46 protein-coding genes (1 of these 46 running past the window's edge) are annotated in these 57,671 nt (G+C 66.4%); 16 read left to right on the top strand and 30 right to left on the bottom strand.

Going from position 1 to position 57,671, the window contains the following annotated elements; translation table 11 throughout:
• Nucleotides 1-94, bottom strand: the 5' end (the start) of a protein-coding gene (locus tag ASD22_RS14275; RefSeq protein WP_056085002.1) for an efflux RND transporter periplasmic adaptor subunit. Its footprint begins 1,142 nt before the window's first position; 94 of the gene's 1,236 nt are visible here — the first part of the coding sequence; it begins with the start codon at nt 92-94; its stop codon lies beyond the left edge, outside the window.
• A 153-nt stretch (nt 95-247) separates the two neighbouring features.
• Here ASD22_RS14275 and ASD22_RS14270 point away from each other — a divergent pair, with 153 nt between their 5' ends.
• The 3 genes from ASD22_RS14270 to ASD22_RS14260 all read left to right on the top strand — a co-directional run bounded on the left by ASD22_RS14270 (nt 248) and on the right by ASD22_RS14260 (nt 3,051).
• Complete coding sequence (locus tag ASD22_RS14270) at nt 248-934, top strand: fumarylacetoacetate hydrolase family protein (RefSeq protein ID WP_056084999.1); 687 nt, start codon at nt 248-250, stop codon at nt 932-934.
• Between the two features lie 98 nt (nt 935-1,032).
• A complete protein-coding gene (gene mscL, locus ASD22_RS14265) occupies nt 1,033-1,443 on the top strand; it encodes a large-conductance mechanosensitive channel protein MscL (RefSeq protein WP_056084996.1) in 411 nt (136 codons plus the stop codon).
• Nucleotides 1,444-1,617: 174 nt separating this feature from the next.
• The gene (locus tag ASD22_RS14260; protein WP_056084993.1) at nt 1,618-3,051 is read left to right on the top strand and encodes a M20/M25/M40 family metallo-hydrolase; all 1,434 of its coding nucleotides are present in this window, start codon (nt 1,618-1,620) and stop codon (nt 3,049-3,051) included.
• Nucleotides 3,052-3,231: 180 nt separating this feature from the next.
• Here ASD22_RS14260 and ASD22_RS16810 read toward each other — a convergent pair whose 3' ends face one another.
• The 4 genes from ASD22_RS16810 to ASD22_RS14240 all read right to left on the bottom strand — a co-directional run bounded on the left by ASD22_RS16810 (nt 3,232) and on the right by ASD22_RS14240 (nt 9,035).
• Nucleotides 3,232-4,014 (bottom strand): hypothetical protein, encoded by a 783-nt coding sequence (locus ASD22_RS16810; protein WP_156459031.1) that lies wholly within the window; start codon nt 4,012-4,014, stop codon nt 3,232-3,234.
• Nucleotides 4,015-4,108: 94 nt separating this feature from the next.
• On the bottom strand, nt 4,109-7,201 hold the full coding sequence (locus ASD22_RS14250) for an efflux RND transporter permease subunit (RefSeq protein ID WP_056084988.1): 3,093 nt from the start codon (nt 7,199-7,201) through the stop codon (nt 4,109-4,111).
• A 51-nt stretch (nt 7,202-7,252) separates the two neighbouring features.
• Nucleotides 7,253-8,368: an efflux RND transporter periplasmic adaptor subunit gene (locus tag ASD22_RS14245; RefSeq protein ID WP_056085188.1), complete on the bottom strand. Its 1,116-nt coding sequence runs from the start codon at nt 8,366-8,368 to the stop codon at nt 7,253-7,255.
• Nucleotides 8,369-8,576: 208 nt separating this feature from the next.
• Nucleotides 8,577-9,035 (bottom strand): MarR family transcriptional regulator, encoded by a 459-nt coding sequence (locus ASD22_RS14240; RefSeq protein ID WP_056085186.1) that lies wholly within the window; start codon nt 9,033-9,035, stop codon nt 8,577-8,579.
• A gap of 106 nt (nt 9,036-9,141) precedes the next feature.
• Between ASD22_RS14240 and ASD22_RS14235 the strand changes: the two genes are divergently transcribed.
• Nucleotides 9,142-9,663 (top strand): O-acetyl-ADP-ribose deacetylase, encoded by a 522-nt coding sequence (locus tag ASD22_RS14235; RefSeq protein ID WP_056084985.1) that lies wholly within the window; start codon nt 9,142-9,144, stop codon nt 9,661-9,663.
• Here the strand turns inward: ASD22_RS14235 and ASD22_RS14230 are convergent.
• The 11 genes from ASD22_RS14230 to ASD22_RS14180 form a co-directional block, all read right to left on the bottom strand.
• A complete protein-coding gene (locus ASD22_RS14230) occupies nt 9,650-11,341 on the bottom strand; it encodes a BatD family protein (RefSeq protein ID WP_056084984.1) in 1,692 nt (563 codons plus the stop codon). The two genes, ASD22_RS14235 and ASD22_RS14230, sit on opposite strands and share 14 nt — an antisense overlap.
• Nucleotides 11,338-13,308 carry a tetratricopeptide repeat protein gene (locus ASD22_RS14225; RefSeq protein WP_056084980.1) on the bottom strand — a complete coding sequence of 657 codons (1,971 nt, stop codon included), beginning with the start codon at nt 13,306-13,308 and terminating at the stop codon, nt 11,338-11,340. The genes ASD22_RS14230 and ASD22_RS14225 overlap by 4 nt, the downstream gene beginning before the upstream one ends.
• Nucleotides 13,305-14,291, bottom strand: coding sequence for a VWA domain-containing protein (locus tag ASD22_RS14220; RefSeq protein ID WP_056084976.1), 987 nt, complete (start codon nt 14,289-14,291; stop codon nt 13,305-13,307). Before ASD22_RS14220 ends, ASD22_RS14225 begins: the two co-directional genes overlap by 4 nt.
• Nucleotides 14,284-14,838, bottom strand: coding sequence for a DUF4381 domain-containing protein (locus ASD22_RS14215; RefSeq protein ID WP_056084974.1), 555 nt, complete (start codon nt 14,836-14,838; stop codon nt 14,284-14,286). The genes ASD22_RS14220 and ASD22_RS14215 overlap by 8 nt, the downstream gene beginning before the upstream one ends.
• Nucleotides 14,835-15,776, bottom strand: coding sequence for a DUF58 domain-containing protein (locus ASD22_RS14210; RefSeq protein ID WP_056084972.1), 942 nt, complete (start codon nt 15,774-15,776; stop codon nt 14,835-14,837). Before ASD22_RS14210 ends, ASD22_RS14215 begins: the two co-directional genes overlap by 4 nt.
• Nucleotides 15,773-16,768, bottom strand: coding sequence for a MoxR family ATPase (locus ASD22_RS14205; protein ID WP_056085185.1), 996 nt, complete (start codon nt 16,766-16,768; stop codon nt 15,773-15,775). Before ASD22_RS14205 ends, ASD22_RS14210 begins: the two co-directional genes overlap by 4 nt.
• Before the next feature lie 268 nt (nt 16,769-17,036).
• Nucleotides 17,037-19,277, bottom strand: a complete 2,241-nt coding sequence (pilQ, locus tag ASD22_RS14200) for a type IV pilus secretin PilQ (protein WP_056084969.1) — start codon at nt 19,275-19,277, stop codon at nt 17,037-17,039.
• Between the two features lie 56 nt (nt 19,278-19,333).
• Complete coding sequence (locus ASD22_RS14195; RefSeq protein WP_007081151.1) at nt 19,334-19,882, bottom strand: pilus assembly protein PilP; 549 nt, start codon at nt 19,880-19,882, stop codon at nt 19,334-19,336.
• Nucleotides 19,879-20,541, bottom strand: coding sequence for a type 4a pilus biogenesis protein PilO (gene pilO, locus ASD22_RS14190; protein ID WP_056084967.1), 663 nt, complete (start codon nt 20,539-20,541; stop codon nt 19,879-19,881). Before pilO ends, ASD22_RS14195 begins: the two co-directional genes overlap by 4 nt.
• Nucleotides 20,541-21,179 (bottom strand): PilN domain-containing protein, encoded by a 639-nt coding sequence (locus ASD22_RS14185; RefSeq protein WP_056084964.1) that lies wholly within the window; start codon nt 21,177-21,179, stop codon nt 20,541-20,543. The genes pilO and ASD22_RS14185 overlap by 1 nt, the downstream gene beginning before the upstream one ends.
• On the bottom strand, nt 21,179-22,243 hold the full coding sequence (locus ASD22_RS14180) for a pilus assembly protein PilM (protein ID WP_056084959.1): 1,065 nt from the start codon (nt 22,241-22,243) through the stop codon (nt 21,179-21,181). The genes ASD22_RS14185 and ASD22_RS14180 overlap by 1 nt, the downstream gene beginning before the upstream one ends.
• A gap of 279 nt (nt 22,244-22,522) precedes the next feature.
• Here ASD22_RS14180 and ASD22_RS14175 point away from each other — a divergent pair, with 279 nt between their 5' ends.
• Both ASD22_RS14175 and ASD22_RS14170 read left to right on the top strand, forming a co-directional pair.
• Nucleotides 22,523-25,051: a penicillin-binding protein 1A gene (locus tag ASD22_RS14175; RefSeq protein WP_056084956.1), complete on the top strand. Its 2,529-nt coding sequence runs from the start codon at nt 22,523-22,525 to the stop codon at nt 25,049-25,051.
• Between the two features lie 284 nt (nt 25,052-25,335).
• Nucleotides 25,336-25,929, top strand: a complete 594-nt coding sequence (locus tag ASD22_RS14170) for a hypothetical protein (RefSeq protein ID WP_235577657.1) — start codon at nt 25,336-25,338, stop codon at nt 25,927-25,929.
• A 75-nt stretch (nt 25,930-26,004) separates the two neighbouring features.
• On the opposite strand, the gene ASD22_RS14165 is transcribed toward ASD22_RS14170, so the two are convergent.
• The 7 genes from ASD22_RS14165 to rpoZ all read right to left on the bottom strand — a co-directional run bounded on the left by ASD22_RS14165 (nt 26,005) and on the right by rpoZ (nt 34,514).
• Nucleotides 26,005-27,300 carry a citrate synthase gene (locus ASD22_RS14165; RefSeq protein ID WP_056085183.1) on the bottom strand — a complete coding sequence of 432 codons (1,296 nt, stop codon included), beginning with the start codon at nt 27,298-27,300 and terminating at the stop codon, nt 26,005-26,007.
• 261 nt (nt 27,301-27,561) lie between these two features.
• Entirely contained in the window at nt 27,562-27,816 is a 255-nt protein-coding gene (locus ASD22_RS14160) for a type B 50S ribosomal protein L31 (RefSeq protein ID WP_007081159.1), read from the bottom strand.
• Between the two features lie 88 nt (nt 27,817-27,904).
• Nucleotides 27,905-28,843: a nucleoside hydrolase gene (locus tag ASD22_RS14155; protein WP_056084950.1), complete on the bottom strand. Its 939-nt coding sequence runs from the start codon at nt 28,841-28,843 to the stop codon at nt 27,905-27,907.
• A gap of 286 nt (nt 28,844-29,129) precedes the next feature.
• Nucleotides 29,130-31,268, bottom strand: coding sequence for an ATP-dependent DNA helicase RecG (gene recG / locus ASD22_RS14150; RefSeq protein WP_056084948.1), 2,139 nt, complete (start codon nt 31,266-31,268; stop codon nt 29,130-29,132).
• 80 nt (nt 31,269-31,348) lie between these two features.
• Nucleotides 31,349-31,732, bottom strand: a complete 384-nt coding sequence (locus ASD22_RS14145; RefSeq protein WP_056084945.1) for a RidA family protein — start codon at nt 31,730-31,732, stop codon at nt 31,349-31,351.
• A 187-nt stretch (nt 31,733-31,919) separates the two neighbouring features.
• Entirely contained in the window at nt 31,920-34,088 is a 2,169-nt protein-coding gene (locus tag ASD22_RS14140; RefSeq protein WP_056084943.1) for a bifunctional (p)ppGpp synthetase/guanosine-3',5'-bis(diphosphate) 3'-pyrophosphohydrolase, read from the bottom strand.
• 135 nt (nt 34,089-34,223) lie between these two features.
• Nucleotides 34,224-34,514, bottom strand: coding sequence for a DNA-directed RNA polymerase subunit omega (gene rpoZ, locus ASD22_RS14135; protein WP_007081172.1), 291 nt, complete (start codon nt 34,512-34,514; stop codon nt 34,224-34,226).
• 205 nt (nt 34,515-34,719) lie between these two features.
• Here rpoZ and ASD22_RS14130 point away from each other — a divergent pair, with 205 nt between their 5' ends.
• The gene (locus ASD22_RS14130) at nt 34,720-35,547 is read left to right on the top strand and encodes a VacJ family lipoprotein (RefSeq protein WP_056084940.1); all 828 of its coding nucleotides are present in this window, start codon (nt 34,720-34,722) and stop codon (nt 35,545-35,547) included.
• 70 nt (nt 35,548-35,617) lie between these two features.
• On the opposite strand, the gene ASD22_RS14125 is transcribed toward ASD22_RS14130, so the two are convergent.
• From ASD22_RS14125 to ASD22_RS14095, 7 genes are all read right to left on the bottom strand, one after another.
• Nucleotides 35,618-35,917, bottom strand: a complete 300-nt coding sequence (locus tag ASD22_RS14125) for an STAS domain-containing protein (RefSeq protein WP_056084938.1) — start codon at nt 35,915-35,917, stop codon at nt 35,618-35,620.
• On the bottom strand, nt 35,914-36,585 hold the full coding sequence (locus ASD22_RS14120) for an ABC transporter substrate-binding protein (protein WP_056084935.1): 672 nt from the start codon (nt 36,583-36,585) through the stop codon (nt 35,914-35,916). The genes ASD22_RS14125 and ASD22_RS14120 overlap by 4 nt, the downstream gene beginning before the upstream one ends.
• Nucleotides 36,586-36,634: 49 nt before the next feature.
• Entirely contained in the window at nt 36,635-37,477 is an 843-nt protein-coding gene (mlaD, locus tag ASD22_RS14115) for an outer membrane lipid asymmetry maintenance protein MlaD (protein ID WP_056084932.1), read from the bottom strand.
• A 34-nt stretch (nt 37,478-37,511) separates the two neighbouring features.
• The gene (mlaE, locus tag ASD22_RS14110; protein ID WP_056084929.1) at nt 37,512-38,288 is read right to left on the bottom strand and encodes a lipid asymmetry maintenance ABC transporter permease subunit MlaE; all 777 of its coding nucleotides are present in this window, start codon (nt 38,286-38,288) and stop codon (nt 37,512-37,514) included.
• The gene (locus tag ASD22_RS14105; RefSeq protein WP_056084926.1) at nt 38,285-39,121 is read right to left on the bottom strand and encodes an ABC transporter ATP-binding protein; all 837 of its coding nucleotides are present in this window, start codon (nt 39,119-39,121) and stop codon (nt 38,285-38,287) included. Before ASD22_RS14105 ends, mlaE begins: the two co-directional genes overlap by 4 nt.
• 98 nt (nt 39,122-39,219) lie before the next feature.
• On the bottom strand, nt 39,220-39,843 hold the full coding sequence (gene gmk, locus ASD22_RS14100) for a guanylate kinase (RefSeq protein ID WP_056084924.1): 624 nt from the start codon (nt 39,841-39,843) through the stop codon (nt 39,220-39,222).
• A gap of 116 nt (nt 39,844-39,959) precedes the next feature.
• Complete coding sequence (locus ASD22_RS14095; RefSeq protein WP_056084920.1) at nt 39,960-40,823, bottom strand: YicC/YloC family endoribonuclease; 864 nt, start codon at nt 40,821-40,823, stop codon at nt 39,960-39,962.
• Nucleotides 40,824-40,913: 90 nt separating this feature from the next.
• Between ASD22_RS14095 and rph the strand changes: the two genes are divergently transcribed.
• The 9 genes from rph to ASD22_RS16805 all read left to right on the top strand — a co-directional run bounded on the left by rph (nt 40,914) and on the right by ASD22_RS16805 (nt 57,631).
• Complete coding sequence (gene rph, locus ASD22_RS14090) at nt 40,914-41,648, top strand: ribonuclease PH (protein WP_056084917.1); 735 nt, start codon at nt 40,914-40,916, stop codon at nt 41,646-41,648.
• Nucleotides 41,649-41,776: 128 nt separating this feature from the next.
• Nucleotides 41,777-42,373: an RdgB/HAM1 family non-canonical purine NTP pyrophosphatase gene (gene rdgB, locus ASD22_RS14085; protein ID WP_056084913.1), complete on the top strand. Its 597-nt coding sequence runs from the start codon at nt 41,777-41,779 to the stop codon at nt 42,371-42,373.
• The gene (gene hemW / locus ASD22_RS14080) at nt 42,370-43,536 is read left to right on the top strand and encodes a radical SAM family heme chaperone HemW (RefSeq protein WP_056084910.1); all 1,167 of its coding nucleotides are present in this window, start codon (nt 42,370-42,372) and stop codon (nt 43,534-43,536) included. The genes rdgB and hemW overlap by 4 nt, the downstream gene beginning before the upstream one ends.
• A gap of 77 nt (nt 43,537-43,613) precedes the next feature.
• Entirely contained in the window at nt 43,614-45,770 is a 2,157-nt protein-coding gene (locus ASD22_RS14075; RefSeq protein ID WP_056084908.1) for a DUF1631 family protein, read from the top strand.
• Nucleotides 45,771-45,913: 143 nt separating this feature from the next.
• On the top strand, nt 45,914-48,106 hold the full coding sequence (locus ASD22_RS14070; RefSeq protein ID WP_235577650.1) for a DUF1631 family protein: 2,193 nt from the start codon (nt 45,914-45,916) through the stop codon (nt 48,104-48,106).
• On the top strand, nt 48,103-48,459 hold the full coding sequence (locus tag ASD22_RS14065) for a PilZ domain-containing protein (RefSeq protein WP_056084904.1): 357 nt from the start codon (nt 48,103-48,105) through the stop codon (nt 48,457-48,459). The genes ASD22_RS14070 and ASD22_RS14065 overlap by 4 nt, the downstream gene beginning before the upstream one ends.
• Nucleotides 48,460-48,591: 132 nt before the next feature.
• Nucleotides 48,592-49,905: a Xaa-Pro dipeptidase gene (gene pepQ, locus ASD22_RS14060; RefSeq protein ID WP_056084902.1), complete on the top strand. Its 1,314-nt coding sequence runs from the start codon at nt 48,592-48,594 to the stop codon at nt 49,903-49,905.
• Nucleotides 49,906-50,405: 500 nt separating this feature from the next.
• Entirely contained in the window at nt 50,406-51,215 is an 810-nt protein-coding gene (locus ASD22_RS14055) for a sulfotransferase (RefSeq protein WP_056084901.1), read from the top strand.
• 83 nt (nt 51,216-51,298) lie between these two features.
• Complete coding sequence (locus tag ASD22_RS16805; protein ID WP_056084899.1) at nt 51,299-57,631, top strand: autotransporter-associated beta strand repeat-containing protein; 6,333 nt, start codon at nt 51,299-51,301, stop codon at nt 57,629-57,631.
• The last annotated feature ends 40 nt before the right edge of the window (nt 57,632-57,671 follow it).

Below are 57,671 nucleotides of genomic sequence, written 5' to 3'. Positions count from 1 at the left end.
CGGCGATCCACGGCCAGCGGCCGGGGCCGCTGTCGTGCGCCTCGCGCTGGTTGCGATCGATGCGCAGTTCCTTCAACAGCTCGGCGTTGTCCACCCTTACTCCCCGACCGGTTTGCCCGGTGTGCGATGCATGCAAGATTGATCGATCGACCGCGGCGTGGTCAGGGTGCGGCATCAGCCATCGTCGATGACAGCTGTCACCCGGTTCCGAACGTCGCATTGCACTTCGGTTTGCTACGCTTGGCGGATGACCTACATCATCGATCCACCCGCCATTCCCAGCCTGCCCGTCATCGGCAGCGACCAGCGTTTTGCCGTACGCCGCGTATTCTGCATCGGCCGCAATTATGCCGATCATGCTGCCGAAATGGGCAGTACGGTGGATCTGGAACAGCCGATGTTTTTCTGCAAGCCGGCCGACGCCGTGGTCAGTGATGGCGCCGACGTGCCGTATCCGTCGGCCACGGCATCATTGCACCACGAAGTCGAGATGGTGGTGGCACTGGTTGCCGGCGGTACCGACATCGCCGTCGAGAACGCCTCCACGCTGATCTTCGGCTATGGCGTCGGGCTGGACCTGACCCGCCGCGACCTGCAGGCGCAGGCCAAGAAAAAGGGCCACCCGTGGGACGTGGCCAAGGGGTTCGACCATTCCGCACCCGTGTCCGCCTTGCGACTGGCCGCGGAAGCCACGCCGGTCGCTGGTACCGTGCTGCGGCTGGAGATCAACGGCGAGCAGCGCCAGCAGACCACGCTGGAGCACATGCTGCATGGCATACCGCAGATCATCGCCGCGCTGTCCCGGCTGTTCGAGCTGAAGGCCGGCGACCTGATCTTCACCGGCACGCCGGCCGGCGTGGCCGCGTTGCAACGCGGCGACCGCTTTCACGCCGAGCTGGCCGGCGTGGCCGAACTGGACGGCCGGATCGTCTGATCCCACCGGGCCAAAGCCGTGGGGTTTTCCCTGTCCGTACACGCGACGAGGGGTTACAGTCGCCATGCCATTCGGCTCGACAAGGGAGTATCTGCAGCATGAGCATGCTTAGTGAGTTCAAGGCGTTCGCCATGCGAGGCAACGTCATCGACCTGGCGGTCGGTGTGGTGATCGGCGGGGCATTCGGCAAGATCGTCACCTCGCTGGTGGATCAGATCATCATGCCGCCGATTGGCTGGCTGACCGGCGGCGTCGATTTCAGCAACCTGAAATGGGTGCTGCGACCGGCCGATGCCACCGACCCCGCGCACAAGGTGGCGGAGGTGGCTATCCAGTACGGCGCGTTCATCAATACGCTGATCCAGTTCCTGATCATCGCGTTTGCGATCTTCCTGGTGATCAAGGGCATCAACAAGCTCAACCGCAAGCAGGAAGAAGCCCCCGCTGCACCGCCGGCCGACGTGGCCTTGCTGACCGAAATCCGCGACCTGCTGAAGAACCGCCAGTAAGGTAGCCATCCCCGTGGGAGCAGCTTCTTGTGGGAGCGACTTCAGTCGCGATGCTTTTGCCTTGGAGCCCCGGAGCAAAAGCATCACGGCTGAAGCCGCCCCTACAATGACTTTTGGCCCAAGCGTGGCCAGCTCACCACGCCATAATCGGGGTTTGATCCGCGGAGTTCCCCGATGCGCCGTCTTCCCTTCACCTTGCTCGCCGCCAGCCTGCTGCTGGCCAGCGGCATCGTCAGCGCCGCCACCGCCATTCCCGCAACAGCCGTAAAGACGGCCGAACAGTTGCGCGACCGCGCCCTGCACGACGACACCGGCTACCGCATCGTCGCCTCGCTGACCACCGAGGTTGGTGCGCGCCTGGCCGGCAGCGAAGCCGACCAGCGCGCCCGCGACTGGGCCGTGGCAAAATTCAGGGCGCTCGGCTACGACAAGGTCTATACCGAAGCGGTCACGTATCCGAAGTGGGTACGCCGCAGCGAACACGCCGCGATTGTGGCGCCGTTTCCGCAGCCATTGGTGGTGACGGCGCTGGGCTATTCGCCGGGTACGCCCGCGGGCGGTCTCAGCGCGCAAGTGGTGAAGTTCGACAGCCTGGACGCCTTGAAGGCGGCCGACCCGGCCAGCGTGAAAGGCCGCATCGTCTACGTCGGCTATCGCATGCAGCGCGCGAAGGATGGCCATGGCTACGGCATGGGGTCGGCCGTGCGTACCGCCGGACCGGTGATCGCCGCCGCCAAGGGCGCGGCCGGCTACCTGCTGCGCTCGGCGGGTACCGATGCGCACGAACGCATCGCGCACACCGGCGTCACCGGCTTCCGCGACCCGTCCAAGGCGATTCCCGCCGCCGCCCTTTCCAACCCCGACGCCGACCAGTTGGAGCGCGCGCTGGCCTACGGCAAGCCGGTGACGGTGAAGCTGGATCTGGACTGCGGCCTCGACGGCGAATACACCGGCGCCAACGTGATCGGCGAGATCACCGGCCGCAAGCATCCCGAGCAGGTGGTCGCCATCGGTGGCCATCTGGATTCGTGGGACCTGGGCACCGGCGCGATCGACGACGGCGCCGGCGTGGCCATCGCGATGGCGGCCGGCAAACTGATCGGCGACCTGCCGCAACGCCCCGACCGCACCATCCGCGTCATCGCATTCGCCAACGAGGAAATGGGCCTGTGGGGTAGCCGCGCCTACGCCGACAAGCATGCCGCTGAGGTTGGCCAGTTCCAGCTGGGCACGGATTCGGATTTCGGCGCCGGCCCGGTCTGGCGCATGAGCGCCAGCGTGAAGCCCGACGCGCGCGCCGCCATCGCGCAGATCGCCAACGTGCTGGCACCGCTCGGCGTGGCCTACGACGCCAAGCGCCCCGGCGGCGGCGGATCGGATCTGTCGCAGATGCACGCCAAGGGCATGGCCGCACTGTCGCTGACCCAGGACGGCACGAAGTACTTCGACTGGCACCACACCGCCAACGACACACTGGACAAGGTCGACCCGCAGGAACTGGCGCAGAACGTGGCCGTGTACGCCGCGTTCTCTTACATGGCCGCGCAGGCGGATGGCGATTTCGGCTCGGCGCCTGGCGCCTTCGCCAAAGACGGCACCAACGAATAGCTCCGCGTACCAGCAACACGACAACTGGAGACAAGGCGACGTGCCTCACCGTCGACAAACGGGAAGCCCTGAAGGCACTGCCGCGCGAGCATGAATGGATCTGGTGCGACCTCCCCCCGGGGCACCCTCACCTGCCATTGTTGCAGATCCTGCAGCAGGGTTCCCGCCGGGCTTGGCGCCCTACTTCGCGGGGTTCAACGCCGCCTTGATCTTGTCGTTGTCCAGGTACCTCTCCAGGTCGGACATGCCTTTCGCCACTTCCGGGTTGGAAAAGAGCTCCCTGCCAGCCACCTGTCCAAGTACGGTGAAGGCCGCGCCGATGGCGGTATTGCCCTCATATCGCACGGCCAGTTGCATCTCCGACTTGCAGGTGACCGTCACCAGCGACTCGAACAATTTGGCCATGTCGACGTTGAACGCCTTGCGCTGCGCATCCGGAAGAGTGACGAATTTGGCCACGGATGGATTCAGCGACATCGCCGAAAACATCCAGTTGACCAGAACCCCCTTCTGTTCCGGCGTCGTCTTGGAAACGAGGCACTTCGACAAATCATCCGTATACACGCCAGCAGTCACCGGCAGTGAGGCAACGGCAAGCAGGGTGAACAGTGCGGAGAAGGTGATGGCACGTCGTTTCTTCATGTTCGGAAAGACTCGCTGCAGAAATGGAAAAGGTCGATACGGAGAGCCAGGTGACACCGCGAGAGCATCCGCCTTGATGGTTGACTTGAGGCCGCCCACTCCCCGGCCTCGATGCACCTGATGGTGTCGTGGCGGCTGCAAACCGAAGAGATTGTCCCCTTGCGCACTATAACCCCGGGAAAGAACCTGGCGAAGCTTGCGGGCCGAAGCGGGGAAATCCAGGTGAGGACCTACCACCAGCTGCAGGGCTGTGCGCAGGCGAACGCCATTGACAAGTCGTCGTGGGATTGGGACGGGACCGCCTCCATCGTCATCGGTCACCCACGTGATCGGGCCCTGCCGGCGTCGGCAAGGTACCCACATAATCTCAACACGCCCCGTCCCATTGCGCGCCAAGCGCGGCGGGATTTCGCGCTTAATGTGCAGGCGCGTTGGTTGCCGGCGTCGCGAAGCGCCGTTGCAGCCGATCCATGTAGAGGTAGATCACCGGCGTCAGGTACAGCGTCAGCACCTGCGAGAAGATCAGCCCGCCGACTACCGCCAGGCCCAGCGAGCGGCGTACTTCGGCGCCGGCGCCGATGCTCAAGGCGATCGGCAAGGTGCCGGCCATCGCGGCCATGCTGGTCATCATGATCGGACGGAAACGCACGCGGCACGCCTCGAAGATGGCCTGCGCCGGCATCATGCCTTCCTCGCGCTGACGCTCCAGCGCGAAGTCGATCAGCATGATCGCGTTCTTCTTGACGATGCCGATCAGCATCACGATGCCCACGAAGGCGAACAGATCCAGCGAGGCCTGGAAGATCACCAGGGTCAGCAGCGCGCCGACCGCCGCGGCGGGCAGGCCGGACAGGATGGTCAGCGGGTGGATGAAGCTTTCGTACAGGATGCCCAGCACCAGATAGATCACGAACACCGCCAGCAGCAGCAACATGCCCATGCCCTGTATGGATTGCTGGAATGCCTGCGCCGTGCCCTGCACGCTGCCGCTGATGGTGGCCGGCAGGCCCATCTTCTGCATCGCGCCATCGATGCTGGCCACCGCATCGCCGAGGCTGTAACCCGGCGCCAGGTTGAACGACACCGTCACCGCGGGCAGCTGGCCCTGGTGGTTCACGGTGAGCGCCTGCGGCTCGCGCTTGAAACTGGCCACCGCGTTCAGCGGCACCAGGGCGCCGCTGCGGGAGGTGACGTAAAGCCGCGACAGCACGGCCGGATCGTCCTGCAGCTTGCGGTCCACCTGCAGGATCACCCAGTACTGCGTGGCAGAACCGTAGATGGTGGAGATCTGGTTCTCGCCAAAGCCGATGCCCAGCGCGGTCTGCACCTGCGCCATGGTGAGCCCCAGCGGCGCCAGCTTGCTGCGGTCCACGTTCACCACGATCGAGGGGCTGTTGAGATCGAGGTCGTTGGTGACGTCCTCGAACCCCGGCAACGCCGCGAACGCGCGCGTGACCTTGCCGCTCCAGTCGTACAACGCCGGCATGTCGATCGACTGCAACGTGTACTGGTACTGCGACTTGGACTGGCGGCCGCCGATGCGGATCGCCGGCGTGTTCTGGATGTACGCGCGGATACCGGGAACCTCGGCCAGCTTCGGCCGCAGCTCCTGGATGATCTGCTCCGGATCGAGCTTGCGTTCACTGGCCGGTTTCAGCATCAGCAGAATCGAGCCGTTGTTGACCGTGCTGCGCGAGCCGCCGGCGCCGATGCTGGACATGTAGCCGGCGATGTTCGGGTCCTTCGCCACGATGTCGACCAGTTGCTGCTGGCGCGCGCCCATGCCCTCGAAGGAAATATCCTCCGGGCCCTCGGTGTTGACGCGCAACTGGCCGTTGTCGCCGGCGGGGATGAAATCCTTCGGTGTCACGTAGAACAGCAACGCGGTGGCCAGCAGGCTCAGCCCGAACGTGGCCAGCACGATACGCGGACGATCCATGCACCAGCGCAGGCTGTCCGAATACCCCTGCTGCACGGCGTTGAAACCACGGTCAAAACCACCCACCAGCCAGTTTTTCCGCGTGTGGTCGTGGCCTTTGACGAAGCGGCTGCACAGCATTGGCGTCAGCGTGATCGCCACGATGCCGGAGATCAGGATCGCCACGCTGATCACCACCGCGAACTCATGGAACAGCCGCCCCACGATGCCGCCCATGAACATCACCGGGATGAACACGGCAATCAGCGACAACGTCATCGAGAAAATGGTGAAGCCGATCTCCTGCGCACCCTGCAGCGCCGCCTCGTACGGCGGCACGCCTGCTTCCATGTGGCGCACGATGTTTTCCAGCATCACGATCGCGTCGTCCACCACGAAACCCACCGCCAGGGTCAGCGCCAGCAGCGAGAGGTTGTCGAGACTGTAGCCCAGCGCGTACATCACGCCGAACGTGCCCAGCACCGAGATCGGCAGTGCCGCCGCGGGAATCAGCGTGGCCGACAGGCTGCCCAAAAACAGGTAGATCACGAACACCACCAGCACGCCGGCCAGCAGCAGAGTGAACTGCACGTCGTCCACCGAGGCGCGGATCGACTGCGAGCGGTCGTACAGCGTGGCCAGTTTCACCGACGGCGGCAGGCCCGCGCGGAAGCTGGGCAGCACCTCTTTTATGCGATCCACCGTGGCCACGGTGTTGGCGCCGGGCTGGCGCTGGATCGCCAACACGATCGCGCGGGTGCCGTTGTACGAACTGGCCTTCTGGTCATCCTGCACGCTGTCGCGCGCCACACCGATATCGCGCACATGCACCGGCGCGCCGTTGCGGTACGCCACCACCACGTCGTTGTACGCCGCCGCGCGCTGCAGCTGGCCATCGCTGCGGATCGGCAACTGCTGGCGCGAGCCATACAGCGAGCCGGTGGACTGGTTGACGTTGGCGTCGGCAATCGCGTTCTGCACCTGGTCGATGCCGATGCCGGCGGCCGCCAGGCGATCGGGATTCACGCTGATACGCACGGCATATTTCTGCGAGCCGTACACGTTCACCTGCGCCACGCCGTCGATCATCGACAGCTGTTGCGCCAGTTCGGTCTCGGCGTATTCGTCGACCTGGGTCAACGGCATCGTCGAGGAGCTCATCGCCAGGTACAGGATCGCTGCGTCGGCCGGGTTCACCTTGCGGAACGTGGGCGGCGTGGTCATTTCCTTCGGCAGCTGGCGCAAGGCCGAGGAGATGGCCGACTGCACATCCTGCGCGGCCGCGTCGATATTGCGGTCCAGTTCGAAGGTCAGCGTGATCGAGGTGGAACCCAACGCGCTGGTGGAGCTCATCGAGCTGATGCCGGCGATGGTGGAGAGCTTGCCTTCCAGCGGCGTGGCCACCGCCGACGCCATCGTCTCCGGTGATGCGCCGGGTAGCTTGGCACTGATGCTGATGGTGGGAAAATCCACGTTCGGCAGCTCGTTCACCGGCAATTGCGGGTAGGCCACGAGACCGAACACCAGCAGCGCCGTCATCAACAGCGTGGTCATCACCGGGCGGCGGATGCAGAGCTGGGGGATATTCATCGCGATGCTCCGGGCGACGCGACGCCAGCCGGATGAATGGCCATACCGACCTCAGCGCGCGGCGACATGCGCGCTCGCCCCGTCGACCAGCAGCATCTGCCCCTCGGTCACAACGTTTTCGCCGCCTTGCAGACCCTTGTCGATCACGGTGCGCCCCGCGCTGGTGGGGCCGGCGGTGACCGGACGCTGCTGCACTTTTCCATCGGCGCCCAGCACGAACACGAAGCTGCCGCTGGTTGAACTCTGCAACGCGTGCACCGGCACGCTGACCACGTTGGTCAGCCGCGTGGTGGGCAAGCTCACCTGCACGAACTGGCCGGGAGTGAGGCGATAGTTGACGTTGTCGAAACGCGCCTTCAGCACGATGGTGCCGGTGCTGGCGTCCACCGCGTTGTCGACGAACTGCAGCGTGCCGGCCAGCGGCGCGCCATGGTCGCCGGACGCCGTCACCTGCACCGGCACGTCGCCGCGCGCCAGCGCATCGCGCACGGCGCTCAGCGTGTCCTCGGGGATATTGAACGCCACGCGCACCGGCTCGACCTGGTTGAGCACCACGATGTCGGTGCTGTCGGCGCTGATCTGCGCGCCCGGATACACCAGCGGCGCGCCGGTGACGCCGTCGAACGGGGCCACGATGCGGGCATAGTCAAGTTGCGTCTGGGCCAGCTCCTGCGCGGCCAGGTCGCTCTGCAGCGCGGCCTTGGCCACGGCCAGGTTGGCCTGGTACAGGTCGTAATCGGCGCGGGAGACAAAACCCTTGCCCAGCATGTCGGCATAACGCTTCTGGTCGGCCTGCGCCTTCTGCAGTTGCGCGCGGTCGCGCGCCACGTTGCCGCGCGCCTGGTCCAGCTGTGCCCGCAGCAATCGCGGATCGATCTGCGCCAGCACGCTGCCCTTGCGCACGTGCGTGCCCGGCGTGAACGACAGCGACTCCAGCTGGCCCGACACCCGCGCCCGCACGGTCACCGTGGACCATGCTTCCACCCGACCCACCAGTTGCAACGAAAGCTCGATATCGCCGCGCCGCGCGGTGGCCACCTCGACCGGTACCGAGGCGGCGGCATGCTCTGCCGTCTTTCCGGCGCTGTCGACCGATTTCCCGAAATGCAGCGCCACCGCGATCACCAGCAAGGCAGCGGCAATGAGGGCGACTTTTTTCCAGGACATGTGCGGCGGATTCTCGATCGGCACACCGCGGGGAGCGGCGGGGGAATGGCACGACGACAGCGGTCGCCACAGTGGGGAAAGCGAACAACAGCACTACAACGCGGCCCCCGTGCAACGGTTGACCGGGTATTCGCACGAATCCCCATTATGTCGCCGATCCGCCGCTGCCGGGCCACGACGGTTGGCACTGGTCGCTGCGCGACCGGCCTCAGCTGGTGGTGCTGTCGTCAGCCTGTTCCAGCGCCAGCAGGTTGTCCTTGATGCGGCCGATCACCGCCAGCGCCTGCTCCAGCTCGCTGTGTGCGATGCCCTGGGTGGCGTCCTTGCGCAGGCCGCGGGCGATCAGCTCCATGCCGCCAATGACCTCGCGCGACTGCTCGGTGACGTACAGCCGCCAGGCGCGGCGATCCTTCGGATCGGGGCGGCGTTCGACGAAACCGGCGGCCTGCAGGCGGTCGATCACGCGGCCCACGGCGATCGGCTCCATCTCCAGGAATTCAGCCAACTCGGTCTGCCGCAAACCCTCGCGGTGGTACAACACCTTGGTGGCACGCCACTGCGCCCGGGTCAGCCCGAACGCCACCGCGCGCCGGTCGAAATGCTTGCGGAACAGCAAGGTCACATCGCTGAGCAGATAGCCGAAGGAAACGTCTTCTGTTTTTGCCATGATTTGCTGACCCTTCTTCACCCGACACGTACTTCGTTTGCAGCATACGTCGGGGCCATCCGCCAAACCAAGCCTTAAGGCGGCGATACTTGATCAGCGTTGCCTTATGCCCATCCATGTCATCACCGCCGATATCACCCGCCTGAGCGTCGACGCCATTGTCAACGCGGCCAACCCCGACCTCCTTGGCGGCGGCGGCGTGGACGGCGCCATCCATCGTGCTGCCGGGCCGCAGTTGCTGGCCGCCTGCCGTGCGCTGCCGGAACAGGCGCCCGGCGTCCGCTGCCCCACTGGCGAGGCGCGCATCACGCCTGGTTTCGACCTGCCGGCCAGTCATGTGATCCATACCGTGGGGCCGATATGGCATGGCGGCCAACACGGCGAGCCGGCGTTGCTCGCGAACTGCTATCGCCACACGCTGCAATTGCTGCGCGGCCATCGATTGCGCACGATCGCGTTTCCGGCGATCAGCTGCGGCGTGTACGGCTACCCCGCCGAGGCCGCCGCCCGCATTGCCGTAGCCAGCGTGCGCGCGGAACTGGCCGATGCTCCGGCCATCGAAGTGCAGCTGTGTGCCTTCAGCGAGGCGATGGCCGCCATCCTGCACCGGGCGCTCAGTGAAGATTGAACGGATACAGCGGCGGCAGATCCTGATCGGTGGGCGCCGGGCCTGACGCGCGCCAGACGAAACCGCGTTTGAACACGGCCGCCAGATCATCTTCGCCCGACGCCGCGCCGGCATAGTGGCGTTGCTGCAGACGATCGATCGCGCGGCGCTGCGCTTCGTCGGCCAGCGCGGCGGAAAGGTCGCCCAGATTCCGCAACAAAGGCCGTTCGGCACGCGCCCACGCCAGCAGGCTGCGCACCTGCGCCGCCGTGTCGCTGCCACGAGCCGCCGCGAGAAACGCCAGCCGCAACTGCCGCGTCGTATCCGGGGCAGCGGCGGTCGTCGAAGCTGTCGGTGTACCGCGCCGGCGCCAGCGCCACAGCAGCCAGCCCAGCACACTCAGCAGCCACAGGCCAATGCTGGCCAGCGCCAGCCAACGCCACCACGGCGCGGCACCGGCGGCGGCCGCGGGTACCGATGGTGATGCCGTTGCGCCATCTGCCGTGGTTGCCGAGGGCGGCACCGCAGCCGCGCTTGCCGCGCCAGCGGCCGGCAGCACGGTCACGCTGCGCGCGGGGATGCGCGCCACCGCCTCCGAGTTGGTCTGCACGTTCCACCACTTCAGCGTGGTGGCAGGCAGGGTCAGCGTGCCGGCACGGGTGGGCACCACGGCGAACGCCTGCTCGCGATGCCCTTTCAGCCAGCGCCCGTCGTTGTCGGTGCCGGTCACCGGCTTGTCCGGGTACACCGTGGCGCCGTCGATCTGGGGCAAGCTGAGCGCGGGCAAGGCTTCGAAGGGAATGCCGGTGGCCCGCAGCTTCATGCGCAGGTTGATCGGTTGCCCCACCCGCACCTGATCGCTGCTGTCGGGCCATCCACTCAGCGTCAAGGTCAGCTCGCGCGCCGGCAGCCACGCGCTCTTGCCCCAGTCCGCCGGCGCGACCTTGACCTCGACCGACGCGGCCGGCGCACTCGCACTCACCGGCGTGCTGGCCCCGAAAAAGCTGTTCGGGTCGCGTGGGTCGACCATCTCGCCCTGGAACTCCAGCGGCGGAATCTCGATGTGGCCGGCCCGCTGCGGTGTCAACGCAAAACGACGTTCCAGCACGCTGTAGGAGCGGCCACCACGCTGGGTGCTGTACTTGAGATCATCGCCAATGCGGCTGACCTGCACACCGTCGATCTGCGGCGTGTCGAGCGAACCGCCACTGAGGTCGACCGCGTAATACAGCCGCACCACGTAGCTCAGCTGCTGCCCCACATAGGCATGGTTCGGCTCGACCTGCGCCTCCATGAACACGTCGCCCTGTGCGGTGCTGGCCGTGTTCGGATCGGCAGGGTCAACCTGCAATTGCAGTGGCGCGGTCTGCATGCCGGCCAGTGTCAGGGCGGGAATCTGCAGGGTGCCGGTATGCCGTGGCCGCAGCGCCACGCCCAGGGTCAGCTCGGATGTGCGGCTGCCATTGATGATGCTGAGGCTGCGATTCTGTGACGTGCCCAGGATGCTGAAATCCCGGTTCAGCGCGCTGAGATCCGGTGTGGGCAGGTTGCCGTTGTAATCGTTGATGCGCAGGTTGAGGGTGACGGTTTCGCCCAATTGCACGGTGCTGCGGTTGAGCGTGGCCTGCACGCTGGCGGCGTGGCTCAACGCGGGCATCAGCAACCACGGCAGCAAGGCCAGCAGGTGACGGAATTTCACGGTTGGGCATCCTCGTTCGATGCGCCGCCATGGCGCTGCTGATATTCCAGTTCGAATTTCCGCCGCAGCAAGGCGCCCGGATCATCCGGCACACGTTGCAGCGCCTGGCGCAGATCGGCCGGCAACTTGGAACCGGCATCCTCGTCGCCGACCGCGCCCAGCTGATGCGTGGGCGGCGAATCGCCTTTCTTCGACCCGGCCAGCGCGTCGTCCATCTGTTGTTTCAACGCCTGCTGCGCCTGTTCCGCACGCGCCTTTTGCTCAGCCGATGGCGGCGATGCGGGCTTGTCCGGCGAGTTGTTGCCGGCGTCCTTGCCTGCATCCTGCGCCTTGTCCTGGTCCAATTTGCCTGCATCCGAATCAGCGTTTTGGCCGTCTTTTTCGGCTGGCTTGGCGGCTCCCGGCTTCGACTTGCCCTGTTCGCCCTGGCTCTTTTCCGACGACTTCGGCGGCGGCTTTCCCTCGGAGCCTTGTGAGGAGTCCGGGTTCTCCTGCTTGTTCTTGTCCTGACCGTTCTGGCCCTTTCCATTCTGGTTCTGGGAGGGCGAGTTCTTGTCACCCTGCTTACCAGCCTGGGACTGTGATTTGTCCGACGGCGGTTTCTTCTGCTGCTGGCGCAGCCAGTCTTCCACCGCCTTGCGGTTGGCCTCGGCGTCGGCGTTGGCCGGATCGATTTTCAATGCGCGGTCGTACGCCTCGATGGCCTGCGGATACTGACCCTGGCGCGCCAGCGCGTTGCCGAGGTTGTAGGCTGCATCGCTACCCGGTGCCTTTTCCAGCGCTTTGGTCGCCGCGGCGTAATCGCCTGCGCGGTAGGCGGCGGCACCGCGCCATTGCGGATCGCGGGCCAGTTGCTGCGCCTGTTTCGGCTTGCCTTGCTGCAGCGCCTGCGCCGCCTGCTGGTCCGGCCGCTGCCACCAGTCCTGCCAGGTGCCGGCTTGCGCCGTGGTGGGCAGGCAGGGCAGCAGGATCAACGGCAGCAGCAACAACCAGCCACGACGGAACGCCAGCGCCGCAATCAACAGCAACGGCAACAGCAGCCACGCGCCCTGATCCAGCCACTGATCGCCCTTCTGGGTCGTCGGCACGGTGCCGGACGCGGTACGCAACAAGCCATGCAAGGCCTGCACATCGGTACCGTCGGCGCTCATCGGCACGTAGTTGCCACCGCCGGCGGCGGCCAGCGCAGCCAGCGCGGCGTCGTCGCGTTTGGCCAGCAGCAGATGACCCTGGCCATCGTGCAGGAAACCATCGGCCAGCGGCACGGGACCACCCTGCGTGGTGCCCACGCCCAGCACCGACACGCGCACGCCGGCCGCGCGCGCGGCGCGTGCTGCGGTTTGCGCGGCGTCATCGGCCTGGTCGGTGACGAGCACCAGCGAGGCGTTCGCCACCTTGGCGCCCTTGATCAGGGCCATGCCGCGTTCAATGGCACGCGCCGCATCATTGCCATCGACCGGCATGGTGTCGGGCGCCATCGCGTCCAGCAGATCGTCCAGGCTGTGGACGTCGGTGGTCAGCGGCGCCACCACGAAGGCCTCGCCGGCGTAGCCGATCAGCGCGTTCAGCCCGTCGCGGTTACTGGCCAGCAGGTCGTGCACCTTGAAACGCGCCCGCGCGATGCGGCTGGGGGCAACGTCTTGCGCCAGCATGCGCTGGGACAGCGAGATCGCCACCACCTGCGCCGCGCGCTTGGCGTACAGCGGTTGCTCCACCTGGCTCCAGGTCGGGCCGGCCATGGCCAGCGCCGCCAGTGTCCAGCCCGCGGCAAACAGCCATAACGGCAAGCGCGATGAACCGGCGCGCCCCTGCAGCAGATGCGGCAACAACTCCGCATCGACCAGCCGTGACAGTTCGCGCTGCGCCGAACCGCGGCGCGCGCCCAGCCACCAGCACAACGGCAGCAACAGCAACGCGGCCAGCCACCACGGCTGCAGGAAATGAAAATTCTGCACGACCTGGTTCATGCGGCCGACTCCAGCGGTCGCGCATCTCGCCGTGACGCCATCGCCAGCAACAGCAGGATCACCGCCGCGCCCAACGGCCAGCGGAACCATTCGTGGCGGGGCCGCAGTGCGGGGCCGTGCTGGGGCATCGGTTCCAGCGCATCGATCGCCCGGTACGCGTCGGCCAATTCATCGCTGTCGGTGGCGCGGAAGAAGCGACCGCCGGTCTGCTTCGCAATCGCGGTGAGCATGTCGGCGTCCAGGTCGGCCGACGGATTCACCAACTGGCTGCCGAAGAAACCGGGCACACGCATCCGCGTGGCGCCGATGCCGATGGTGTAGATGCGCACGCCGGCGGCCTTGGCGGCGCGCGCCGCATCGCGCGGCTCGATGCTGCCGGCATTGTTGACGCCGTCGGTGAGCAGTACTAGCACGCGTGCCGGTTCGGGCAGTGCGGCGAGGCGTTTCACTGCCACCGCGATGGCGTCGCCGATCGCCGTCTCGGTGCCGGCCAGGCCGACCGCGGCACCCTGCAACTGCGCGCGCACGGCGCCGAGATCGTAGGTCAGCGGCGTCACCAGGAACGCCTGGCTGCCGAACAGGATCAAGCCCAGTTCGTCACCACTGCGGCGGCTGATGAAATCACCCGCGATCGCTTCCACCGCGCCGAAGCGGCTGACCCGGTGGCCGGCCAGTTCCATGTCATCGGTCTGCATGCTGCCGGATAGATCCACCGCCATCATCAGCGCCCGACCGCTGCGCTGCTGCGCCTGCGGTGGCCCGATCCACTGCGGCCGCGCCGCCGCCGCCAGCAAGCACAACCATGCCAGCGCCAGGAGCCACGGCATCATCCCGCGTGTCGCCTGCCCGGCGGTACGCGACAGTTGCACGCCCGGCTGCGGCAGATGCAGCGCCTGCACCGGCGCCGCCGCGCGCACAAAACGACGCAGCAGCCACGGCAACGGCAGCAGCACGGCGACCCAGGGCCAGGCAAACTCAAACATGGCTCGACTCCGGCACCGGATCGGCCACCGCGCGATTGCGGCGCTTCCAATATTTGTCGCGCAACGCCAGCCGCAACCATTCCCGCGCAGCATGCAGCGCTGCCGTGTGATCGAACGGGCCCGGTTGATAGATGTGCCGATCCAGCGTCACCAGAGTGTCCATCGCACCGGCATCCAGCGGCATCCGCGCCAGCGTCTGACGCCATGCCTCACCGCGTTGTTGTGCGGCCGCCGGTACGTGTAGACGCGCTACCCGCCGCAACAATTGCTGGATGCCGCCGGCCAGCGCAGCGGCGTTGCCATCCTTCCCGTACTGTGTCGCCACCAGCTCCAGTTCGCCCAGGATGTGTTGACGCCGACGCACCGTTCGCCGATGCCTGCGCCAGCCCCACACCACCAGTGAAATACCCACGAGAACCAACACGGCAAACACCCACCATCCCGGTGCGGGCGGCCACCAGGAAGGTTCGGGCGGCAGATGGATATCGCGCAGCGCGGGGCCTTGCGTTGAGGCGGCGGATGCGGGCGTGGCGATCGAGGCCATCATCTCGCCCCCTTTGCCGAACCCAGCACGGCGGACACGGCCGTCAGCGGATCTGTCTGCGTGTCCACGTTTTGCCAGCGTGTATTGGTTGACTGGGCCAGTTGCCCGAGCCGCGCGCTACCCGCACCCAGCGTCTGCTGGAAGGCGCGGCGCTGGCGTTCGCCATGCAACACCACGTCGTAACGTTCGCCCGCATGCTCGAGGGGATAACGGCCTGACGGCGGCAGCGATTGCTCCAGGGCGTCGGCCACGACCAGTACGCTGGCGCCGACGTGCTGGCGCAGGGCCAGCCATCGCTGGCGTGCGTCCGCATCGCAACTGAAGCCGTCGCTGATCAGCAACACGCGGTTCGCGCCATGCAACAACCGACTGGTGCGCAACAACGCATCGGAGAGTGGCTCGGCGCGCTCTGGCTGCTGTTCGCCTTGAAGATCCCATTCGGCCAGCGCGCCGCAGACTGCCAGCGCGCCGCGCGCACCGGATCGCGGCCGCAGCAGTGCATCGACCTGGCCGAACGCCATGATCCCGACCCGCTCGCCCGCACGTGCCGCATACCACGCGGCACATGCCGCAAGCCGCGCCGCCTGTACCGACTTGAAGCGCCGGCGGGTACCGAAACGCATGCTGGCATGGGTATCCAGCAGGATCATCAGGCAGCCCTCGCGATCCTCCTGGAACAGTTTGGTATGCAGCTTTCCGCTGCGCGCGGTCAACCGCCAGTCCAGCCGGCGCACATCGTCGCCGGCCTGGTAGACGCGCGACTCGGCGTAATCCATGCCACGGCCGTATAGAAGGCTGGACTGCTGTCCGCTGCGCGCGGCATGGCTGGACATGGGCGCCATGCGCGCACGCCCGACCCGCGCCCGCAGCACGATCAACTCGGCCAGCGACACGCTGCTGCGGCCGTCGCCATCGGGGCGTGGTGCTGCGACGGCGTTCACGGCAGCGGCACGAGATCCAGCAGACGGGCGATCACCTGGTCGGGCCGGATGCCCTCGGCTTCGGCCTCGTAGCTCAGCAGCACCCGGTGGCGCAGTACTTCATGTGCGATGCCGTGCACATCGTCTGGCAACACGTAGTCGCGCCCGGCCAGCCAGGCGCGGGCGCGGGCGCAGCGATCCAGCGCGATGGTGGCGCGCGGGCTGGCACCCCACGCGATCCAGCGCTTCAGCTCGGCGCCATAACGGCCGGCATCGCGCGTGGCCAGCACCAGCTGGGTGAGGTATTCCTCCAGCGCTGGGCTCATGTGCACGGCCATGGCCGCGTCGCGCGCGGCAAACACGTCGGCCTGGCTCAGCAGCGCGGGCGTGGTGGCGACGGGATGCGCGTGGCGGTTGGCCTGTTCGCGTGCCAGCTTGAGGATGGCAAGCTCGGCGGCGGCATCCGGATAGCCGATGGTGACGTGCATCAGGAAGCGATCGAGCTGCGCCTCCGGCAACGCGAACGTGCCTTCCTGCTCGATCGGGTTCTGCGTGGCCATCACCATGAACAAGTCCGGCAGATGCCAGGTGGCGCGGCCCACCGTGATCTGCTGTTCGGCCATCGCTTCGAGCAGTGCCGACTGCACCTTGGCTGGCGCGCGGTTGATCTCGTCGGCCAGCACGATGTTGTGGAACAGCGGCCCACGTTCGAACTCGAAGCTGCCCGTCTGCGGTCGGAAAACGTCGGTGCCGGTGAGGTCGGCCGGCAGCAGGTCGGGCGTGAATTGCACCCGGTGAAAGTCCGCCTCGATCCGCGCCGCCAGCGCCTTCACCGCGGTGGTCTTGGCCAGGCCCGGCGCGCCCTCCACCAGCAGGTGTCCGTCCGCCAGCAAGGTGATCAGCAGGCAGTCGATCAGATGCGGCTGACCGATGATGCAGCGCTGCAGGTCGTCGCGCAATTGCGCAAAGGATTGCTGCAAGGGGTTCAGTGCGGGCGTTTCGGGCATATCCATCATCGATTCCGTTTTTGCTGGCTTGGATGCCTGCGGCAGGCGGGAGCAGGGCCGATGGCCTCGCACCTGCACGATTGAACCGCGTTGCCGTTCAAGAGACGCGAACGGCGCTGCCTTTGCCGATGGGTTCGGTACGCGGCGGGAATGCAACGCCGGCAGGCGCAGGCGTGCAACTGACCACGATGATGGCCGGAAGTTTAATCGACACGGACAACCGGCAAGAAAAAGGCGGCCGAAGCCGCCTTTTTCTTGCGTGGGCAAGCCCGCTTTACTGCAAGGTCTCGCTGAGAATGCGCGGTGTCACGAAGATCAGCAACTCGGCCTTGCTCTCGTTGCGCGAGGTCTTGCGGAACAGCACACCAAGACCGGGAATATCACCTAGGCCCGGCACCTTGGACGTGGAGTTGGCCTTGTTGATCTCGTAGATGCCACCCAGCACCACGGTCTGCCCGTTGTCCACCAGCACCGAGGTGTTGATCTCGCGGGTGTCGATGGTCGGGATCTGGCCGCCGCCCGGCACCGGCACGTAACCGGCGATGGCGTCCTTCTTCACGTTGATCATCAGGTAGACGCGATTGTCGGCGGTGATCGTCGGCGTCACCTTCAACTCCAGCACCGCATCCTTGAACTGCACCGTGGCGGTGCCGCTACCCGAGCCGGCCCCGGCGCCGCCGCTGTTCTGGAAGGTCACGTAGCCCACTTCCTGACCCTGGCGGATTACGGCTTCCTGCTGGTTGGCGGTGATCACGCGCGGGCTGGAGATGACTTCGCTGCGGCCTTCCGTCTGTGCCGCCGACAGCTCGAGGTCGAGGGCGTAGTTGGCGCCCAGGATGGCCAGACCGAAGCCGCTGGTCGCGCCACCGGCGGGCAGGTTCACGTTCAGGCCGCCGGTAGGCAGCGTGACCGCACCCGGATGCGGCGGGGCACCGGTCCCGCCGTTGGCCAGCCAATCGGTGACCGCGTTGTTGTAGTTGACGTTGCGGTTGTGGACATCGACGCCGTACTTCTGTGCATCGGCCCCCCTGCCAGCGAGGGTGATCAGGTTGTTGCTGTTGGACTGCACACCGGACACGCCCCACTTGGCACCCAGTTCGCGGGTGAAGTCGTCGTTGGCCACCACGATGCGGGACTCGATCAGCACCTGCTGCACCGGACGATCCAGTTTCGCGATCAGCAGGTGCAACTGCTCGATCTTCTCGGGGGTGTCATTGAGCAGCAAGGTGTTGGTGCGTTCGTCGTACGACACGCTGCCGCGGCGTGACAGAAAACCGCGGGAAGCGCCTGCACCGGTACTGGAGCCACCGCCGCCCTGCATGCTGCCGGTGGTCAGCAACTTGGCGATGTCGGCCGCCTTGCCATAGCTGATCGGGATGTAGGTGGTGATCAGTTCGGCGTTGTCCTGCGCCTTCAGGCGCGCCTGGGCAACGTCGTCCTCGTACTTGGCCAGCTCCTGCTGCGGGGCGATCCACACCACGTTGCCGTCACGGCGCTTGTCCAGGCTCTTGGCCCGCAGGATCACGTCCAGCGCCTGATCCCAGGGCACGTTGACCAGCCGCAGCGTGACGCTGCCGCCCACGCTGTCGGACGCGACCAGGTTGAGGCCCGAGATATCGGCGATCAACTGCAGCGCCGAACGCACCGGGATGTCCTGGAAATTGAAGGTCACGCGCTTGCCGTTGTACACCGGCGGCGCACCGGCCTTGGTCAAGGCATCGGGCTTGGTTTCGGCGCGGTGCGGAGCGACCTGGACGACGAATTGGTTGCCGCTCTGGTAGGACGACGTCTCCACCTCGCCCTTAACCGAGATCTCCATATGGACGCCGCCCACCTTGCCGCCGCGGGTGACGATGGACTGCACCGGCGTGGCGAAGTCCAGCGTATCCAGCCGCTGGGCCAGGTTGGGGGGCAAGGTGGCGTGGTCGATGTCGACCAGCACCTTGTCGCCCTTGTGCACCATTTCGGCATTGGCGCCGCTGCCGCTGAAGGTGATCAGCACCTTGCCCTCACCGTCAGGGCCGCGGCGGAAATCGATGTTGCTGATGGCCGGACCGTTCATCGACGATGGCAACGCCTTCGACGGATCGATGGTGGCTGCGGTGGTGATGGACTGGTCGGCGGTACCGTTGTTGATCGTCAACAGCAGGCTGTTGCCCTTGACGCTTGACCGATAGGTGGATGCCTGCATCAACTCGACCACCACCCGCGTGCGGCCACCGGCCGACACGGCGGTGACGCCCGAGGTGGAGCCCTTGCCGATGGCGAGATGCCGCTGCGCCGCGTTGTCGGTATCGGCAAAATCCACGGCGATGCGCGGTGGCGTATCGGTGGTGAAGAACTTCGGCTGCGGCACGGCGCCATTGGCAAAGTTGAGGTGAAGCTCAACCGCACCGCCCGGCAAGGTGTCGTAGCTGATGTCTTTCAACGTGTTGCTGGCCGCCATGGCCGTGCTGGCCCAGGTTGTGCCGGCTAGCAGTAGGCCGGTCAGCAGGTAGCGAGTGGCATGGCGCATTACACGGCCCCGGACGGATTGGATTTCGTTGGTCATTGGCATCAGCCCCTGTATTCCTATTGCTCGCCGAGCGCGATGCTGGCAGGACGTTCCATCCAGCCACCATTGCCATTCGAAATCAGCTCGACCAGCTCGATGTGGTCCTCGCTGATGGCGGTCACGCGTCCGTAGTTCTGGCCCATGTACTCGTTGCGGTGCACCTGATGGATCACCCGGCTCGGGTCCTTCACCAGTGCGATGGCGCCTGGCCCGGTACCGATCGTGCCGACCATCTTCAGGCTATCCAGAGCGAACGCTTCCAGAGGCTCCTTCGCACGGTCGGCATCCGGCCGCGGACCACTGCTGGCGGTGGCACCGTTGCTTTCCATTTCGGTGGCGCTGGGACTGAACGGGTCGCGCCGATCCTGGTCGTTGTACTTGAACGTCTCGAACGTCTTGATCACCGGCAACGGCTGGATCGGCTGACCCTTGCGCGCCTTTTCCTGGGCGACCCAGTCGCGCAGGTCGGACATGCCGCGGGTGCATCCGCTCAGCACCAGCGCAGCGGCCAGCATCAGCAACACCCCTGCGGCCCGGCCCGGCTTGATGGCAGCAAACTTGGTCATTTCCGCCCCCCGGCCTTCTTCTTGTGCGTCGACTTGGCCTCGGCGCTTTCGTCATCGTCAAGATAACGATAGGTCTTTACCGTCCCCTGCAACACCAACTGGCCATCGGAGGCACCGCCGGCCTTGGACGGGCTCTTGGGCGTAAGCGACACATCGTGCAGGGTGAGGATGACCACCCGCGGCAGCGAAGCCACACCGCTGATGAAGGCACCGAACTGGTGGTAGGTACCACTCATGCGCAAGGTGATGGGCTTCTCGGCGTAGAAGTCCTTCTTGGTTTCATTGCCCGGCTGGAACAACTCGGTCTGCAGGCCGGTCGACAGCGCGGTTTGCGAAATGTCGACCAGCAGCTCGGGCATCTCGGTCTTGCTGGGCAACTGGCGCAGCAGCTGCCGCAGCATGTCCTGCATCTCGTCGAGCTGCGTCTGCAACGCTTCGAGATTGACCGCCTTGGCCTGCTTGGAAGCGAAGTCCTTCTTGAGCTGGACTTCCTTGGTGGCCAGCGTGGCCAGTTCGTCCTGCTGGTTGCTGACGGACACGTACCAGCCGATGAACACGATGGCCACGAACAGCAAGCCGGTGAAGAAGATCTTTACCGAGGATGGCCAGCCGCCAACATTGTTGCGGTCGAGATTGCGGATGTCGTCGAAGAACTTCATCAGTGAGTTCCTCCGGTCGCCGCTTTCTTGTCGGCTGGCGCGGGGGCGCTGGCGGCGTCGGCCGGCGCATTGTCACCGGCCACAACCTCGTCGGTCTTTGGCCTGTTCAAGGCCACGGTCAGGCCGAAGTTGTAGGGCATGCGCGTGGCGTTGTGGCTGTTTTCGGTCTTGCTGAGGTCGGCGTGCCCCATCCAGGGGGATGCTTCGATGTTGCGCATGTACTCGGCGACGCTGGCATTGGATTGGGCCGCGCCATTGAGCGTCATCGACTGGCCGCCCTGTTTGAGGCTGGTCAGGCGCACGCTGGCGGGGATGGTTTTCACCAGTTCGTCGAACAGGTGCACCATCTGCGAGCGATCGGCCTGAAGCTGCTCGATGATTTCCTTGCGGGCCAGCAGGCGCTGGCGCACTTTTTCCAGATCCTTGATCTTGGCGATTCGTACATCCAGCTGCTTGATCTCGGTCTGCAGATAGCCGTTGCGCTCGTTCTGGTTGTCGATGCGCTGGCCCATCCAGAACATCCACAACAGCACCACCAGCACGGCGGCCACGGCGGCGGCGCCCAGCTGCATGTAGAACTCGCGCTCGCGCTGCTTGCGACGTTCGACGCGCCAGGGAAGTAGGTTGACGTGTGCCATCAGTCGAAGCTCCTCAGCGCGAGGCCGACCGCGATCATCAGCGATGGCGCGTCCTGGGCCAGCGATTGCGATTGCGATTGCACCCGCGGCGCCAGCGACATGCGGGCCAGCGGATTGGCGACCACGCACGGCACGCCCAACTGCTCCTGCAGCATCGGCGCCAGCCCCTCGATGGAAGCGCAACCGCCAGCCAGCATCACCTGGTCGACCTTGCTGTACTCGCTGCCGGCAAAGAAGAACTGCATGAGCCGGCTAACCTGCTGCACCAATGATTCCTTGAACGGGTCCAGCGCTTCGCTGGCGTACGACTCGGGCAAGCCGCCCTTGCGCTTGGCGCGGCCGGCCTCTTCGTAGGAGAGGCCGTAGCGGCGCATGATTTCGTCGGTCAGCTGCTTGCCGCCGAAGACCTGCTCGCGCGAATAGATGGTGCGCTGGTTGCGCAGCACCGACAGCGTGGTCATGGTGGCGCCGATATCGACCACTGCCACCAGCGCATCGCGCGCCACGTTCATCTGGTCGGCGACCATGGCGAACGCGTTTTCCATCGCGAACGCCTCGACGTCGATCACGTTGGCGGTAAGCCCGCCCAGATCCAGCGCCGCCACCCGCATGTCGACGTTCTCGGTGCGCGAGGCGGCCAGCAGGATGTTGTTCATGTCGGCGTTGTCGCGAACCGGACCGATGACTTCGAAGTCGAGGCTGACTTCCTCGATCGGGTAGGGGATGTACTGGTTGGCCTCGACCTGTATCTGCCCTTCCAGGTCGTCATCGGACAATTCGGCCGCCATCGGGATGATGCGGGTGATGACCGCCGACCCCGCTACCGCCGCTGCCGCGTGCTTCACCTTGCTGCCCGAGCGCGCCATGGCGCGGCGGATGGCGTCGCCGACCGCCTCGACCTCGACGATGTTCTTCTCGACCACCGCATTGGGTGGCAACGGCTCGACCGCGTAGTGCTCCACGCGGAAACGCCCGCCCGCCTGACTGAGCTGCAGCAGCTTGACCGCCGTCGAGCTGATGTCGACACCAATCAATGCCGGCTTCTTGGGTGTAAAGAGACCCACGGTGTTTCCCCCCTGCCCCTGACGCCCGGACCGGAATCCCGGTCGGTACGCCAAGGCATTAAATCGAAAAATTTACGTAATGGCAACGGCCTACGCGAACTTTCTCAAGCAATTCTCGTGATAGGCGCCACAGTTGAGCGATCCCCCGGCAACCCGGCTCCAGCTTTGCGCCCCCGTGCCATCCTGCGTATCCCCCGGCCTGCTCGGCGCCGGAACGCCTTCAATACTGCAACATCTATACTCTGGCATGTTTTGACTCAAGTCTCGCTAACCGCATCCATGCATATTTTGAAGCGTCTGTTGCGCTGGGCACTGGTCCTGGCTTTCTCCGGTTTTCTGCTGGCCATCCTTGCCGTTGGCGTGACGTACTGGTTGATCGCGCCGCGGTTGCCCTCCGTCGAGGTGCTCAAGGACTATCACATGCAGGTGCCGCTGCGCGTGCTCAGCGCCGATGGCAAACTGATTGCCAGCTTCGGTGAAACGCGACGCATACCGGTGGATATCGGCAACGTGCCGGACCGGCTGAAGCACGCCGTACTGTCGGCCGAGGATGCCGATTTCTACCATCACCCCGGCGTGGACTGGCACGGCATCGTGCGCGCCGCCTGGCACGTGATCGAGACGGGCGGCGACAAGGGCTCGGGCGGGTCGACCATCACCCAGCAGGTCGCCCGCAACTTCTTCCTCAGCCCCGAGAAGCTGTATTCGCGCAAGATCACCGAGATCTTCATCGCGCTTCGCATGGAGCAGGAGCTCAGCAAGGACCAGATCCTCGACCTGTACCTCAACAAGATGTTTCTCGGCCACCGCTCGTACGGCGTGGCCGCGGCCGCTTCGTACTATTACGGCAAGACCCTAGACCAGCTGACGGTCGCCGAATGCGCCGCGATTGCGTCGAGTTTCCAGTTACCGTCGGCGGTCAATCCGATCAACAGCCCCAAGCGCATGCTTGCGCGACGCAACTGGGTGCTGAGTGAAATGCGCCGCCACGGCTACATCACCGAGGAGCAATACGAGCAGGCGCGGGCCGAGCCGAACCACGGCGCGCCGCACGAGCAGCCGATCGAACTGGATGCGCCGTACCTCGCCGAAATGGTCCGGCGCCAGGTGCTGGACCGCCTGGGCAATGACGCGCTGACCGAAGGCTACGTGGTCAAGACCACCCTGCGCAGCGATCGCCAGCAAGCGGCGGTGGATGCGCTGCGCCGTGGCCTGGTGGCGTACGACCATCGCCACGGCTGGCGTGGTGCGGAGGCCCATCAGGACCTGCCCGCCAACGCAGGCCCCTCCGATTACAAGCAGGCATTGGCGGGCTACACCGATATCTCCACCCTGGAACCGGGCCTGGTGACCGCCAGCAGCGCCCATGGCGCCACGGTCTACCTGCGCAACGGCGAACATGTCGAGTTGTCACTGGACGCCGTCAGCTGGGCCAGGCCCCATCTGAGCGACAGCCGGGTCGGTGCCACGCCGACATCGGTGGACAGCGTCATCAAGCGCGGCGACATCGTGCGGCTGTCACATGATGACAAGGGCGCGTGGCAACTGGCGCAGATTCCATCGGTGCAAGGCGCACTGGCCTCGGTGAGCCCCGAGGACGGCTCGATCCAGGCGCTGGTGGGCGGCTTCAATTTCATGCGCAGCAAGTTCAACCGCGCGGTGATGGCCGCGCGCCAGCCAGGCTCCAGCTTCAAGCCGTATCTCTACTCGGCGGCGCTCGACCATGGCTTCACGCCGGCGTCGATCATCAACGACGCCCCGCTGGCCCTGCCCGATCCTTCCCGCCCCGGCGGCCTGTGGACGCCCAACAACGACGACGGCAAGTTCGCCGGCCCGATGCGCTTGCGCGAGGCACTGGTGCAGTCGAAGAACCTGGTCTCGATCCGGCTGCTGGCGGCCATCGGCGTGCGCTACACGCGCGAATACCTGACCCGCTTCGGCTTCGCGCTCGACGCCATCCCCGCCAACCTGTCGATGGCGCTGGGCACCGCGTCGGTATCGCCGATGGGCATGGCGCGCGGCTACGCGGTATTCGCCAACGGCGGCTACCTGGTGACGCCGTACTTCATCAGCGAGATCGATGACCGCAGCGGCACGGCCATCTACGTGGCCAACCCGGCGCGCGCGTGCCGCGATTGCCAGGAGCGCCTGCTGGATACCAGCGTCGCCGGACCGCCGCCGACCAACATGACCGCGACCCCGGCCAACGATGTGGCCCACGCCGCATCGGCATCCGCCGCCGGCGAGGACGGCATCGATGCGGTAGGTGACGCCATCCTGCCGCCGGATGCGCACGGCGACAGCAACCACCCGCCGATCCTGGCACCGCGCGTGCTGGACCCGCGCAACGATTTCCTGATCACCTCGTTGATGAAGGACGTGATCCTGCGCGGCACCGGCTCCGCCGCGCGCGCACTCGAGCGCGACGACCTGGCCGGCAAGACCGGCTCCACCAACGATCATCACGACGCCTGGTTTGTGGGCTTCAACGGCGACGTTTCCACCGCCGTGTGGGTGGGTTTCGACAACTACGATTCGCTGGGCCGGGGCGAGTTCGGGGCCAAGGCTGCGCTGCCCATCTGGATGGATTACATGGGCAGCGTGCTCAAGGACCTGCCATCGAACGCGCTGCCGATGCCGCCGGGCATCACGACGATCACGATCAACCGCGGCAACGGGCTGCCCACCGCGTCCGACGACCCCAATGGCATCAGCGAAATCTTCAAGGTGGAGGATGTCGATCGCCTGCGCGCGCAGGCGCAACAGCAGAAGGAGCAGGAACAGCAGCGCGCCTACGACATCTTCTGACGGCGCCGTGGACGAAGCCGACGCCGCGCCGTGGTCATGTATCCCGGCGCACACCGTCGCCGACGATTCAACACGACACGCGGCGGTGGTAGGGTGGTTTCGCCAGCGAACACGATGGCACACCACCGGCACACGCGGCGCGAACGAGCGGCACGAACGAGCGGATGGAGCCGTCCACCACGCAACGGAGATTGAACATGACCCGAGGCGAGCATCACCGCATTCATGCGCATGACCGCCTGCAGCGCAGCCGCCTGCTGGTCGCCCAGGAAGCAGCGCGGTTGATGAGCGAGCATGGCATCCGGGATTTCCACCGCGCCAAGACCAAGGCGGCCGAAAGACTGGGCATCCTGGAAACCCAGGCGCTGCCGCGCAATCAGGAAATCGAAGAGGCGCTGCGCGAACGCCAGCGGCTGTTTCTGGCCGACAGCCAGCCGCAGTCCTTGCAACAGCGGCGCGAGGCGGCGGTCGAGGCGATGCGGTTCCTGGCGGTTTTCGAACCGCGGTTGGTGGGCGCCGTGCTGGAAGGCACCGCCGACGAGCACTCGGCGGTTTGCCTGCACGTGTTCAGCGACGATCCCGACGCGGTGGCCCTGTTCCTGCACGACCACGGCGTCCCGGCCGAAACCCAGACCCGGCGGTTGCGCGTGACCCGAACCGACCAGGCCGAGTACCCGGTGTTGCTGTTCGTCGCCGACGGCTTGCCGTTCGACCTCACCGTATTGCCGCGCAACGCGCTGCGCCAGGCGCCGCTGGACCGCATCGACGAGAAGCCGATGCGCCGCGCCTCGCTGGCGGCGGTGGAAACCTTGCTGTCGGGGGACGACGACAGCGACCAACTGGAACGCATGCTGGCCAACGCCAGCCAGCGCCGGTAAAGCGCACGCTTTCTCACCCCCAAACGCAAACGCCCCGGCTAACCGGGGCGTTTGCTCATGCGATGGCGCGGTTGCTCAGCGCTTGTCGACGCTCACGTAATCGCGCACGTCGGCGCCAGTATAGATCTGGCGCGGACGACCGATACGCGACCCCGGGGTTTCGTGCTGTTCGATCCAGTGCGCGATCCAGCCGGCGGTGCGCGCGATGGCGAACATCACGGTGAACATCTCGGTGGGGATGCCCAGCGCCTTGTAGATCAGGCCGGAGTAGAAATCCACGTTCGGGTAGAGCTTGCGCTCGACGAAGTAATCGTCCTTCAGCGCGGCCTCTTCCAGCTTCAGCGCCACGTCCAGCAGCGGGTCCTTGACGCCCAGCTCGGCCAGCACCTTGTGGCACATCTCGCGAATGATCTTGGCGCGCGGGTCGAAGTTCTTGTAGACGCGGTGGCCGAAGCCCATCAGGCGGAAGCTGTCGTTCTTGTCCTTGGCGCGCAGGATCGCCGACTCGACGTTGTCCGGCGTGCCGATTTCCTCCAGCTGCTTGAGCACCGCCTCGTTGGCGCCGCCATGCGCCGGACCCCACAACGCGGTGATGCCGGCGGCAATCGACGCGTACGGGTTGGCGCCAGTGGAACCGACCAGGCGCACGGTCGAGGTGGACGCGTTCTGCTCGTGGTCGGCGTGCAGGATGAACAGCAGGTCCAGCGCCTTGGCCGCGACCGGGCTCATCTGCAACGGCTCGCTGGGCACCTCGAACATCATGTGCAGGAAGCGATCGACGTACTCCAGGTTGTTGCGCGGATAGCGCAACGGCCAGCCGATCGAATAGCGGTAACAGGCGGCCGCAATCGTGGGCATTTTCGCGATCAGGCGGATCGCCGCCATCTTGCGGTCGACCGGGTCATCGACATTCAGGTCGTCGTGATAGAACGCCGACAGCGACGCTATCGACGCGGCCAGCATCGCCATCGGATGGGCGTCGTGGTGGAAGCCCTGGAAAAAGTTCTTCAGCGACTCGTGCATCATCGTGTGATGCGAGACGTCGTGCTCGAACTTGTCGAAATCGGCCGCGTTGGGCAGTTCGCCATTGAGCAGCAGGTAAGCCACTTCGAGGAAGCTGGAGTTCGCCGCCAACTGTTCGATCGGGTAGCCGCGATACAGCAGCACGCCCTTGTCGCCGTCGATATAGGTGATCGCGCTCTTGGTGCTGGCGGTGCTGGCGAAACCCGGGTCGAAGGTGAAGTGGCCGGTGTCCTTGTACAGCGTGCCGATGTCGATGCAAGCCGGCCCCAGGGTGCCGCTGATCAGCGGCAGCTCGCTGCTGCGCTGATTCGATTCATCCAGCAGTTTGACGATCTTGGGAGTGGACACGGAAACCTCCTTCACAAAAGTTCATCGCGAGGGCGAGCCGCAAAAGCGACGCCTTTCAGCGGGGGAATGGTGGGCATCGCCTGGGTTACGCATGCGATGCGGCAGACGCGGGGGCGTCAGGAAAAGCGCCATTATCGCACAACGATCCACGCGCATCCGCAGGCAAACGGGGGAACGACGCGCACAAAAAAGCACGGGGCGAGTCGATGCTCGCCCCGTGCCCGGCCTGACGAGTTGCCCATGTCGGCAACCCCGGCGGCATTACTCTTTGACAGTGCCCGCGTAGCGGCGACGGAACTTGTCGACGCGGCCGCCAACGTCCAGCGACTTCTGCTTGCCGGTGTAGAACGGGTGCGAGTGGCTGGAGATATCCACTTTGACGAGCGGATACTCGTTGCCGTCCTCCCACTTGATGGTTTCCTTGCTGGAAATGGTCGACTTGGTCAGGAAGGCAAAGTCGGACGACAGATCCTGGAACACCACCGGGGTGTAGTTCGGATGGATATCGGGCTTCATGGCGTGCTCAAAGCGGCGGAAGAAAAGAGCGGCATTGTAGCCGCCTGATGGCAATCACCGCAAGCCGAGGCCGGTTGCGGCGCGCACGCTACCGCTCCGGGGCCCCCAGGGCTCGCCGCACCATGGCACCAAAACGCGCCTGATCGACCTCCAGCACGATGTTCGCGTTGGCCGGCACGCCGAGCCGGCGCGCCCAGTCCACTACGGTGGCGCCGCGGGTGAGCCGGCCATCGAGTTCCACCGCGACGGCGCGCTTCTCGCTGCGGGTGATGATCGTGGGATCGATCGCCACCGCCATCGCCAGCGCATCGGCGGCGATGATGCCGCGTCGATCGTGCTTGCGATTGAACGCCCGTGCGGTACCCGCGATACGGCCGTAAAAATCGGCACGATGATCGCCGGCCTGCAGCCATGCGTCGAATGTCTCTTCATCAAAGGCATGTCGCAACGTAGCCTCCCAGTCGACCAGGTCGAACGACGGAAACGCCTCGAACACGACGTGTGCCGCTTCCGGATCGAAACCGACATTGAATTCGGTCGGGATCATGCCGGTATTGCCGTGCCCGGTGACCGCGCCGCCCATCACCACCAGCCGCGCGACCCGCTGCGGCAGCGTGGGGTCGAGCCGCAGCGCCAGCGCCAGGTTGGTCAGCGGCGCCAGCGCCACCAGGGTCAGCTCGCCGGGGCGCTCGCGGGTTAGTCGAAGCAGAGCCAGCGCGGCAGGCTCATCGGCCACGACCGCCGTCGGCACCGGAAAGCCGATATCACCGAAACCGTCATGGCCGTGCACGAACGCGGCGTCCTCCGCCGGCGCACGCACCAGCGGCGTGGCGCAGCCGGCAAACACCGGCGTGGCGCTGCCAAGAAGGTCGACCAGGGTGCATGCATTGCGCACGGTATGCGCCAGGCCGACATTGCCGGCGGCGATGCTGAGTGCGGCAATATCGGCATCGGCATGCGCCATCAGAATCGCCAGCGCATCGTCCACGCCAGGGTCGGTATCGATCAGCAATTGCGGTCGGGACATCAGGATCTCGCAGTAATGAAGTGCAGTGTAGTGGGTGCATGTTGGGTGGCGGCAGCGGACTCCGATACATCACGGTCGTCTGGATGCTCTGCATTTGCCAACCAGCGCCCGTCCTCGGTTCGTTCAGGCTGAGCGTAGCCGCGAAGCGGCGAAGTCGAAGCCTTGCTGCAGGTCGCCCTTCGACTCCGCTGCTGCGCAGCTACGCTCAGGGTGATCGGTGATGGGGTACGACGCCTTTCCAATTTCCCATTCTCAACCCCCCATTTCCCGCCCCATTCCCTACCCATCACGCATGCGCATAACGCGCCGCACCGCCGATCCATCGTTCGATGAGTTGGCTGGCCTGCTGCGGATGATCGGCCAGCATGTTCTGACCCACTTGCTGGACGGCGGGCAACAGGTGGGCATCGCGGGCCAGGTCGGCGATGCGGAAGCTCAGCTGACCGGTCTGGCGGGTGCCCAGCACTTCGCCGGGGCCGCGCAGTTCCAGATCCTTCTCGGCGATGCGGAAGCCGTCGTTGCTGTCGCGCATCACCTGCAGGCGCTCGCGCGCCAGCTGCCCCAGCGGCGGTTGGTAAAGCAACACGCAGTTGGAGGCGACGGCACCGCGGCCCACGCGTCCGCGCAACTGGTGCAGCTGCGCCAGGCCCAGGCGCTCGCTGTTTTCGATCACCATGACGCTGGCGTTGGGTACGTCCACGCCCACTTCGATCACGGTGGTGGCGACCAGCACGGCGAGCTGGCCGGCCTTGAACGCATCCATCACCCGCTGTTTTTCCGCCGGCTTCATGCGGCCGTGGATCAGCCCGACGCGGGTTTCACCGATAGCCGCGGAAAGCTCCGCGTGCGCCACTTCCGCCGCCTGCGCGCGCAGTTGTTCGGATTCCTCGATCAGGGTGCACACCCAGTACACCTGCCGCCCTTCGGCGCAGGCGGCCTGGACCCGCTCGATCACGTCGAAACGCCGCGCGTTGGAGATCGCGATGGTCTGTACCGGCGTGCGTCCGGGCGGCAGTTCGTCGATCGATGAAACGTCGAGGTCGGCGTAGGCGCTCATCGCCAGCGTGCGCGGTATGGGCGTGGCGGTGAGCACGAGCTGGTGCGGTACCTGCTCGGCGCCATCGATCGCCACGGCCTCGGGGTCATTCGCGCCGGTCATGCCCTTGTCGCGCAACGCCAGCCGCTGCTGCACGCCGAAGCGGTGCTGCTCGTCCACGATGACCAGGCCAAGTCGGTGAAAATTCACGCCCTCCTGCATCAGCGCATGCGTGCCGACCAGCACCGGTGCGCCCTGCGCCACGCGTTCCAGCACCTGTCGCCGCGCCTTGCCGGTGACCTTGCCGGCCAGCCACTCCACCTCGATGCCCAGCGGCCGCAGCCATTGCCGGAAATTGTGCAGATGCTGTTCGGCCAGCAATTCGGTCGGCGCCATCAAGGCCACCTGATGGCCCGAGGACACCGCGGCCAGCGCCGCCAGCGCCGCCACCACCGTCTTGCCGCTGCCGACGTCACCCTGGACCAGGCGCAGCATGGGTTTGGTCTGCGCCAGGTCCTGCGCCACCTCGGCACTTACCCGTTGCTGCGCCCGCGTAAGCTTGAACGCCAGCGTGGCCAGAAAGCGGCGCTGCAGCGTGGGGTCGACGACCAGCGGCGGCGCATGCCGCATGCGCACGGCCTCGCGCATGCGTCGCAGGCTCAGGTGTTGGGTCAGCAATTCCTCGAACGCCAGCCGCTGCTGCGCCGGATGCCGCCCCAGCACGAGTTGCGCCAGCGGTGCGTCCGGTGGCGGCCGGTGCACGTAGAGCAGCGCCTCGCGCAGCGACGTGAGGCCGTGCTCGGCGCACAGCGCGGGCGGAATCAGTTCCAGTTGCGATGCGGGCGGCAGCAGCGCCAGCGCCTTGCCGATCACGCCAGCCAGACGCTTCTGGCCGAGCCCTTCGGTGGTGGGATAGATCGGACTGAGCACTTCGTCGACGGCCACCGCGTCGTTGCCGTCCAGCCGGCGATATTGCGGATGGACCATTTCCAGCCCATGCGCGCCATGGCGTATCTCGCCATAGCAAAGCAGCCGCGTGCCCGGCACCAGTTGTTCGGCCTGGGCACGATTGAAATGGAAAAACCGCAGCAACAGCGTATGCCCGCTGCCGTCGTCGATCGCCACCTTCAACTGCGGGCGGTAGCGAAAGCCGCGCTCCACCGCCTCCACCACGCCTTCAACCTGCGCCCGCTCGCCAGCACGCAGGTCGGCCATCGCGGTGACGCGGGTCTTGTCCTCGTAGCGCAGCGGCAGGTGGAACCACAGATCCTGCACCCGCTCCAGCCCCAGTCGCGCCAGCGTTTTCACCAGCGCGGGGCCGACACCGGGTACGGTCGACACCGGTGCAAGGCCCGGTTCTGCGGCAGCGACGGGATGACGGGGAGCCATCTGGCAAGCCTAGCCGAGGCGGCACATCGCGCGCGGACCCGCTGTCGCAGCCACGCGTCAGCGCAGACCCTGGCTGGCGATCAGCCCAGCACCATCACGGCGTCGACTTCCACCTGCGCCGCCTTGGGCAACGCCGAAACCTCGATGGTGGAACGCGCCGGATACGGCTGCTGGAAATACTCGGCCATCACCGCGTTGACGGCAGCGAAATTCGCCAGGTCGGTGACGTAGATGCCCACCCGCACGATCTGCGACAGAGAACCGCCAGCGGCCTTCGCCACCGCAACCAGATTGTCGAACACGCGCCGCGTCTGCACGGTGATGTCACCCTCGACCAGCGCGCCGGTGGCCGGATCAAGCGGAATCTGGCCAGAAAAATACACGGTGTTGCCTGCACGCACGGCCTGCGAATACGGGCCGATCGCGGCGGGCGCCTCGGTAGTGGCGATGACGGAACTGGACATGGGCGGCCTCGGATGGTGAAACGGCCATTGTAGGAGCGCACCCTGTGCGCGAAAAGGCGCGGCTGAGGCTTTTGCGAATCCGCCGTTCCCAATCTCGAGTCCCGGTGCAAAAGCATCGCGACTGAAGTCGCTCCCACACATCGGCAGCGGGCGGGCAATCGCTTTTGCGAATCCCCAATCCCGGCCCCTACAGCGGGTAGCGGTACGCCCCGCTGACGACGCCGGTGCGGCGCACGCGACGGATCACGTCGGCCAGATGCTTGCGGCTCCTCACCTCGATCGCGAACACCAGGGTGGCGGCCGCGGCGTCGCGCTCGACGTATTCCACGTTCTCGATATTGGAATCGGCTGCCGCGATGGCCGCGGCGATGGTGGCCAGCACGCCGGTGCGGTTGATCACCTCGATGCGCAGTTCGGCGCGGTAATCGCCCTGCACGTCGCGGTCCCATTCGATCGCCACGCAACGCTCGGGCGACTTGCGCAACTCGACCACGTTCGGGCATTCCTCGCGATGCACCACGATGCCCTTGCCCGAAGAGAGGTAACCGATGATGTCGTCGCCAGGCAGCGGGTGGCAGCAATTGGCGAAGCTCAGCACGCCACGTTCAGCACCGGTGATGCGGATGTTCTCGTGCGCGTGCAGTACCGTCGGCAGTGCCTCGCCCTTGCGCTTGCCGCGCAACTTCAGCAGCTGGCCGGCCACCACGTCGGGCATGCGGTTGCCCAGTGCGATATCCGACAGCAGCTCCTCCAGCCGCTTCAGCTTGGACGTTTCCAGGAAACGGTCGAGCACGGTGGCGGTGATGTCGTCCAGGCTGCTGCCGCGCGCATCGAGTGCGCGGTCGAGCATGCGGTGGCCGAAATCCACCGCGTCCTCGTGTTGCAGGTGTTTCAGGTACTGGCGGATCGCGGTGCGCGCCTTGCCGGTGACCACCGATTCCAGCCAGGCCGGGTTGGGCAGGGCCGATGGCGCGGTGATGATCTCCACCAGCTGGCCGGACTCCAGCCGCGCGCGCAGCGGCAGCAGTTTCTTGTCCACGCGCGCGGCCACGGCGTGGTCGCCCACGTCGGTGTGCACGGCGTAGGCGAAATCCAGCGCGGTGGCGTTGCGCGGCAGCGACAGAATGTCGCCGCGCGGCGTGAACAGGTAGACCTCGTCGGGGAACAGGTCGATCTTGACGTTCTCGATGAACTCCGACGACGAGGTGGTGTTCATCTGGCTATCCGCCAGCGACGAAAGCCACTCGCGCGCCCGCGCCTGCGCGCTGTTGGCGGGGCTGCTTTCGGTCTTGTAGGCCCAGTGCGCGGCCACGCCGCTTTCAGCGAACGAGTCCATCTCGGCGGTGCGCAACTGCACTTCGATCGGCGCGCCGAACGGCCCCAGCAGCACGGTGTGCAGCGACTGGTAGCCGTTGGCCTTGGGGATCGCGATGAAATCCTTGAAGCGCCGGTCGACCGGCTTGTACAGCGCGTGCACCACGCCCAGCGCCATGTAGCAGCTCATCACGCTGTCGGTGATGACGCGGAAGCCGTACACGTCCATCAACTGCGCGAAGCTCTTGTGCTCGTTGCGCATCTTCGAATAGATGCTCCACGGCGACTTGATCCGCCCCACCACGCGCACGGTGAGGTGATCGGAAGCCAACCGCGCGGCCAGCGCCGACTCGATCTTGCCCATCGCTTCGCGGCGGTTGCCCAGCGCGGCGCGTATGCGCTCGCGGATCACCCGGTAGCGGTCGGGATAGAGCGTGCGGAAACCCAGGTCCTGCAGTTCGGCCTTGAACTTGTTCATGCCCAGGCGCTGCGCGATCGGGGCGTAGATCTCCAGCGTTTCGCGGGCGATGCGGCGGCGCGACGCGGCATCCTTGGCACCCAGCGTGCGCATGTTGTGCAGGCGGTCGGCCAGCTTGATCAGGATCACGCGCAGGTCGCGCGCCATCGCCAGCAGCATTTTGCGGAAGCTTTCCGCATCGGCTTCCTGGCGGCTGCCAAAACGCATCTTGTCGAGCTTGGTGACGCCGTCGACCAGCTCGGCCACTTCCTCGCCGAATTCGCCGGCCAGCGCCTCGCGGCTTAGCTCGGTGTCTTCCAGCGTGTCGTGCAGGATCGCCGCGATGATGGTTTCGGTGTCCAGCCCCAGCTCGGCCAGGATGCCGGCTACGGCCACTGGATGGGTGATGTAGGGTTCACCGCTCTTGCGCGATTGGCCCTCGTGCGCCTTGGCGCCGATGCGGAACGCCTGCAGCACACGCTCGACCTGCGCCTCGGGCAGATAGGCAATGCGCTCCTTCAGCGCCAGTACGTAAGGCGGCAACGTGGACACATCCACATTGTCGCGATCGCCCAGCGCGGTCATTGCCTGTGGCGCCGGATCAGGCGCCAGCCTCGCACGGGCGCGAGGCCATGTCGGTGGCCATGCGGCGCGCGGCCTTCAGCGAACCAGCGATGCTGGTCCGGCAGGTTGCGTTCGCGTGATGGCCACCGAGGATCATCAGTCTTCCCCGCCCTTGGAAAGGTCGTCGTCCACCTCGGCCGCGGCCCATTCCAGCGCTTCGCGCTCGGCGCGCTCGCGCTCGCTCTTGTCGATTTCGTCGATCGTGGCCTGGTCGATGCGGCGGTCGGCGATCTCGCGCAGCGCCAGCACGGTCGGCTTGTCGTGACCGGGGTTGACCGCCGGTTCGGCGCCCTTTTCCAGCTGACGGGCGCGCTTGGTCGCCATCAACACCAGCTCGAATCGGTTGTCGACTACCTCAAGGCAGTCTTCCACGGTAATGCGTGCCATTGCTAAATCCTTAGAGAAAAAAATGACTTATCTGACCGGACAGTGTAGGGCAGCACGGGCGTGACTGGCAATGCGCGCACCATGTATCCTGTCGGGCGCTGTCGCCGAGCGCGACCCGGCGCACCGCCGTCCGGAAAACCGAGCAAAATACAAGACTCTGCAGTACACTTATGCGCTCTCTTACCCCGTGAGCCCAGGCTCCCTCATGCCTTCCCTGCTTCAATCCCCTCGATTGCGCTGGTTTGCGACGCTGATTGCCATGGCGTTGCTGGCCGGCTGCACGATTGCCAAGCCACGTACCGACGATCCGCTGGAAAAGTACAACCGCAAGGCCTACCAGTTCAACGATGCGGTGGACCAGGCCGTGATCCGTCCGGTCGCCGCGGGCTACCGCAAGATCACCAACCCGCCCGTGCGCCGCTCGGTGAGCGATTTCTTCACCAATATCCGCATGCCGATCACGGTGGCCAACGACTTGTTGCAGGCGCGCCCGAAGCAGGCGCTGCAGAGCACCGGCCGGTTCCTGGTCAACCTGACCCTGGGCATGGGCGGTTTCCTGGACCCGGCCAGCAAGTTCGGCATTCCGCTGGAAGACAACGATTTTGGTGTGACGCTGGCACGCTGGGGTTTGCCCGATGGCGATTACCTGGTGTTGCCGCTGCTGGGGCCGTCGACGGTGCGTGACATGTGGCGCATGCCGGTGGACAGCTATTTCTTCGATCCGCTGAGCCTGTACGCCGACAACCACCACTACAACGGGCTGCAGTACCTGCCACAGGCGATCTACCTGATCACGCTGCGCTCGCGCGCGATCGACGCGGAAAATTTCCTGAAGTCGGCCTACGACCCCTACGTTTTCATGCGTGACGCCTACCGCCAGCAACGCCTGTACCGGATCTACGACGGCAGCCCGCCCGCTGCGGTCATCCAGCAGATGCAGGGCCTGGACGACGACAATTTCGACCCCGAGGAATTGCTCGACCAGCAGCATCAGTGGGAAAAAGCGAACCCGAAGCAGGCCACGCAGCAGTAACTGGCGCCACTGCAAAACGACAAAGGGGCCTTGCGGCCCCTTTGTCGTTTCAGTCTCTGCGCATCGCCAATCAGGCGATCAACCGATCCACCTCGCATACCGTCGCCAGCGCCTGCATGCCCGGCGGCATGCGCACGACGCGCAACGTTTTGCCGGGCAAGGCCGCAACCGCCAGCACGCACGCCAGGCCCGCACTGTCACTGCGCTGCACCTCGCCCAGGTCGAGCCGGTCGAAGCTGCCGGCAGCCAAGGCCGCGCTGATGGCCTGCATCGCCGCCGCGGCGGTGCTGAAGCTCAGCACACCGCTCACGCCCAGCGTACCCGGCTCCGTCGTGGCGACTCGAAACGCTGGCGCAGCCGGCTCGGTCACGAGGCGTCCTTGTTGTCCTTGGCCATCGTGTCCAGCGCCTTCTCGCCCTGGCTTTCCAGGTTGCTGATCAACTGGTTGATGCCGACCTTGCGGATTTCCGCATCGACCTGGTTGCGGTAATTGGTGACGTAGGAAATGCCCTCGATGATCACGTCATACGCTTTCCAGTCGCCACTGCGGCCCTTGCGGAACGCGTAGTCGATCGACACCAGCTTGCCGTCATCCAGCACCACCTGCGTGCGCACCACGGTGCGCTTGTCGTTGAGCGAGCCGTTGAACGGCAGCACCTTGACCCGGCCGCGGGTGTAGTTCAGCAGGCCTTCGGCGTAGCGATGGGTGATCGAGTTGTAGAACGCCTTGGCGAAGCGCTCGCGCTGCTGCGGCGTCGCTTCCCTCGCGTGCCGGCCCAGCACCAGGATCGATGCGTAGTCCAGGTCGAAGTGCGGCAGGAAGACTTCATCGATGACGCTGATGAGTTTTTCCTGGTTCTGCTTCAGCTCGTCGCGGTGGCCTTCGATGGCGCTGGCCAACTGATCGGCGATCGTCTGCACGACCTGCACCGGGGTCTGCTGGGTAGCGGCCGCCGCCGAGGCGTCCTGGGCAAAGGCCGGCGCGGTGACGACGACACCGAAGGTGATGGCAGTGGCTAGAGCCAGTTTGCGCAACATGGGGTTTCCTTGGTGGGGGCCGGCCGGATCGGCAGGCGGGGAGACGGGATCACTTTTCGCTGGCTGGCTTCTTGTCGCTGGAGCCATTCACCAGGAACTTCCCGATCAGGTCCTCCAGTTGCATCGCGGACTGGGTCAGGATCATCTCGTCCCCATCCTTGAGCGTGTCGGGCGAGCCGCCGGGCTGGATCGCAACATACTGGGTACCGATCAAACCGCTGGTGAATACCGCGGCGGCCGAATCGTCCGGAATCGCGTCGTAGCGCTTGTCGATCGCCAACACCACGCGGGCGTTCAACTGCACCGGGTCGGCGTTCACCGATTGCACGCTACCGATCACCACGCCGGCCATCTTCACCGGCGCACCGGCGGACAGCGTGCCGACGTTGGTGAAGTTCGCCTTCACCGTGTAGCTGCCGCCCACGTTGTCGACGACGCCGCCGGCGCCGAAGAACTTGCCCAGCATCTCTTCCAGCGGCTGGGTGGACTTGGTCCGCGCCAGCGAGCCGCCATCGGCCACGACCTGCTTGGCGCTGCCGTACTCGATGCCCACGTACTGGTCGCCGAGCAGGCCGCTGGTGAAGATGGTGGCCACCGAATCCTGCGGGATGTGGTCGTAGTGCTTGTCGATCGAAAGCGTCACGTCGGCCACGTCGTGGTCGGGCTTCAGGGTGATCGACTGCACCTGGCCCACCCGCACGCCGGCGATCTTCACCGGGGCGCGCTCTTTCAGCTGGCCGATGTTGGTGAACTGCGTCTGCAGCGTGTAGCTGTCGCCCTGGCGGACGTTGGCCACCGAGCTGGTCTGCGTGGCCAGGTAGGCCAGCGCCGCAAAGCCGAGCACGATGAACAGGCCGGTGCCGACGGCATAGGAACTTCTCGGTTGGCTCACGGCAGAATCCTCGGAAAACGATAAGTCATGGCAGTCACATCAGGAAGGCGGTAAGCACGAAATCCAGCGCCAGGATCGCGATGGACGAAGCGACCACGGTGCGCGTGGTGGCATACGCCACGCCCTCGCTGGTCGGCGGCGTGGTGAAGCCCTGGAACACCGCGATCAACGACACCACCGCGCCGAAAGCCAGGCTTTTCAGCAGCACGCCGTTGACGATGTCGGTGCGCACGTCGACCACCGCGGTCATGTTCGACCAGAACGTGCCGTTGTCGATGCCCAGCCAGGTCACGCCGACCAGGTGGCCGCCGAACACCGCCATCGCGCAGAACACGCAGCACAGCAGCGGCATCGCGATCAGCCCGGCCAGGAAGCGCGGCGTGGCGACGTAGGCGATCGGGTCCACCGCCATCATCTCCATCGCGGAAATCTGGTCGGTGGCGCGCATCAGGCCGATCTCGGCGGTGATCGCGGTGCCGGCGCGGCCGGCGAACAGCAGCGCGGTGACCACCGGCCCAAGCTCGCGGTACACCGACAGCGCCACCACCATGCCGCTGGCCGAGGTACCGCCGAAAATCGACAGCACGTGGTACAGCTGCAGCATCAACACCATGCCCACGAACAGGCCGCAGACCATGATGATGGTCAGGCTCATCGCGCCGACGAACCACAGCTGGCGCGTGGTCTCGCGCAAGTAGCGGAAGCTGCGCGGGATCGCCGCCAGCAGGGTCAGCAGGAACAGGCCGCAAAGGCCGATCTGCGCCAGCGACTGGGTCACCACGTTGTTGCGCACCGGCTCGCGCGCGCTCATTTCGGCGCTCCGGCAAAGCCCAGCTCGGTCGCGTAGTCGCCAGCGGGGTAGCGGAACGGAATCGGCCCGTCCGCCTCGCCGCCGAAGAACTGCCGCGTCCACGGCGAGCCGTCGTCGGCGATCGTCTTCGGGTCACCCTGCGCCACCACCTTGCCGTTGGACAGCAGCATCACGTGATCGGCGATCTGCTGCACCGCGGCCAGTTCGTGCGACACCAGCACGCTGGTGATGCCCAGGGTCTTGTTCAAGGTGCGGATCAATTTCAATACCTGGTTCAGCGCCACCGGATCGAGGCCCACGAACGGCTCGTCGTACAGGATCAGTTGCGGGTCGAACACGATCGCCCGCGCCAGCGCCACCCGTCGCGCCATACCGCCGGAAAGTTCGTTCGGCATCAGTCGCGCCGCGCCACGCAAGCCCACCGCCTGCAGTTTCATCAGCACCAGATTGCGAATCAGCACCTCCGGCAATTTCGTGTGCTGGCGCAGCGGGAACGCCACGTTCTCGAATACGTCGAAGTCGGTCAGCAATGCGGAGTTCTGGAACAGGTAACCCACGCCCTCGCGCAGCTTGTACAGATCTTCGCGCGACAAGCCGGCCACGTTGCGGCCATCGACATGGATGCTGCCGGCGTCGGCGTGCATCTGCCCGGTGATGTGCTTGAGCAAGGTGGTCTTGCCGGTGCCGCTGGGGCCCATGATCGCGGTGACCTTGCCGCGCGGGATGTCCATGTCCAGCGCGTCGAAGATGGTCTTGCCGTTGAGCACCGTGGTCAGCCCGCGGATCCTGACCAGGGTGCCGTCGTCAGCTGGCGGGCGAACAGGTTGGGTCATGGATGCATCGGCCGGAAAAGGAAACAAGGTAATGGAAGCACATCCACAACGCCATGCAAGCGGCGCCCGTGGATCCTGCGGCCCCCAGCAGCGAACGGCTACGAAGCAAGCAACTCCGCAATCAGCGTTTCGTGGCGGCGCCACTGCAACGCACTGCGCTGGCGCACCGCACGCACGATGGCCTGCAGGTCGTCCAGGGCGTCATTGAAGACATCGTTAATCAGGATGAAATCGAACTCGTGCGCATGGCCGATTTCCTCGCGCGAATTGCGCAGCCGCCGCTCGATCACCGCAGCACTGTCCGAACCACGACCGCGCAGGCGCCGCTCAAGTTCCGCCCGCGACGGCGGCAGGATGAACACGCTGACGCAATCGGGCTTGCTGCGACGGATCTGCTGTGCGCCCTGCCAGTCGATTTCCAGCAACACATCGCGCCCCTGTGCCAGCAGCGCCTGCACCGTGGTGCCCGACGTGCCGTAGAGGTTGCCGTGCACTTCGGCGTGCTCAAGGAAAATGCCTTCGGCGACCTGCTTCTCGAACGCGTCTCGCTCGACAAAGTAATAGTGCCGACCGTACAACTCGCCGACGCGCGGCGGCCGCGTGGTGTGCGAGATCGACAACGAAATCGTCGGCTCACGCTCCAGCAGCGCATTGACCAGGCTGGACTTGCCCGCGCCCGAAGGCGCCGCAACGACAAACAGGGTGCCCGCTTCAATATTCATAACGATGCGCAGCACGTTCGCTCCCTCTCCCCCACGGGGAGAGGGCTGGGGACAGGGCCCGGTGCTCGCGGCGAACCATCAACCGCGCCTGCATGGCAGAAACCGGCATGCCTTGCTCATTCAATGTTCTGCACCTGCTCGCGCATCTGCTCGATCAGCACCTTCAGCTCCACCGCCGCATTGGTGCTGCGCGCATCGACCGACTTCGAACCCAGCGTATTCGCCTCGCGGTTGAACTCCTGCATCAGGAAATCCAGTCGGCGCCCGACCGGCTCTTTCAAGCCCAGCACGCGGCGCGTCTCGCCGATATGCGTGCTGAGCCGGTCCAGTTCCTCGTCCACATCGATGCGGGTGATCTGCAGCACCAGCTCCTGTTCCAGCCGGCCCGGCTCGACCGGTTGCTTCAGGTCGGCCAGCCGCGTTTCCAGACGGGTGCGCAACCCGGCGCGAATCTGCGGCATCCAGCCGCGCACGTCGGCCACCACGCGTTCGATCGCATCGAGCTTTTCGCCGAGGATCTCGCCCAGCTTCGCGCCCTCGCGCTCGCGGGTGGCGGTGAGCGCATCCAGCGCGCGGTCGAGCACGTCGAACAGCGCCGCCTGCTGCGCCTCGGGATCGTTCTCGGCCTGCTGCATCACACCGGGGAAGCGCAGCAACTCGGTGAACTGCACCTGCAAGCCGGGGAACAGCGCGGCCATGTCCAGGTTCAGTTCGGACAACCGGGTCAGCAGCGCATTGTTGATCTGCAGCGACTCGCTGCGCGCATCGCTGCCGGTGCGGCGCACGGTGAGATCCAGCTTGCCGCGCGACAGCTTCGCCGCCACCCGCTCGCGCAGTTGCGACTCGAAGCTGCGCAAGTCGTCCGGCAGGCGCGGGCTCAATTCCAGGTAACGGTGATTGACCGTGCGCAGCTCACAGCTGAGCGTGCCCGCGGGGCCGGTGGTTTCGGCACTGGCGTAGGCCGTCATGCTGCGGATCATTCGGTGTTTCCGGGCGTGGGTAAAGGACGCAATGGTAAACTCTCCGGTCCCGCCTTGCCCAATCCGGCCAAGCGACGCGAAGGAATCCCCATGAATGCCCCTACCCGCCCCAGCGGCCGCGCCAGCGACCAGCTGCGCACGGTCACCATCGAACGCCACTACACCCGCCACGCCGAAGGCTCGGTGCTGGTGAGCTTCGGCGACACCCGCGTGCTGTGCACCGCCAGCATCGAGGACCGCGCGCCGGCATGGCTGCGCGGCAAGGGCGAGGGCTGGATCACCGCCGAATACGGCATGCTGCCGCGCGCCACCAACACCCGCATGCAGCGCGAAGCCGCGCGCGGCGGCCAGGGCGGCCGCACCATGGAAATCCAGCGTCTGATCGGCCGCAGCCTGCGCGCCTGTGTCAACCGCCAGGCGCTGGGCGAACGCGTGATCACGCTCGATTGCGACGTGCTGCAGGCCGATGGCGGCACCCGCACCGCCGCCATCACCGGCGCCTACGTGGCGCTGTCCGATGCCGTCGCCGTGCTGATGAAGCGCGAAAACCTGAAGCGCAACCCGATCGTGGGCGCTATCGCCGCCGTTTCCGTCGGCATCTACAAAGGCACGCCGGTGCTGGATCTGGACTACGCCGAGGATTCGAACTGCGACACCGACATGAACGTGGTGATGAACGACGGCGGCGGTTTCATCGAGATCCAGGGCACTGCCGAAGGCCATGCGTTCCGCCGCGACGAAATGGACGCGATGCTGGCGCTGGCCGAAAAAGGCATCGGTGAACTGGTCGCAGCGCAGCGTGCTGCGCTCGCTTCAATCAAATAACGCGGTCGCGCGCTAGCGCGATAACTCCCCTCTCACGCTTGCGGGAGAGGGGCCGGGGGAGAGGGCCGTCTGCGGTCACCATAACCCTCAAAAAAACGACTCCACCCCGGCACCCCAGGAACCCACCCATGCACCGCATCGTCCTTGCCAGCAGCAACCCCGGCAAACTACGCGAGTTCAACGCGCTGTTCGCCGACAGCGGCTGCGAGGTGGTCACCCAGGCCAGCCTGGGCATCGACGATGTCGAGGAAACCGGCCTCACCTTCGTGGAAAACGCCTTGCTCAAGGCGCGCCACGCGTCGCAGCTCAGTGGCCTGCCCGCGCTGGCCGACGACTCGGGCCTGTGCGTGGAAGCCCTCAAAGGTGCGCCCGGTCTGTACTCGGCCCGCTACGCCGGCGGCCACGGCGACAGCGCCGCCAACAACGCGAAGCTGCTGCGGACGCTGGACGGCATGCCGCCCGATCAACGCCGCGCCTTCTTCATGTGCGCACTGGTGTTGCTGCGCCACGCCACCGACCCCACGCCGCTGATCGTCGAAGGCCGCTGGCACGGCCACGTGCTGGATGCGCCACGCGGGCCGGGAGGCTTCGGCTACGACCCGCTGTTCCTGCCCGATGGCCAGACCCAAAGTGCCGCGGAACTCGACCCCGCGCTGAAAAACCGTCTCAGCCACCGCGGCCAGGCCATGGCCAAACTGCAGGCGCGGCTGGCCGAGCTGACATGAGCCTGATCGCGCCACCGCTGTCGCTGTACATCCACATGCCGTGGTGTGTGAAGAAGTGCCCGTATTGCGACTTCAACTCGCACGGCCTGCGCAACACGCCGCCGCCGTACGCCGAGTACATCGATCACCTGCTGGCCGATCTGGACGCCGACCGCGTGGATTTCGGCGCGGCGCTGGCCGGGCGGCCGGTGGTCAGCATCTTTTTCGGCGGCGGCACGCCCAGCCTGTTTTCGCCCGAACTGATCGAACGCCTGCTCGACGGCGTCCGCGAACGGCTGCCGCTGGCGGCGGATGCCGAGATCACGCTGGAGACCAACCCCGGCACGGTCGAGCACGGCCGTTTCGACGGCTACCTGAAGGCTGGCGTCAACCGCATCTCGTTCGGCGTGCAGAGCTTCGACGACGACAAGCTGCGCCGACTGGGCCGCATCCATTCGGCCGCGGAAGCCGAGCGTGCGGTGAAATCGGCACAGGACGCCGGCTACGCCAACATCAATCTCGACCTGATGTATGCCCTGCCCCAGCAGATGCTGGAGGGCGCGCTGGCCGACGTGGATCGCGCCGTGGCGCTGCAGCCCACGCATATCTCGCACTACCAGCTGACGCTGGAACCGAACACCGTGTTCGCCGCCAACCCGCCGCCGCTGCCCGATGACGACCACGCCTGGGCCATGCAGGAGGCGTGCGAGGCGCGCCTGGCCGCCGCGGGTTACGGCCAATACGAAATCTCCGCCTACGCCCAGCCAGGTCGTCGCTGCGCGCACAACCTCAACTACTGGCGCTTCGGCGACTACCTGGGCATCGGCGCCGGCGCCCACGGCAAGCTCAGCAACGCCGCCAGCGGGCAGGTACGGCGGCGTTGGAAATCGCGCAACCCGCGCGCCTACATGGACGCCGCGGGCACGGCCGCGCGGATCGGCGGCGACCAGATCGTCACGGCCGGCGAGCTGCCGTTCGAATACATGTTGAACGCGTTGCGACTGATCGATGGCGTGCCGCTGCAGGATTTCGGCGAGCGCACCGGCTTGTCATTGACCACGATCGCCACCTCGCTGAACGACGCGCAACAGCGCGGCTGGCTGCACCCCGACCCGCAGCAATTGCGCACCACCGCACTGGGCCAGCGCTTTCTCAACGACGTGATCGCCAGTTTCCTGGCTTGAGTGGCAGTGACAAAACGCTCATGGTTACGTCACCGCATCGGGCATAGACTCGGCCTATCGCGTTGTCCGGGATCACTTTGAAGATCGAGCTCACCGAAGACGCGCCGTCCCCTGAAAAGCCTGGTTGGCCGGCGCGCACACAACGACTGGTGGATGAAGTGCGCGGCCTCTGCGCCACCTGGCTGCACGAGCCGCTGCGCGCGTGCCTGGGCGATTTCGACCGCCGCCTGCACGACAAGTCCGACCGCACGCGCAGCCACGTGGATCAACAGCGCTACCTGGCCACGCGGCAAACCCTGCTGCAGGGACGGCAGGTTTTCGAAGAGCGTTTCGTGGCCAGCATCGACCGTGCGTTTGCGCAGATCGGCACCGCCACGCCACCCACCGCGAAGAAGCCGGGACTCACGCTGAGCCTGCTCGATGCGGTCGAGCACGAACTGACCGCCGCGCTGGATCAGCTGGTGGCGCGCAACGAGGCACGCAACGGCCCGCTGCTGGTGGAGCTGAGCTATCGCCTGGCCGTGCTGGTGGCGGCACCACCGCTGGAAGGCGAACGGCTGCCGCTGGGGCCGCAAGCCATGGCGGCCGCGTTCCGCGACGCCAGCGCCGCGCTCAACCTGCCCAGCGAGCACGACGTGCTGCTGTTGCAAAGCCTGGAAAGCACCCTGGTGCCAGGGCTGGCCGGGCTGTATGAAATCATCAATCGCCACCTGCTCGCCGAAGGCCTCCTGCCGCGCCTGCGCGCGTTTCCCATGGCGCGCACACCGGTGCGCAAGCAACCGCCCTTGTCGCTGGAAGCCGCGATAACGCCAGCACCCGCCACGCCACCGGGCAAAACCACGGCGGCCAGCGCACTGGACCTGCTGCGCGAACCGTTGATCCGTCGCCGGCTCGCCAGCCCGACTCGCAACGATGCCGGCCTGGTAGCCACGGAAGAGGAATTGCGCGCCGCGCTGACCGCGCTGCAACAGCGCCCCAGCCTGATCCCCGGCCATGCCGGCGGCGCGCCCGCCAGCGCGACGCAACTGCGCCGTGCGCTGCTTGGTTGCCTCAACGTGGCCGGTGCCAGCAAGGCGCCATCGTTTGCCGATGCTGCCAACGTGCGCCTTGGCGACGAGCAGGACGACATCCTGGAGCTGGTGGCGCGGCTGTTGCAGTCGCTGGCCGGCGCCATGCGCCCGGCCGGAAAGGCCCGCGCCCTGCTCGGCGATCTGCAACTGCCGCTGCTGCGCCTGGCGCTCGCCGACCCGGGTTTCTTCGAGGCGGGGCATCCGGCGCAGTCGCTATTGGGCACGTTTGCCGACGCGGCGCGCGACTGGATCGAGGACAGCGACAGCGAGGCCGATCGCGGTGTCATCAGCTCACTGCACCAACTGGTGGATCGCGCCATCTGGGAGCCGCCCACCGCCGCGCTCTACACCGCGTTGCAGGGCCAGCTCGATGCCTATCTGGCGCAACTGCAGCGCAAATCGCAGCTGGCCGAGCGGCGTCATGTGGAGGCGATGCAAGGGCACGACCGGCTGGAGCAGGCACGCCAGCGCGCGGCGCAGCTGATGGCCGAACGCAAGGACCCCAGCCGCCCGGAAGGTGGCCTGCGCGGGCTGATCGACCGTGCCTGGACCGACGTGCTGGCGCTGACCCTGTTGCGCCACGGCGAACAGGGCGAGGCGTTTTCCAGCCGGCTGCTCATCACCGACCAGCTCTGCGGCAAACGCCCCGTCAGCAACCAGCACGCCCTGCGTCACGGGCTGGAAACCGGCCTGCAGCAGATCGGCATGCCGGTGGAAGAAAGCGCGGAGCTGGCCCAGTGGCTGTTCGCCAGCGACGCCGACCCGGCCTCGCGCGGCCCCAGCACCACCAGCCTGGCGATGCGGTTGAAACATCGCCTCGGTGACACGCCGGCGGCGGACGCGACAGGCAATCGCGGCGACGACGAAACCGATCCGCGCGTGCGCGAGGCGCTGCAGCAGTTGCGGCAGAAACCCGCGGGGGACTGGTTCGAATTCGCCGCCACCCAAAGCGCGCCCATCCGCGCGCGCAAGCTCGCCTGGTACGCCCCGCATGGCGGGCGTTGCCTGCTGCTCAACCGGCGTGGCCAGCCATGGGAAAACATCACCTTGCCGCAACTGGCGCAAAAACTGGTCACCGGCGAGGTACGGCCCTGCGCCGCCCGGAAACCACCGTTGCTACCACCCGCCTGGCGCGCCATGACCGACGCCCCGCAGCAACCGTGATGGCTGCTGCCACGGCGCCCGTGGCACGCGCCACGCTGCCGCTGAAACAGCATGACACGCCCACGACAACCGGCATAAACTCGTCGTTCCGGAAAACGACGGGATCTGCCATGGACGCGGAGCAGCTTCGACGCGGTTCACTTGTGTCCGACCCAGCGCCAGATACCAGTCGCGGCCGCTGGCCGGCCCGGGCCCAGCGTTTGCTGGAAGATATCTGCGCCCGCTGCGTGGCCGAGCTGCACCAGCCCCTGCAACGAAGCCTGGCCGCGTTCGACCAGCACGTCTTCATGCGCGCCGAGAAAGCGCACCAAGCCAGCGAGCAACAGGAATATTTCGCCACCCGCCAGCGGGTGCAGCAGGATCGCGCGGCCCTGGGCCAGCGTTTCGCCAACCGGCTGGTGGTCTCGTTCGACCGCATCGGCCACCACACGCCGGCGCCGACAAATCATCTGGGCACCTGGGGCCAGCTCGAATTGCTCGACCCGGTCGAACACGAGCTGAGCATGACGCTGGAGCAGTTGTCGGCCCGCGCCGAGGCGCGCCACGGCACCGTGCTGCATGAGCTTGGCTACCGTCTCGGCGTGCTGGTGGCCGCCCCGCCGCTGGAAGGCGAAGCGCTGCCGAACGGCCCGCGCGCGCTTATCCACGCGTTCCACCACGTCAGCGGCTCGCTCGCCCTGCCGCTGACGCAGCAGCAGACCTTGCTGCATTGTTTCGACCAGTCGGTGCTGCGCACGCTGGGGCCGCTGCTGGCCGCGGTGAACGCGCGGCTGCTGGACGACGGCATCCTGCCGCGCTTGCGCGGCACGCAGCTGCCGCGCCACGTCACCAGCCGGCCGCATGCCGTACCCACGCCCGACGCTGCGCCAGCAGCTGCCACGCGAAATGCCCCGGCGGCGCACGAGCCGATCGCGGTGCTCGAATCGCTGCGCGACCTGCTGTCGCAGCAGCGCAGCACCGACGGCACTGGTAGCGGCCAACCCGCCGGTCGCGCCGCCAGCCCGGAAGAACTTCAAACCGCACTCGCCGCGTTGCAGGCGCACCTGGTCGCCGTCACCGATCACGCCAGCCGCGAGTTGCGCAGCGCGCAGCGGCTGCGCGACGAGCTTCTGGTCCATCTCAACAGCGGCAAGCCTGCCGACGCGCCGCGCACCGAGCTGAGCAGCGAGCAGGGCGACACGGTGGAGCTGGTGGCGATGCTGTTCGAGCAGCTCGGCGAGCAATTGCAGCGCAACGGCAATGCCAAGGCACTGCTCGGCGGCCTGCAGCTGCCGCTGCTGCGGGTGGCGATGACCGACCACGATTTCTTCGAACGGCCCGAACACCCCGCGCGGCAGTTGCTGGATACCGTCACCACCACCGCCAACGACTGGTTCGACGGCGGCGACGAGGAAAGCAACCGGCCGCTGGCGGCCAAGCTGGAACAGCTGGTCTCACGTGCCCGGCAGGAGCCGCCCAGCGCGGACTTGTATGCCAGCCTGCTGGCCGACATCAAGCGCCATGTCGAAGTGCTCAGCCGCAAGGCGCAGGCAGCCGAACATCGTCATCTGGAAGCCGCGCAAGGTCGCGAGCGGCTCGACCAGGCCCGCCAGCGCGCCACCGAACTGATGGCCGAACGCTTCGCACAGTCACCGCCGCGTGGCCTGCTGCGTGCGCTGCTGGATCGCGCCTGGTCCGACGTGCTGGCGCTGACCCTGCTTCGCCATGGCGAGGACAGCGAGGCCTTCGCGGCGCAGCTGCAGGTCACCGACCAGTTGCTGGGCCGGGTGCCGACGACCGACCGGCAACAGCTGCGCCAGGACGTGGAAACCGGCCTGCAGCAGATCGGCATGCATGCGGAGGAGGCCGAACAGGTCGCCCAGCGCCTGCTGGGCATCGACAGCGCCGCCCCCGCGGTGGACCTGCCCAGCGCCACCGACCTCGCCATGCGCCTGAAGCATCACCAGCGGCTGGGCGAGCAATCCGATCAGCCCGAACCCGCCACGCAGGTCCAGCCACCCGTCGACGCGCACGAGCGCGAGATCCAGCTGCGACTGCGCCGGATGCCGTTCGGCAGCTGGTTCGAGTTCGAGGACGCCGCCACCGGCCAGATCACCCGACGCAAACTCAGCTGGTACTCGCCCATGTCCGGCCGCTGCCTGATGGTGACCCGGCGCGGCCAGCGCGGCGAGGAAATGACCCTGGCGCAACTGGCCCATGACATTGCCCGCGGCCGCGCGCGCGAAATGCCCACGCCGCGCGAAAGCCTGCTCGACCGTGCCTGGCACGGCCTGACCGGCGCCTTGCGCCAATCCACCACCCCGAGCGCCGTGGCGCAGGGATACCGTCGCCCATGAATTCACCCGACAACCCCGCCAACCAGCGCCGCAGCGAGCGCAAGCCGATCAACTTCACCGCCGTGGTGACCGACGTGATCAGCGGCCAACCGCTGGGCCACCTGGGCAACCTGTCGGTGGGCGGCATGATGCTCATCAGCTCCAAGGCACCGCGCAACGAGGCCCTGTACCAGGTCAGCCTGACCCTGCCGGCGCAGCCCGGCCTGCAACCATCGCAGCCGATCGAAGTGGGTATCCAGGAACAATGGCAGGCCGCCGCCGCCAGCCCGGGGCAGATCTGGGCCGGCTATCGCATCGTGGCAATCAGCGATGCCGACGCCGGCCACCTGGACCGCTGGCTGGCGCAAGCCTGACCTTCTTCACTGGCCGGCCACCCGCCGCCGTCGCATCATCGGGCCACCGCTTATCGCGGCCGTACCCGCGCGACGCCGTGATGAAACCCTTCGCGCCGCCCCGCTGCGGCCGCCTCGACGAAGGGAAAAACCATGCACGATCAGCTCGCCGCCCTGTACCCCCAACACCTGGCCACCTTGCGCGAACGCGCCGACAAGGCACTGGCGCTGGGCGGTTTCGACCATCTGCTGATCGCCGCCGGCATGCCTACGGAAAAATTCCTGGATGACCAGGATTTCCCGTTCGCCGTCAATCCGCATTTCAAGCACTGGCTGCCGCTGACCGACGCGCCGGGCAGCTGGATCATCCACTCGCCCGGCAGCAAGCCGAAGCTGGTGTTCCTGCAGCCGCGCGATTACTGGCACGTGGTGCCACAGGCGCCGCAGGGCTACTGGGTCGAGCATTTCGAGATCGTGATCGTGCGCAACGCGGCCGAGGCGCTGGCTGCCCTGCCCGCCGGCAACCGCGCGGTGATCGCGCCCGGCCCGGTCGAGGGCGTGGAGGTAAACAACCCCGCCACCGTGTTCGATTATCTGCACTGGCATCGCAGCTTCAAGACGCCGTACGAACTGGCGCTGATGCGCGAAGCCAGTCGCATCGGCACCCGCGCCCATCGCGCCGCTGGCGATGCCTTCCGCGCGGGCGCCAGCGAGTTCGACGTCCACATGGCGTATCTCGACGCCGCCCGCCAGATCGAGGCGGAGCTGCCGTACGCCAGCATCGTGGGCCTCAACGAGCACGGCGCCGTTTTGCACTACAGCAGGTTCGACCGCACACCGCCGCCGTCCAGCCGCTCGCTGCTGATCGATGCCGGCGCCAGCGCCGCGGGTTATGCCAGCGACATCACGCGCACCTACGCCGCCGCGGACGCCGGCGAATTCCAAGCCCTGATCGACAGCGTCGACGCGGCCCAGCAGGGCTTCGTGTCGATGGTGCGCGCCGGCCAGAGCTACCCCGACCTCCACATCCACGCCCACCACGTGCTGGCCGGCGTGCTGCGCGAGCACGGCGTCATCCGCATGAACGCGGAAAGCGCGGTGGAGTCCGGCGTCAGCAGCGCGTTTTTCCCCCACGGCCTGGGCCATTCGATCGGCCTGCAAGTGCACGACGTGGCCGGTTTCCAGCAGGGCGAACGCGGCGGCACCATCGCCCGCCCCGCCGGCCATCCTTACCTGCGCATGACCCGCACGCTGGAGCCGGGCATGGTGGTGACCATCGAACCTGGCCTGTATTTCATCGACATGCTGCTGGCCGAACTGCGCGATAAACCGGTGTCGAAGGACATTGACTGGAACAAGGTAGAAGCCTTCAAACCCTACGGCGGCATCCGCATCGAGGACGACGTGGTGTGCACGGACGACGCGCCGGAGAACCTGACCCGCGATGCGTTTGCGCAAGCCAGCTGACCCGACCCAGCGCCGTCGTCACAACCGCTCCGTACACCTGCCGAGCGGTAGCCGATCCCAACCATTGGCCGAAAGATCGGCACAAAGCGTGTTTTCGCCGGGAAACAACATGGGCATTGGCCTGAGCCCGGCCCTGATCGTCGAGAACAGCGGCCCGGTGCAATAACGCCGGCACCACCTGCTGGTCGAACTGATCGATTCCGGCGCGCAGGGCACCATCGCGCACATCATCGGTCTGCCAACGCCGCTGGCTCGACCGGTTGCGTCTGCGGCAGGACGCCCCGCCGCCTGTACCCGGAGTCCGCGAAGAACGCCAACCAGCGGCATACGTGACGATGGCCGCCGCTTCGGCATTGCCAACGGAAGCTGCCGTGGCAGGTTATGGCCGCGTCGTTCCCTGGGCTACACAAACGCGAGCCGTCCGGCTACCGTGATGACGATCACGAGGTTTCGTTATCCACCGTCAACGTCAAGTGCCGGCGGGAACAGGGGGCAGGCTCTTGGCGCGTATTCACTTTATTTCCGGGTTGCCGCGTTCCGGCTCGACCTTGCTGGCGGCATTGCTGCGGCAAAATCCGCGCTTCCACGCCGGCATGAGCGGGCCGCTGGCCGGCATGGTCGGCGCGTTGCTGGCCGAGATGAGCGGGCGCAACGAGTTCTCCCTGTTCATCGATGACGCTCAGCGCCAACGCGTCGTGCGGGGCTTGTTCGACAACTATTACGCCGACTGCGGCGCCGAGGTGATCGTCGACACCAGCCGCGCCTGGTGTGCGCGGATAGGAGCGATGGCGCAACTGTTTCCCGACGCGAAAGTGATCGCTTGCGTGCGCCACGTGCCGTGGATCATCGACAGCATCGAGCGGGTCATCCAGCGCAACGCGTTCAGCCCATCGTCCATCTTCAACTACTCCCCCGGCGGCACCGTCTACACCCGCGCCAACGGCGTGGCCGGCACCGACGGTCTGCTGGGCTATGCCTACGACGCGCTGAAGGGCGCGTTCTACAGCGAGCACGCCGACCGGCTGCTGCTGGTGCAATACGAAACCCTCACCACCGATCCGGCCAGGGCTCTCAAGGCCATCTACGAATTTCTCGGCGAGCCGGCCTTCGCGCACGACACCGACCACGTCGACTACGACGCGACGGAGTTCGACCAGCGTGCCGGCACGCCGGGATTGCATACCGTGCGGCCCCGGGTGGCCGCGATCGAACGCAACACCATCTTGCCGCCGGACCTGTTCCGCCGCTTCGAGAACGACGCCTTCTGGCGCGACCCCAAGCTCAATCCGCGCGGCGTGCGCATTGTCTGAAGCCCACGCCGGCCTTCATTCGGGCCGTTTGCCGATAACCCCATCGCGTCAATCGTCCTAACCGGCGTGCCGAGGAAAACACCATGAACCGTATCTACCGTCTGGTCTGGAACCGCGCGTTGCGCGTCTTGCAGGTGGCATCCGAACTGGCATGTACCCCAGGCACCGGCAACGCGGTGAACGCCAGCACCTCGCCCCTGCGCAAGCATCCGCTGGCGCTGGCCTGCCTGGCCGCACTGGCGCTCGGCACGCTCGCCTCGCCAGCGTGGGCGGCCAGTTGCACCGTCAACGGCACCTCGTACGACAACTGCACGCAAGGAACGGCAGGAAACACCGGAACCGGCGCATCCGGAGCAACTGGCGTGCTGGGCACAGATGCGGCAACTCTGGGGCAAACAGGCGGCGACGGTGGCTATGGTGGAAACGCTTCCACAGCGACCGCCGGGACAACGGGTGATGCCGCGACCACCGGCTCCACGACCGTTGCCATCGACAGCGCACTCGCCGGCGGCGACGGCGGCAACGGCGGCAACGCAAATGGCGGTGCCGGTGGCAGCGGTGGCTGGCCAGTGCAAGGCGGCAATGGGGACGGCGGCAATGGTGGCTCGGGCGGGGATGGCGGAAGCGCAGGGGCAGGTGGCAACGGCGGCAACGTCATCAACGGATCGGGGTTCACGATAGACAACAGCGGAACGCTTGTCGGCGGCACCGGCGGCGCTGGCGGCAACGCCTTCGGCGGAACAGGCGGCAGAGGCGGCCAGGGTGCGAACAATACCGGCGACAGCGGCAATGGCGGCGTCGGCGGCAACGGCGGCAGCGCCGGCAACGGCGGCAGCGGTGGCAACGGCGTGGATGGAAGTGACTTCCAGCTCACCAACCTCGGAACGATCACCGGCGGCCACGGAGGCAGCGGTGGTATCGCCACGGGTGGTATGGGCGGCCTCTCCGACTACCCCGGGGCCCCCGGTGGCCAATGGGGCACGACGGGAGCCAACGGCAACCCCGGCAACGCGGGCATTGCTGGCGCCGGTGGTATCGGCGTGGTCTCCACGGGCGGCAGCACCATCACGACAGCGGGCGTCATTGCCGGTGGCCTGTCTGGCGACAACGCGACGCGTGCGGATGCCGTGCGCCTGTCCGGCGGCGACAACACGCTGACCCTGGAAAATGGCTACAGCTTCACCGGCAACGTGGTCAGCAACAGCGGCGCGGCGAATGGTGGCGACACCCTGGCGCTGGGCGGCGACACCGACCCCGCCACGGCTTTCGACGTGTCCCACATCGTGAGCACCGCGCCGACCTCCTACACCGGCACCCCGCAGTACTACGGCTTCACCGCCTACAAGAAAACCGGCACCAGCACCTGGACCCTGACCGGCGCAGGCGCTGGCCCGGCATGGCAACTGCTCGCCGGCACCTTGCAGATCGGCGACGGCACCACCACCAGCTCCGTCACCGGGGCGACCGGAATCGACGGCGCGGGGGCTACCAACGGCACGGTTGGCGGTAATTCAGTGGCCGCCAGCAGCGGCACCACCCTGACCGTCATGCTCAGCGGCACAGCCCAAGGCGGCAACGGCGGCGAAAGCGGCAGCGGCTATGGCGGCAGCGGTGGCGCGGGAGTCAACGGCGCCAGCGTCACCGTAAGCAATAGCGGCGTCATCACCGCTGGCGATGGTGGCTACAGCTCAAACAGCACCGGCGGCAACGGCGGTAATGGCGTCAGCGGCTCCGACTCCACCGTAAGCAATAGCGGCGCCATCACCGCTGGCGATGGTGGCTACAGCGCCAGCACCACCGGCGGCAACGGTGGTTACGGCGTCGGCGGCTCCGGAACCAGCGTGACCAACAACAGCGTCATCAACGGCGGCGCTGGCGGCGACGGCTACAGCAACGGCGGCAACGGCGGTGGCGGCGTCAGCGGCGACAATCTCGGCCTGACCAACAACAGCGGCGGCAGCATCACCGGCGGCGCTGGCGGCGTCGGCAACAGCAGTGGCATGGGCGGCAACGGCGCCAGTGGCAACAATCTGCGCATGACCAACGCCGGCGCCATCACCGGCGGCGTCGGCGGCGAAAGCTCCAGCAGCGGCAGCGGCAGCGGCAGAGGCGGCACCGGCGGCGCCGGCATCAGCGGCGACAATCTCAGCCTGACCAGCAACAGCGGCAGCATCACCGGCGGCGCAGGCGGCGAAAGCGGCGGCTTCGGTGGCGCCGGTGACGTCGGTGGCCACGGCGGTAATGGCATCAGCGGCGACGCTCTCGTCGTAACCAACCGCAACATCATCAGCGGCGGCGCAGGCGGCAGCGGCCACAGAAGCAACAGCAGCGGCGGCAGCGGCGGCGACGGCATCAGTGGCCCCAAGCTCATCTTGACCAACAACAGCGGCGGCACCATCAGCGGCGGCAAAGGCGGCATCCGAGGTGGTACTGGCGGTGTCGGCGGCAACGGCGGTAACGGCGTCAGCAGCTCCGAGCTCAGCTTGACCAACAACAGCGGCAGCACCATCACCGGCGGCGACGGCAACGGCGTCGGCAGCAAGGGTGGCAATGGCGTAACGTCCACCGGCAACACCAAGATGACCAACGCCGGCACGATCCGGGGCGGGAAGAACGCTAACGGCAGCCGGGCCGACGCGGTTAACTTCAGCGGCGGCGGCAACCAGTTGACGCTGCTGAAAGGCTACAGCTTCGTCGGCAACGTGATCGGCAGCGCCAACAGCGACATATTGGTATTGGGCGGCAACACGAATGCCACCTTTGCCGCTTCAAACCTTGTCACCACGTCACCCACGTCGTGGAGCGGTACGGTCAGGTACTACGGCTTCACCGAATTCACCAAGACCGGCACCAGCACCTGGACTCTGACCGGCACCACGGCGGTGGTTACGCCGTGGACGATCAGCGCCGGCGCGTTATCGGTATCGAGCGACGGCAACCTCGGCGATACCAGTGGCGGGTTGTTGCTGAACGGCGGCACGCTGGAGGTAACCGGCACGGCGTTCACCACCACGCCGCGAGCGATCACCCTGGGCAGTGCCGGCGGCGGGTTCGACATCGCTGATGCCAGCAACAACTTCACCGTATCGCAAGCACTGTCGGGCAGCGGCACGTTGTCCAAGAGCGGCGATGGCACGCTGACGCTTACCGGCGCCAACACCTATACCGGCGGCACCACGATCACGGCCGGTACCCTGCAAGGCGATACCGCCAGCCTGCAAGGTGACATCGTCAACAACGCGGCCCTGGTGTTCAAGCAGAGCACGGCGGGCACCTTTGCCGGCGCGATGTCCGGTAACGGGGCGCTACGTATCGACGGCGGCACCACCTTGGTGCTGGATGGCAACAGCAGCGCATTCACCGGCGCCAGCACAGTGCAGGATGGCACGCTGGTCATTGGCAGCGTCGCCGGCAACAGCGCCGCACTGGGCGGCAGTGTCACGGTGGACAGTGGTGCCACGCTGGGTGGCCATGGCCGCATCGGCGGCGGCGTCGCGCTTGATGCCGGTGCCCACCTGGCACCGGGCAACAGCATCGGCACGTTGACCATCGACGGCGATCTCACCGCCGCGCAAGGCAGCGTGCTGGACTTCGAGTTGGGTACGCCCGGCGCGACCCTTGCATCGTTTGGCAGCGGCGACAGCGTGACAGTGGGCGGCAACCTCAAACTCGATGGCGCCACGCTCAATGTCAGCGATGCCAGCGACTTCGGCCCCGGTCTGTACCGCCTGTTCAGCTATGGCGGCAGCCTGACCGAAACCAACGGCGGCATCAGCCTTGGCAGCACGCCGACAGGCGCGATACTGCAGATCCGGAACCTCACCGGAAACAAGCAGATCAACCTGTTCAACGCGACCGGCCTGACACTGAACCTGTGGAACGGCAACGGTCTGGCTGACGCCACACAAATGGGTGGTGGCGACGGCACCTGGTCAACCACGGCAGCGAACTGGACGGATGCCAATGGCAACACCACCGCTCCAATGACCCCCCAGCCGGGCTTCGCCATTTTTGGTGGCACCGCCGGGACCGTGACGGTAGACGGCAACAGCGGCGCCGACCCGGTCAGCGCACTGGGCATGCAGTTTGCCAGCGACGGCTACACGTTGACCGGCGACGCGCTGACTTTGGTTGGCGATGCCGGCGCGGCACCGATCATCCGCGTGGGTGATGGCAGCGCAGCGGGTGCAGCCTATACCGCCACGATCAACAACGTGCTAGCCGGCAACGACGGTTTGACCAAGGCCGACCTCGGCACCCTGGTGCTTGCCGGCGCCAACACCTACACCGGCGGCACTACGATCGGCGCCGGCACCTTGCAGATCGGCAATGGCGGCGCGACCGGTTCGATCACCGGCGATGTCCTCGACAACAGTACCCTCGCCTTCGACCGAAGTGATGACCTGAGCTTTGCCGGGGCCATCACCGGCACGGGTTCGCTGGCGCAGAACGGCAGCGGCACGCTGACGCTTACCGGCGACAACACCTATACCGGCGGCACCACGATCACGGCCGGTACCCTGCAAGGCGATACCACCAGCTTGCAAGGCAACATCGTCGACAACGCCGCACTGGTGTTCAACCAGAACACGGCCGGCACTTTTGCCGGAGCGATTTCCGGCAGTGGCTCGCTGACCAAGATCGGCAGCGGTGTAGTCACCCTCTCCGGTACCAACAGCTATGCCGGTGGCACCACGATCACGGCCGGCACCCTGCAAGGCGACACCATCAGCTTGCACGGTAACATCGCCGACAACGCCGCACTGGCGTTCAACCAGCACGGCAACGGCACGTTTGCCGGCACCCTCTCCGGCAATGGCACGCTGACCAAGGCCGGTGACGGGGAGTTGATTCTCAACGCCATCAATTCATTCAGCGGCGCAACCCACGTCCAGGCCGGCACCTTGATTGTCGGCGACGATGGCTACGACGGCGCGAGCCTGGGCGGCATGGTCAACGTCGCCAGCGGCGCCACGCTGGGCGGCTTCGGTACGGTCGGTAGGCTGGATCTCTACGGCACGTTGGCACCGGGCCACAGCATTGGCACGCTGCACGTAGCCGGTGACGCCACTTTCCGCAGCGGCTCCATCTACCAGGTGGAAATCACGCCGGATGGCCAAAGCGACCAGCTGGCCGTGGCGGGCAAGATCAGCATTCTGGGTGGCACTGTCATGGTGCTGGCACCGGATGGCGATTGGACCCCCAAGACGAGCTACACCATTTTCAGCGCGGGCGATGGCATTGACGGCCAGTTCGACAGCATCGGCAGCAACCTGGCCTTCCTGGCCCCACTGTTCAGCTACAACGCCACCAGCCTGGAGCTGGTATTGGAGCGCAACGACGTCAGCTTCAGTCAAGCCGCGCAAACGGGCAACCAGAAAGCCACCGCCGACGCGGCCGAAAGCCTGGGCATAGGCAACCCGCTCTACGACGCGCTGGTCAAGCTGGATGCACCCACGGCACGCATGGCGTTCGGGCAACTTTCCGGCGAAATCCACGCCAGTACGCGGACCGCCATTGCCGACAACGATCGGTATGTACGCGATGCCGTCAATCAGCATCTGCTGGGCCCGGGCAACGAAGCCAGCGCCGACGGCGTCGCGGCCTGGGTCAGCGCCTGGGGCCACGGTGGTCATCACGACAACGATGGCCAAGCATCGAGATTAGACACGACCGGTAGCGGCCTGTTGGTGGGTGCCGACCTCGCCGTGGGTGCATCGTCGGTGGCCGGTGCGGTGCTCGGATCGGGCCAGGCCACCGCACGAATCGCCAGCCAGGGTTCGTCCGCGCATGTGCGAAACCGGCACATCGGTGTGTACGGCAGCACCGACCTCGGCGTGGTGCAATTGAAGGGCGGCGCGATCTACAGCTGGCAACGGGTGGACACGAGCCGCTTCATGGCCTTCGGCGATTTCGCCGATACCGCGAGCAGCCGCTACGACGCCCACACCACCCAAGTCCATGTCGATGGCAGCCACGCGTTCGCGCTGGGCAGCAGCACCCTCGCACCGTTCGTGAACGTGGCTTGGGCGCGACTGGATACGCCCGCCATCCACGAGAATGGTCGTGCCGCCCTGAGCACCCACAGTCAACGCGATACGCTGACGGTCGGCACGCTGGGGCTACGCGGGATGTTTGCGCTGGGCGCGCCCGACGACGGCACGCATGCCCATATCAGCCTCGGCTGGCAGCACGCATGGGGTGATGTGCGGCCAACCAGCACGATGCATTTCGCCGACGGCGGCAGCAGCTTCGACATCACCGGCGTGCCGGTGGCGCGCAACGCGGCGGCACTCTCCGGCGGCGTCAACTTCATGCTGGCAAGCAATGTGTCCGTAGACGCCACCTACAGCGGGCAATTCGGCAACCACGCCACCGACCAGTCGGCGCGGATGAGCCTGACCTGGCGGTTCTGAGGCATACGGCAAGGGCGTGGGCACTTCGGTGCCCGCGCCC

It is taken from the genome of Rhodanobacter sp. Root480 (assembly GCF_001426645.1).
Lineage (GTDB): Bacteria > Pseudomonadota > Gammaproteobacteria > Xanthomonadales > Rhodanobacteraceae > Rhodanobacter > Rhodanobacter ginsenosidimutans.
The sequence above is the reverse complement of the archived record's forward strand: the minus strand, read 5'-3'. Positions and strand labels throughout refer to the sequence as shown.

What these genes read in the sequence shown, in the direction of transcription:
- ASD22_RS14270 (WP_056084999.1), top strand. Translation starts at nt 248, where the DNA reads ATGACCTACATCATCGATCCACCCGCCATTCCCAGCCTGCCCGTCATC.
- mscL (WP_056084996.1), top strand. Translation starts at nt 1,033, where the DNA reads ATGAGCATGCTTAGTGAGTTCAAGGCGTTCGCCATGCGAGGCAACGTC.
- ASD22_RS14260 (WP_056084993.1), top strand. Translation starts at nt 1,618, where the DNA reads ATGCGCCGTCTTCCCTTCACCTTGCTCGCCGCCAGCCTGCTGCTGGCC.
- ASD22_RS14250 (WP_056084988.1), bottom strand. Translation starts at nt 7,201, where the DNA reads ATGAATATCCCCCAGCTCTGCATCCGCCGCCCGGTGATGACCACGCTG.
- ASD22_RS14245 (WP_056085188.1), bottom strand. Translation starts at nt 8,368, where the DNA reads ATGTCCTGGAAAAAAGTCGCCCTCATTGCCGCTGCCTTGCTGGTGATC.
- ASD22_RS14240 (WP_056085186.1), bottom strand. Translation starts at nt 9,035, where the DNA reads ATGGCAAAAACAGAAGACGTTTCCTTCGGCTATCTGCTCAGCGATGTG.
- ASD22_RS14235 (WP_056084985.1), top strand. Translation starts at nt 9,142, where the DNA reads ATGCCCATCCATGTCATCACCGCCGATATCACCCGCCTGAGCGTCGAC.
- ASD22_RS14225 (WP_056084980.1), bottom strand. Translation starts at nt 13,308, where the DNA reads ATGAACCAGGTCGTGCAGAATTTTCATTTCCTGCAGCCGTGGTGGCTG.
- ASD22_RS14220 (WP_056084976.1), bottom strand. Translation starts at nt 14,291, where the DNA reads ATGTTTGAGTTTGCCTGGCCCTGGGTCGCCGTGCTGCTGCCGTTGCCG.
- ASD22_RS14215 (WP_056084974.1), bottom strand. Translation starts at nt 14,838, where the DNA reads ATGATGGCCTCGATCGCCACGCCCGCATCCGCCGCCTCAACGCAAGGC.
- ASD22_RS14205 (WP_056085185.1), bottom strand. Translation starts at nt 16,768, where the DNA reads ATGGATATGCCCGAAACGCCCGCACTGAACCCCTTGCAGCAATCCTTT.
- pilQ (WP_056084969.1), bottom strand. Translation starts at nt 19,277, where the DNA reads ATGCGCCATGCCACTCGCTACCTGCTGACCGGCCTACTGCTAGCCGGC.
- ASD22_RS14195 (WP_007081151.1), bottom strand. Translation starts at nt 19,882, where the DNA reads ATGACCAAGTTTGCTGCCATCAAGCCGGGCCGGGCCGCAGGGGTGTTG.
- pilO (WP_056084967.1), bottom strand. Translation starts at nt 20,541, where the DNA reads ATGAAGTTCTTCGACGACATCCGCAATCTCGACCGCAACAATGTTGGC.
- ASD22_RS14185 (WP_056084964.1), bottom strand. Translation starts at nt 21,179, where the DNA reads ATGGCACACGTCAACCTACTTCCCTGGCGCGTCGAACGTCGCAAGCAG.
- ASD22_RS14175 (WP_056084956.1), top strand. Translation starts at nt 22,523, where the DNA reads ATGCATATTTTGAAGCGTCTGTTGCGCTGGGCACTGGTCCTGGCTTTC.
- ASD22_RS14170 (WP_235577657.1), top strand. Translation starts at nt 25,336, where the DNA reads ATGAGCGAGCATGGCATCCGGGATTTCCACCGCGCCAAGACCAAGGCG.
- ASD22_RS14160 (WP_007081159.1), bottom strand. Translation starts at nt 27,816, where the DNA reads ATGAAGCCCGATATCCATCCGAACTACACCCCGGTGGTGTTCCAGGAT.
- ASD22_RS14155 (WP_056084950.1), bottom strand. Translation starts at nt 28,843, where the DNA reads ATGTCCCGACCGCAATTGCTGATCGATACCGACCCTGGCGTGGACGAT.
- recG (WP_056084948.1), bottom strand. Translation starts at nt 31,268, where the DNA reads ATGGCTCCCCGTCATCCCGTCGCTGCCGCAGAACCGGGCCTTGCACCG.
- ASD22_RS14145 (WP_056084945.1), bottom strand. Translation starts at nt 31,732, where the DNA reads ATGTCCAGTTCCGTCATCGCCACTACCGAGGCGCCCGCCGCGATCGGC.
- ASD22_RS14140 (WP_056084943.1), bottom strand. Translation starts at nt 34,088, where the DNA reads ATGACCGCGCTGGGCGATCGCGACAATGTGGATGTGTCCACGTTGCCG.
- rpoZ (WP_007081172.1), bottom strand. Translation starts at nt 34,514, where the DNA reads ATGGCACGCATTACCGTGGAAGACTGCCTTGAGGTAGTCGACAACCGA.
- ASD22_RS14130 (WP_056084940.1), top strand. Translation starts at nt 34,720, where the DNA reads ATGCCTTCCCTGCTTCAATCCCCTCGATTGCGCTGGTTTGCGACGCTG.
- ASD22_RS14120 (WP_056084935.1), bottom strand. Translation starts at nt 36,585, where the DNA reads ATGTTGCGCAAACTGGCTCTAGCCACTGCCATCACCTTCGGTGTCGTC.
- mlaE (WP_056084929.1), bottom strand. Translation starts at nt 38,288, where the DNA reads ATGAGCGCGCGCGAGCCGGTGCGCAACAACGTGGTGACCCAGTCGCTG.
- ASD22_RS14105 (WP_056084926.1), bottom strand. Translation starts at nt 39,121, where the DNA reads ATGACCCAACCTGTTCGCCCGCCAGCTGACGACGGCACCCTGGTCAGG.
- gmk (WP_056084924.1), bottom strand. Translation starts at nt 39,843, where the DNA reads ATGAATATTGAAGCGGGCACCCTGTTTGTCGTTGCGGCGCCTTCGGGC.
- ASD22_RS14095 (WP_056084920.1), bottom strand. Translation starts at nt 40,823, where the DNA reads ATGATCCGCAGCATGACGGCCTACGCCAGTGCCGAAACCACCGGCCCC.
- rph (WP_056084917.1), top strand. Translation starts at nt 40,914, where the DNA reads ATGAATGCCCCTACCCGCCCCAGCGGCCGCGCCAGCGACCAGCTGCGC.
- rdgB (WP_056084913.1), top strand. Translation starts at nt 41,777, where the DNA reads ATGCACCGCATCGTCCTTGCCAGCAGCAACCCCGGCAAACTACGCGAG.
- hemW (WP_056084910.1), top strand. Translation starts at nt 42,370, where the DNA reads ATGAGCCTGATCGCGCCACCGCTGTCGCTGTACATCCACATGCCGTGG.
- ASD22_RS14065 (WP_056084904.1), top strand. Translation starts at nt 48,103, where the DNA reads ATGAATTCACCCGACAACCCCGCCAACCAGCGCCGCAGCGAGCGCAAG.
- pepQ (WP_056084902.1), top strand. Translation starts at nt 48,592, where the DNA reads ATGCACGATCAGCTCGCCGCCCTGTACCCCCAACACCTGGCCACCTTG.
- ASD22_RS16805 (WP_056084899.1), top strand. Translation starts at nt 51,299, where the DNA reads ATGAACCGTATCTACCGTCTGGTCTGGAACCGCGCGTTGCGCGTCTTG.